This is a genomic window from Alphaproteobacteria bacterium, assembly GCA_019695395.1.
GTDB lineage: Bacteria > Pseudomonadota > Alphaproteobacteria > JAEUKQ01 > JAIBAD01 > JAIBAD01.
Genome location: JAIBAD010000011.1, coordinates 1 through 43,971, shown reverse-complemented (window position 1 = coordinate 43,971; position 43,971 = coordinate 1). Strand labels below are relative to the sequence as shown.

The window sequence follows — 43,971 nt, the reverse complement described above, 5'->3', positions numbered from 1 at the left end:
TTCTCGAGCTCATTGTGACATGCTTATGAGGCAAAAAATTATATCTAAAAAAGTTGGACAGGCGATTCTTCAAGGATTGGGCCAAATTGAAAAAGAGATGGATCAAGGTCTTTTTGTATTTAAAGAAGAATACGAAGATATCCATATGAATGTGGAGGCACGGTTATATGAATTAATTGGTGATAATGCGGGATATTTACATACAGCGCGCTCACGTAATGACCAAGTGGTTACTGATTTCAAATTGTGGATTCGGGATCACATCAATCTTTTAAATAACCAAATAAAAAAGCTTGGAATTACTTTATTGAACCATTGTGAAAATAATCTTTATACTTGGATACCTGGTTATACACATTTTCAACCTGCCCAACCTATTTCTTTTGCTCATCATTTAATGGCATATGTTGAAATGTTAATAAGAGATCAATCCCGTTTTATTGATTGTCAGCAAAGATTAAATGAATGTCCTTTGGGTGCCGCAGCTCTGGCAGGGACATCTTTTCCAATTGATCGCTATTATACAGCGCGTGTTTTGGGTTTTCAAAAACCAACGGCAAATTCAATAGATACAGTATCTGATCGTGATTTTGTGTTGGATTTTTTGGCGTCCGCATCGATTCTTGCTATGCATCTTTCAAGATTGGCTGAAGAAATTGTCCTTTGGTCAACGCCTCAATTTGGGTTTATCACGCTTAGTGATTCTTTTTCAACAGGCTCTTCCATTATGCCTCAAAAGCGTAACCCGGATGCAGCAGAGCTTATTAGAGGAAAAACAAGCAGAAGTGCTACGTCATTTTCGTCGTTAATTATGCTGATGAAAGCTTTACCTTTAGCTTATGCCAAAGATTTACAAGAAGATAAACATTATGTTTTTGAAACTTATGATACGCTTAATTTATGTTTAATGGCTATGATAGGCATGCTTGAAAGTATGACTGTGAATAAATCTGCTATGGGTAAAGCAACTGACATTGGTTTTATTACCGCAACGGATTTAGCTGATAAGATAACCCAGAATCTTAAATTACCTTTCAGGCAATCGTATCATTTAGTTGGCCAATTAGTAAAATTAGCAAAAAGTAAAAAAAAGAAATTACAAAATTTATCTTTAAAGGAATTAAAATCGGTTCATGCTGCTTTAACAAAAAAAGATCTTGATGCTTTGACAATTGACTATTCGATTAATAGCCGTCAAAGTTATGGGGGAACGGCTCCCATTTGTATTAAAAAATCAATTAATGAGGCATACAAGAAGTTTAATGGTAAAAAATAATTTTAAAACTAATCGAATAGTGCGATCCATTTTTTTTAATTTTCTTTTAATAAGTATATTAAGCCTGACAAGCTGTGGAAAAAAAGGGGATCTTGAAAAACCCGAAGGTAGTGATCCAAAATATCCTAGGCAGTATCCTGCAGATTTATGATTGGATTTTATTATTCTGGGGGCGAATTTTATGCTGATGATCTTAAAATTAAAGATTTAGCTAAAACAATAGGGACACCTTTTTATTGTTATTCTGCAAGTTTAATTGAACATCGCTTTAAACATTTTCAAGCTCATTTACCCAAAAATCGGACATTAATATGTTATGCGCTTAAAGCCAATTCGAACCAAGCTATTATAAAAACTTTGGGACGTTTAGGTGCTGGTGCGGATGTTGTATCTGAAGGGGAATTAAGACGTGCTCTTACTGCCAATATTCCTCCTGATCGCATTGTTTTTGCAGGTGTTGGTAAACAAAAAAATGAAATTACATTTGCTTTACAAAATAACATCTATCAATTTAATGTTGAATCTGTTGAAGAATTAAAAGTACTTAATCAAATTGCAGAAGAATTAAAAATAAAAGCTAAAATCGCTTTGCGTATTAATCCTAATGTTGATGCTTTAACTCATGGAAAAATCACGACAGGCAAGTCAGAAAATAAATTTGGTATTAATATTGATCAAGCGTTTGAAGTTTATAATTATGCAAAACAATTATCCTGGATTGATATTAAAGGTGTCGCGGTCCATATTGGATCCCAACTTATAGATTGGCAACCTTTTTACCAATCATTCCAAAAAATAGCCCAGTTAGTAAAAGAGTTAAAAAAGAATAATTTTCCGATTAGCCGTATTGATTTGGGTGGAGGTATTGGTATTGATTATCATTTGGATCAGCTTCCTAATATTTCAGAATATTGTTCTATTGTTGAAAAAACAGTTGGATATCTAGATTGTGATCTTATTTTTGAGCCAGGTCGTTCTTTATGTGCTGATTCAGGAATTTTAGTAAGCAAAACTATTTATGTTAAAAAGGGCTCTGATCGATCTTTTGTTATTATTGATGCAGCTATGAATGATTTTATCCGACCTACTCTTTATGATGCGTGGCATAATATACAACCTGTCAAAGAACCACTTAAAGATGAAAAATTTTATACCTATGATATTGTTGGACCTGTGTGTGAAACCGGTGATACCTTTGCTTTACAACGTCATTTACCCTATATTAGTAATGAAGATCTTTTGGTTATACGTTCAACGGGTGCTTATGGGGCTGTTATGTCTTCTAATTATAATACACGCCTTAATGCACCAGAAATTATGGTTTATAAAAACCAGTATAAAATAATTCGAGAAAGAACCAATTATCATGATTTAATAATGTTGGATCAATTGCCAGATTGGTTAGAATAATAAATTATATGGTATAGTTAGGAATAAAAATATACCTTTGAATCAATATTCTAAATTAAATTAATTTAATGTTTTTATTTTTAAAAAAAGAAAATATTCCGTTTCGGATACAAATTTATCTTTGGGTTTCTTTTCTCGTAATGACATGGGAAAGAATATGGCTGGTTATATGGCCTGTTGTTATTACAATTTTCATAATTTTAAATTTAATTTTTTCTGGGCTATTTTTAATTATACCTTTATGGATACAAGCCTGTGTTTTTATTAGTTTATTTTTTATTATAGTATTCTTTTTTATCAAAGGATGGAGATCTTTTTCTTTACCTTATTGGGATGAGGTTGAGCGCAGGGTAGAGAAAGATAGCCATGTGATGCACCAACCTTTAATTGGAGTACAAGATAAAATAGCAAATTCTGCTATAGAAGGAACTGAAACAAATATACTATGGAATTTACATAAAAAAACTGCTCAAAGAAAAATAATAAATTTAAAAATTACAAGTTTACGCAACACTTTAATTTATAAAGATCCATGGGCTTTATTAAGTTTAACCCTCTTAATATTGATTATTGAAATTTTTGTTATGCCCTATAATTTTGCAGATTATTGGCGGCAGGTGGTCTCTTTACAAAATATAAGAACACATAATAATTTAACAACTACTGCTCTTTTTGATCTATGGATTACGCCTCCAACTTATACAGGAAAACCACCAATTTACTTATCTACAGCTCAGTCAATTCAATTACAAACTCAACAAGAAAAAAAAATCATTGAAATACCAGAAGGAAGTAAACTTATCGCGCGTCTTACTGGTATTATAACAGATAAAAATACAAATCTTGAGGTTGGTGATTATATTATTCCATTTAAACAAATTGATGAAACTATTGCGCAAACAGAAACACAAATTATTTCAGGAAATTATCTTAAAGCTAATTTAGGCCATAATTCTATGGGACCGTGGCCAATTAAAATTATTGAAGATAAACCACCTGTGATAAAATTTCTTAACTTGCCGTCCTCTATTCAAAATAACAGATTGAAAATAGATTATATGGCAGGAGATGATTATTCCTTGAAAGATATAACTCTCCAAATAAAACCAATAGATGAAAAATTCTATTTTTATGGATTTAAAGATTTAGATGTCAAATTAATATTACCGTCAAATGGTAAAAAGGTTTTTAAATCTACCTCGACGCAAAATTTAAGCTCTCATCCATGGGCAGGATTACCTGTTGTGATGACGCTTATTGCACAGGATGAACAAGGGCAATATACCAGAAGTCAATCCGTAAAAACTTTTTTACCTGAACGTGAATTTCGTAATCCAATTGCGCGTGCAATAATTTATCAACGTAAAAAAATGCTTTTTGCTTTTAATTCAGAATTACGTTTTGCAGTGGCACTTACTTTGTCAGATATTGCTTCTATGCATCAGGAATATAAAAATGATGCGGCTGTCATGCTTTCATTACGCTCTGTTAGTCGCCGTATATTAAGTAATGAATGGGAAAATATGCAAGCCCAAATTCAAGAAGATTTGTGGCTGGCTGCATTACGTGTAGAAAATGGAAATTTATCTATAGCAGAAAAAAAACTTCAGGATACTCAACAAGCATTGCAAGAAGCGTTGGCTAATAATGCTTCAAATGAGCAAATTGAACAGTTGATAAATAAGTTAAGAGAAGCAATGGATGAATATTTTACAGCTCTTAATCAGAAACTGGAGCAACAATTTAAAGATGGTAGTAATCAAGAATTTGAAGCTAATCAAACTGTTTTGTCTTTAAATAATAATGATTTGAAACGTATGTTAGACCAAGCTCAGAAATTAGCACAAAATGGTTCTAGAGATGCGGCACGAACAGTTTTATCCCAACTTCAAGATATGTTAGATAATTTACAAACGTCACCTCAAGCTTCGGTAAACCAAAAAACACGAGAAGCGATGAAGGCTATGCGGGATTTGGACAATTTAACCGAACGTCAAAAACGTCTACGTGATGATAGTATGAAATATTCTGAACAACAAAAACAACAGAATAAGAATTCTAAACCACAATCTAAAAAAGATAGCCAAAATCAAGCGAATCAACAAAATCTTTTACGTCAAGATCTAGATAAGTTGCAGCAGAAATTTAAAGATCTAACTGGACAAGACCCTCAAGACTTAAATGAAGCGAATAATGCCATGCGAGAAGCTTTTAATGCATTGAAAAAAGATAATTGGCAGAAAAGTATAGAGGGACAAAATAAAGCTTTGGATGAATTACAAAAAAGCAAAAAAAATTTAATGGGTCAAATGCGTCAAGGAAATGGGGGGCAAAATCTTTTTCCAGGTATGATGGGCACTAAGAAAGAGCGTCATACAGATCCTTTGGGTAGAGTTGATCCTGGACAAGGTATTATGGATTCAGGAGACGTAAAAATACCAGAAGAATCAGAAATCCAACGTTCTCGGAATATTGTTGATGAATTAAGACGTAGATCAATGGAACATTCAAGATCTCAATCAGAACTTGATTATATTAATCGATTGCTTCAACAATTTGAATAATTGTTTATCTTACTTTGTTAGATATATGGGCGCTATCGAATGTTGCCATATTTTGATGACAGGATAAAGCTGCTTTAAATATAGGTATCACAAGAGCTGCACCTGAAGCTTCACCAAGGCGCATATTAAAATTTAATAATGCTTTTTTCTTAATAATATCAAGTAGTTTTTTATGCCCAGGCTCTGCTGAAACATGTGAAACATAACAATGATCAAGAGCATTTTGTTTGCAGTGAAATAAAATACTTGCAGCTGCTGTTGTTGCAAACCCATCTAGGATAACAGGTACACGTGCTAATCTTGCAGCGATAATAGCGCCAGCTATTGCTGCAAGTTCTAATCCACCAACGCGACGCATAATTTCAAAACCATCGTGTTGCTTATTTTGGTGTAATTGAGCAGATTTTTTAACTATATTTATTTTATGGTGTAAGGTTTCATGGCTAATACCTGTTCCATATCCTACCCAATCTTCGGGTTCACCACCAAAAAGAAGATAACATAGCGCGGCAGCGGATGTTGTATTTCCTATACCCATTTCACCCAATCCCAAAATATCAATACCAGGTTCGACAGCTGTCATACCAAAAGCAAATGCTTTTGTGCATTCTTCTTCACTCATGGCTGATGCTATTGTAAAATCTTCGGTTGGTTGATCTAAATTCATTTCATAAACTTTTAAATCTGCATCCGCTAGTTTACATAATTGGTTGATTGCAGCCCCCCCTTGGATAAAGTTTTTTACCATCTGTTTGGTAACGTCGCTTGGAAAAGCAGATACGTTTTGCGCAGCAACTCCATGATTACCTGCAAAAACAGCGATTCTTGGGTGTTCAAGTTTGGCAGGGTATTTAGCTTGCCAGCCAGCCAGCCATGCTGTAATTTCTTCTAGGATACCAAGCGATCCTGCGGGTTTAGTTAAAGAAATCTCACGGGATTTGGTAAGGTCAATTGATTTTTGATCAACATCAGGAAAATGATTTAAGATAGCTCTGATTTCGTTTAAATTGGCAATCTGGTTATGCATATTTTTTCTTTTCAATTAAAAACAATTGTAGCTAATAAATTATAACAAAGAAATAGTATATATTTTTATTTTAAAGGCTATGGAAAATTTCAAAATCAAAATTAACACTTTTATTGATTTCGGCAAATGTTGGATCCAAGATTTTATAGCTGCTTGTTCCTTATTAACTGTTCTTAATATTTCTTATATGTGGGATAACAAAACTGAACGGCCGCTTGCTTTTTCTGTGCGTGCATTTCCTATTGTTGGATGGTGTATTGGTTTTGTGATGGGATGTGTATTGAAACTTACATATTCAATCAATTTAGAAATATCTCTATCTACAATTTTTGCTATTTTAAGTGGAATTTTATTGACCAGAGGTTTTCATGAAGATGGTCTTGCGGATACAGTAGATGGATTGATAGGAGGAAATAATAAAGAGCATAAATTAATGATTATGAAAGATAGTAGAATAGGTACTTATGGAACTTTAGCATTAATTTTCTCGGTTATAATTAAAATTTTTACCTTAATTTCTCTTTCTGTGGATCAAGGATTTTGGTTATTAATTTTAACCCAAGGAATGTCGCGTAGCTGTTTACCCTGGTTTATGTATAAAATGACTTTGGCAAAAGAATCTGGGTTAGCTTTTCATTTTGGAAAACCTTGTTTTTATTCTACTGTATGGTCCTTGTCTTTAGGTTTGGGTGCTATTTTATTTATTATGGGAATAAAGGTTTTTATTGTTGTTAGTATTCTAACATTTGCTTGGTATCATATTTTTTCTTTGTACGTCAAAAAGCAAATAGGAGGATATACAGGTGATATCTTGGGTGCTTTTCAGCAAACCAATGAAATATTGATTTTAATTTTTTTAGCCTATGGGGCATAGAATCTATAATGGTTTTAATAACAAAATGGTGGTGGATTAGGCATGCCCCTGTTTTAGCATCCTCTCACTATCTTTATGGGCAACAAGACATACCAGCAGATTGTTCAAATGAAAAATCATTTTTAACTCTGGCTCATATGTTGCCGCATGATGCTGTTTGGATTATAACACCTTTGCAACGTACATATCAAACGGCTACAATGTTACAAAAAATAAGCAAGCAAGAAATATTATTTCGTACAGAAGATAATTTTATTGAACAAAATTTTGGGGGGTGGCAGGGATTAAGTTATGATGAAATAAATAATTTAAATAAAAATTTATTTAATAATCGATCGCTTAGATTTTTAGCTCATGCTATTCCCCCAGATGGAGAAAGTTTTAATCAGCTTGTTCAACGTGTTAGTTTTTCAATTAAACAGATAAATGAATTGTATAAAGGACGTGATATAATTGTTATAACGCATGCAGGGACAATTCGGTCCGCTTTAGCTTTCGCTCTTGGGTTAGAAGGGGGGCAAGCTTTGCAATTTAATATATCATGTCTTTCTTTGACGCGATTAGATCATATCAATTTAATTGAAGGAGAATCACTACATCAAAACGAAAATTGGAAAATTCACAAAGTGAACCATCTTTATAAATCTTAATTTAACAGAGATTAAGATTTATAAAAAAATATACTAATGGATTCTTTATTCATAATCTTTATCCTTGACTAGCTTTTGTTATTTTTTTGGTATAGGCTATTTAATACCTAAATAAATTATTAATAAAAGGGAAATTATACATATGATTAAGTTTAGATCGGGATTATTAGCTATTTTATTTTTAGCTATATCAGGTGCAAGTATTCAGGTGCAGGCAGCCTCTTATTCGGAACAGCAAGAATTAATTGAACGTGCAAAAGTAACTTTTCAAAAATTAATGGCTAGTCCAGATTTTTCAAATCTCCCAGGTTATGTTCGACAAGCCAAGGCTATTATGATTTTTCCATCTCTTGTTAAAGGTGGTTTTGGATTAGGAGCAGAAGGTGGTACTGGCGTGATGCTTGCTAAAGATGCACAAAAAGGTTGGAGCGATCCTGCTTTTTATACGATAGCTTCAGGTAGTCTAGGTATCCAAGTCGGTGGTCAAGTATCTGAGGTTGTTTTAACAATTATGACAGAAAAAGCATTTAATACTATATTAGATGATAATTTTAAATTTGGTGGGGATGTAAGTGTTGCGGCAGGACCAATGGGTGTTGGCATGGGGACAGGATTAACAAGTAATTTTGATGCCGACATATATTCTTTTGCTAAAGTAGTTGGTCTTTTTGGTGGGGCCTCTTTACAAGGATCAAGTTTAATGAAACGTGATACACTTAATTCAGATTTTTATGGTCCTAATGCCACGCCAGAAGCGATTTTAATTCAAAGAAAATTTTCTAATCCTTTGAGTCAACCTTTAAAAAATGTCTTAGCTTCTTATTAATTATAAATATATATATTTTACTTATAAATAGGAGAGCATAATTATGCTCTCCTATTTATTTTATAGAGAGGTTCTTTTAGATTTGTGAGAGGTTATTTGTTCCTTATATGTTCTCTATAAATTGATAATGTAAAATAATATTTTTAAAAACAAAACAAAAAACAAATTATTAAATAAAATTAAATAAAAAAATAATATTAAATAATTAAGTTAAAGTCTTGATATATCTATATTAATAGGTATCATTTGATTTCTAATCACATTTTTAAAATTAAATCACTATGTTTTCAGTCGCTTCAAATAAAGATTTAGATACCTCTTTGGAACATAAATCACCATCTAAGGGTGATACAGTGTTAGCTTTTGAGCATCGTAAAATCCCGGTTGTATTTTTACAAAATAAAAGAGCACGCCGTATGATTTTAAGATTTGATCACAATACATCACGTATTGTGGTTGTATTACCTTCCAGAGTTAGTCATGACGAGGGTCGTCGTTTTGCTTTACAAAACAAAGGTTGGATTAAAAATCAACTGGCTCTTTTGCCTGATCCTATTCCTTTTGCTGATGGACATTGGATTCCTTATTTGGGTATTGAACATAGGATTCATCATCATCCAGAAAAACCAAGAAAAGTTTGGAAAGATGGTCATGAAATTCATGTAGGCGGACCTAAAGAGTTTATTGCACGCCGAATAGAAGAATGGTTGAAACAAGAAGCACGTCGTGAAATAGAACAACGTGTTTATGAAAAAGCAGCTGTTATTGGCCGTCGTATTTATGGTCTTACTTTGCGTGATCCTAAAAGCCGTTGGGGTAGTTGCTCCGCCTATGGTAGATTATCATTTTCTTGGCGGTTAGTATTAGCGCCTTTGCCGGTTTTAGATTATGTTGTTGCTCATGAAGTTGCTCATTTACGTCAAATGAATCACGGTCCTAAATTTTGGAAATTAGCAGCTGAATTAACACATGATTTAGAATGGGCTAAAGCATGGTTACAAAAATATGGGCCTGTTTTACATCGATTTGGTTTAATAGCTAATTAAAAATTAGTATACACGTCATCCTGATTTATGTATCTAAAATGTCGATAAACTTTAAAATTATGCAGGTGGTTTAAAGGCTTTCATATTAAAATTATGCCATAAAAGAGCCGGCAGAGTACCCCCAGTAGTTTTGTCCATAGGGGAATAATCATCATTTCCAAACCATACACCTGTGATAAGATCTGATGTAAAACCAATAAACCAAGCATCACGAAAATTTTGACTGGTTCCTGTTTTACCAGCCGCCGGTTGTCCAAAACCTGCAGCTTTACCTGTACCAGAAGTTACAACATTTGCTAAAATATCAAGCATATTATCTACATATTCGCGATCAATAACTGTTTTAGAAGGAGTTGGATCTTTAAATTGATAGAGAATATGCCCATCGCTATCTTTTATTTCTTGTATGCCTCTGGGTTCAACTAATTTACCTTGATTGGCAAAGCTTCCATATGCACCTGTCAGTTCAAGTAATGTAACTTCTTCCGTACCTAAGGCGATACTTGCTGTTGGATTAAGATCAGTTTTAATACCTAGTCTTTTAGCCGTTCTGACAATTCTTTTAGGCCCAACACCTTCACTTATTTGAACAGCAATACTGTTTAAAGATAAAGCAAATGCTTGTCTTAAACTTACTGATCCGTAATAGCGGTTATTATAATTATCGGGGTGCCAATTCCCAATAGATATGGGTGTATCATTCATTATAGTATCTGGTGTTAATCCTTGTTCAAAACCTGTTAAAAAAACAAATGCCTTAAATGAAGATCCAGGTTGTCTTTTAGCTTGTGTTGCACGATTAAATTGACTTTTCTTATAATCTTGTCCACCAATCATTGTTTGGATTGCACCATTTTTTTTCATGGATATTAAAGCTGCCTGGGTTGCGTTATAATGACTACCTTGCTCACTTAAAATCTTAACAGTTTCTTCTTCAGCGATTTGTTGGAGAACAGGGTTAAGGGTGGTTGTTACAATAATATTTTTATTATTAGTTAGATTAATATAGTTTGGAATTTGGTCTAAAATCCAATCAGAAAAATAAGCACCAAGTCTATTATTTTTTGTTGGAATGGGTACATAATTATCGGCCAAAGATCTTTCTGCTGCATCTTGAGTTATAAACTGAGCGTCGACCATGTTTTGTAAAACAAGTCTTGCTCTTTCTTGGGCTAATTTTGGGTCATTAATAGGATTATACCGTGCCGGTGCTTTAAGAAGACCTGCGAGCATGGCAGATTCAAAAAGAGAAATTTGATCAACAGGTTTGTTAAAAAATTTCCGTGTCGCTGCATCAATACCATAAACACCAGAACCAAAATAAACACGATTTAAATAAAGTTCCAAAATTTCTTTTTTTGTAAATTTCTGTTCAAGCCATAAAGATAAAAGAATTTCTTGCCCTTTGCGACGCCAAGTACGTTTAGGTGTTAAAAAAATATTTTTTGCAAGTTGTTGGGTAATTGTACTGCCACCTTGGCTAATCTTGTTTTGATGAAAATTAATATAAAAAGCCCTTATAATTCCCATAATATCGATGCCTATATGACTATAAAAACGTCTATCTTCTGTTGCAAGAACGCTATTAATTATACTTTCAGGTATTTTTTCTAAGGGAATTTTTTCACCATACAAATCACCATATGTCGCTAAAATAAGATTATTATTTGTCATTAAAGTTACAGAAGGTGCAGATTGTTTATAATTTAATTCGTTAGGATCAGGTAAATCATAAGCCAGCCATCCAATCAAACTGGCTATAAATAAAGTACCCCATGAAAAAGTGACTAAAAGCAATTTAAATACAAGATACCATGGTACCCAGCGCAAGGATAAAAAATTCCAAGGTACCCAACGAAAAGATAAAAATTTTCCAATACCTATAATAATAAAAAATAAAAGATATGAAGAGGATGTTTCATCAATTTTGGGGCGATTCAAATCTTGAACGCGCGTTCCTTTAGAAACACGATTAGGAGAAGTAAAACGATTTTTTTTTTCAGGTATTTTAGGCATTTTTTTAAAATGTTGGTTTAAAGACAAGCCATTAATTTGTTAATTTTTTAATAAAATGGCAATAATAAATAGCAAGTTTCAAACCATAAAATCCTGCAATTCAGAAGTAATTTAAGCTAATAAAATTGAATATAAAAGTTAATAAGATAGGACACAAGTTTTATCTTATATTGGATATTAAAAAATCAGTTAATAAAAAAGCCTGAAATAACTTTCAGGCTTTTTTATTAACTAACTGTATAAATTCTTTTAATTTCTATTCCCCATAATTTGCAAAAGGGAAATAAACAGATTGATGAAATCTAAATAAAGTCGAAGTGCCCCTAAAATAGATTTCTTTTTAATCATTTCATTATTATCTTGCCCGTCATATTCTTCTTTAATCATTTGTGTATCATAAGCCGTAAGTCCCGCAAAAATTAATACACCTACAATAGAGACGGCAAATTGTAGGGCAGTTGAAGCAAGAAATATATTTACAATACTTGCAATAATAATACCAATTAGCCCTATAAAAAGAAAAGAGCCAAACCCTGAAAGATCTTTTTTAGTGGTGTAGCCATAAAGACTTAAAGCTGCAAAAGTAGCTGCTGTTATAAAGAAAACCTTAGCAACAGAAACAGCTGTATAAACAGCAAAAATATAAGAAAGAGAAAGTCCCATTACCCCAGCAAAAGCCCAAAATAAAATTTGTGCGGTACTAGCTTGCATTTTATGGATACGGAAACCAAAGAAAAGAGCAAAACCAAGAGGAGCAAGCATTACAATCCAGGCAAGAGGGGTTCCATATATAATTCTAAGAAGCTCAGGGCTTGTTCCTACTAGGTAGGCAATTAAACCGGTTAATCCCAATCCAGCTGCCATATAATTGTAAACACCCAACATATATGTTCTAAGCCCAACATCAAGCTGAATAGCAGTAGCCTGAGCAGAATGGTAGTATTTATTGTTACTGTCACTCGTCATGGATAAGACCTCAGTTTTTAAAGTTTAAGTTGATTAAATAAAATTACTATACAATATATGGTCTATAATGTGTGAAGAATCAATATTGAAGTTAAAAATATTGTAAGAAATTTTTTTTATACCATAAATTATTTTAATTTATTGAATTATGAAACCACCAACCATTCAAGATATAGAAGTTTGGGTTCAAGAAATTGTTCAATCGATACCGGAACCAATACAGCACTATATAAATAATCTGCGTATTCAAATTGATGATTTTCCAGATTCTAAGACAGAGCAAGAAATGGAATTAGAAACAGCCTTTGATCTTTTGGGTTTATATAAGCAAGTAAACTTAGGTTCTTTTAATACGTTACCCAAAGAAATGTTAACTTCAGATTATGCTGATATAATATATTTATACAGAAGATCAATTTTAGATTTTTGGTGTGAAACTTCAGGAGATTTGATAGAAATTATTGGACAAGTATTATTAAATGAAATCGCACGTTATCTTGAATTTAATGTTGAAGAAACCCAACAACTTATTGAACAAACTTTATTCACAGTAAAAAATAACAATCGCAATTTTTTTGATTCTTAAAAATTGTTGTTCAATTAATAATGATAGAGGGTATCAATTATATTCTAATTATTAAAAATTTTTGATTGTCTGCAATATAAAGAAAAATAAAGAATTTATCTGTTAATTTTTGTAAATTTATAAAATAATTTGTAAATTATAAAAACAAAAACTTGACGATTAAAAAACGGCGGCTTATAAAAAATAGATAACAAAAAATTCTATTCTAATTTTTGTTGTGATAGAAGTTGAGGGAGCTTCTATTTTTGTTAAAAAAAGCAATAAATAAATATCTAATTTAAGGTTAAGAGATTATGGCTAATCATCAATCAGCAGAGAAACGTATACGTCAAACTGCAAAACGTACAATTGTTAACAAATCACGCTTAAATCGTGTACGCTCTTTTGTTAAAAAGGTAGAAATGGCTATAGTCCATAAAGATAAAAAACTAGCTGAAGAATCTTTTTTACTTGCTCAACCAGAAATACATCGTGGTGTTAAAGCTGGTGTATTACACCGCAATACAGCTGGTAGAAAATTATCTCGATTAATTTCTCGAATCAAATCATTATAAAAGACAACTAAAAATAATTTTATATAAGGTTTTAGCTTTACCTTTTAGGGGTAGAGGTGGGATTTTTTTGTTTACTTTTTGAATTGAAAAGCAATAGGTATGATTAATTTTAAAAAAGATCGGAAAATAATTGAAATTAATCTTTTTGAACAAAGAAAAAATATCTTATTCATAAATTTGCTGGATTTTTTCTTTCGATTTAATTCTAAGTTTATAGGTGTAATAAAAAAAAATATTACGGCTTATAAAATCTTACTGTTGTTTTTCTGTCGCAGTTGGAGACGATCCTATAAATCAGTTTCTATTGTTACTATATTAGAAGATAAAAGTTGCTATAACATAAATAACTATTCTAAAGATTATTATCAATTACCAAGGCAACAAACCGCACAACATCAGGTTTGTAATCTGTCGTGGTATTAATTTGGGGGTTTATAGTCGATGTCTTTTTCATCAAATGAAATACAACAACAATGGACAAAAGTAAGGGCCCGTTTACAAGCCGATCTTGGTGACGTTGTTTATCATAGTTGGATTAAACCCTTAAATGTTATTGGGTATGAAAATGGTGAAATAAAAATATCTGCACCAACTCGTTTTATAAAAGATTGGATAGAAATTCATTATTTAGATCGATTAAAGAATTTTTGGCATCGAGAAAATTCTGCAGTTCGCTCGTTGACATTTGTTATAAATAAAGAATCAATTAATAAAACATTTTCAACTTCTGAAAATTATCAACAATCTGTTGAGGAAAAAGAATTACTAAATAAAAATAACCAATTAGGAAGTGAAACTTCTTTTTTGACAGAACTTGGTACATCTTTTGATCCAAAATTCACTTTTGAAAATTTTATTACAGATAAATCTAATGAATTAGCCCATGTAGCCGCGCGGCGTATAGCAGATTCAACCCAAGTGACTTATAACCCTTTATTTTTATATAGTGGTGTAGGTTTGGGTAAAACACATCTTATGCATGCAATTGGGCTTCGTATTAAACAACAATTTCCTGGTAAGAAAGTTGTTTATCTTTCAGCTGAAAGATTTATGTATCAATTTGTTCGTGCCCTTCGTCGTAAAGATATGGTGGGATTTAAAGATCAATTTCGTTCAGTTGACGTATTAATGATTGATGACATTCAATTTATTAGTGGCAAAGATTCAACCCAAGAAGAATTTTTTCATACTTTTAATGCTTTAATTGATAAGAACCATCAAATTGTAGTTTCTGCAGATAAACCGCCTATGAGTTTAGAAGGTCTTAATGAACGGGTACGTTCAAGACTAGCAGGGGGGTTAGTTGTTGATATATCTCCCACAACTTATGAATTGCGTTTGGGAATATTAAAATCAAAAGCAAATTTGTTGAAAGTCAATATACCTTTAGAAGTTTTGGAATTCCTTGCTCATAAAATTACCTCTAATGTAAGAGAATTAGAAGGTGTTCTAAACAGAATTGTTGCTCATGCCGCGTTAATTAATAAAAATACTATTACATTGCAAACAGCTCAGGAAGTTTTACATGATCTACTCGCTGTCTATGACCGCCCATTAAGTATTGAGCAAATTCAGAAACGTGTTGCAGAACATTTTAATATTAAAATGTCGGATATGTATTCAGAAAGAAGAGCAAGAGTTGTGGCACGGCCAAGACAAATTGCTATGTATCTTGCTAAACAATTAACTAATCGCTCTTTACCAGAAATTGGTCGTTGTTTTGGTGATAGGGATCATACAACGGTTATGCATGCTGTTAAGAAGATTGAAGAGCTTCAAACAACGGATAAATTTTTTGGCCAAGATGTCCAATATTTGCGCCAAATATTACAGGGATAACAATTTATCAATTCTTCATATTTAATGATCAAATTATTCTTCTTTTTCCTAATTTTTATGTTAAAATAAATTTTGATTAAAGATAGAATTTAGGGAATTTTTTTATTTAATATGCTGTTTTATTGTTTAAATGCTGATCCGGTTTTATGATGAAAATTATTGTTGATCGTGCAATTTTATTAAAATCTCTTCTCCATATACAAAGTGTTGTCGAACGACGTAATACAATCCCAATTTTATCAAATGTTTTGATTGAAGCTGAACAAGATCGATTAGATTTAACAGCAACGGATCTTGATATTACTATCGTTGAAAAAATACCGTCACAAACCCTTGCCCCAGGATCGGTTACACTACCCGCACATACTTTATATGATATTGTCCGTAAATTACCCGAAGGGTGTGAATTACATTTAGAAGAATCGAAAGCAGGTCAATTGTTTTTAAAAGCTGGACGTTCAAAATTTACACTTTCAACATTACCCCGTGATGATTTCCCTTCATTAGCTGTAGATGATTTAACACATAATTTTTTTATCCCAGCAGATTTTTTAAAAAAATTAATTGATCGAACAAAATTTGCGATTTCAACGGAAGAGGCACGATATTATCTCAATGGTATTTTCCTCCATACACTTAAAACATCAGAAGGAATAATGTTGCGGTCTGTGGCCACGGATGGTCATCGTTTAGCACGAGTAGAGGTTAAATTATCTGATAATATAGGTTTAGATTCTGGAATTATTATACCAAGAAAAACCGTGACGGAGCTTAAAAAACTGGTAGATGAATTTAATGATCCTATTAAAATATCTTTTTCTGACACAAAGATAAGTTTTTCTGTTGGGGATGCTTTTCTTGTATCTAAACTTATTGATAGGGCTTTTCCGGATTATCAAAAAGTTATCCCAGAAAATAATGATAAAATGTTTACCGTTGAAAGAAATATGTTTGCCCAGGCTGTTGATCGTGTTGCAACTATTTGTAGTGATAAATCAAGAGCAGTTAAATTGCATTTAAAACCTTCTGTTTTATCTATTCATGCAAGCAGTCCTGAAAACGGCACAGCATTCGAAGAAGTAGAAATAAATTATAAAGCGGATGATTTAGAAATAGGTTTTAATGCCCGTTATCTTATGGATATAGTTCAGCAAATTGAAGGAGAAAAAATAAAATTTTCTTTATCAGATGCGGCTTCGCCTGTTTTGATTAATGATACCGAAGATCAAGCGGCTCTTTATATTCTTATGCCTATGCGTGTGTGAATAATAGGAGAATACAATTTCATCTTATGTTTTGCATTCTAATATAGAGCCTTTTTTAAAAAAGGCTACGGATAGTTTGCCAGCTATTACTAGTCTAACTCTTAGTAATTTTCGTAGTTATTATCATACTACTTTTGATTTATTGCCAAACCCAGTTGCTTTAGTAGGGGCAAATGGCTCTGGTAAAACTAATATTTTAGAAGCTCTTTCTTTTTTAGCACCAGGCCGAGGTTTGAGACGCGCAAAATTACATGTTATTAGAAATAATAAAAATACATCTTATCATGATTGGGGGGTTCGTGCCGTTGTACAAAAATTAGATTATAAAACTTGTATTAGCACAGGGTATCAAGGGTCGGTTGATAATAGCGAAACATTAAAAATTAAAAGAATTATTAAAATAGATGATGTTCTTCAATCTAATCAATCGTCACTCTTGGATCTCCTTAATGTTGTTTGGTTAACCCCCCAAATGGAAAGAATTTTTTCTGAAGGTGCTTTAGAAAGGCGTCGGTTTATTGATAAGCTTGTCCATTTTTTTGATCCTGATCATTCTGATAGAATCGCCCGTTTTGATCATTTTATGAAACAAAGATTACAGATTTTAAAAACTTATTCAATAAATCACAAAATTTCTTTGTGGTTGGATGCCTTGGAAAAACAATTAGCAGAATTAGCGATAGCTATTTCGGATTCAAGATCAAATTTAATCAATATACTCAATACTGTTGATAAAGATTATATGGAAATTTTTCCTTGGCTCCACTTACAAATGAAAGGTATAATAGAGGATTGGTTAAATATTTTACCAGCTTTAGAAGTTGAAGAAAAGTATATGGCTTTATTAGCGGAAACTCGCATCCAAGATAAAGAAACGCAAACGATGTCTATCGGACCTCATCGCAGTGATCTTTTGGTTGTAAATAAAACAAATTCTATGGCAGCTGCTGAATGTTCAACAGGTGAACAAAAAGTATTATTAATAGGATTAATTTTAGCCTATGCTTATGCACAAAAAACAATAAAAGGAACTGGGCCTCTACTTTTATTAGATGAAATTGCAGCCCATTTGGATGAAACAAAAAAATCTTATTTATTTAAGATTTTGCTTAATATAAAAAGCCAATTTTGGTTAACTGGTTTAACAAGAGAGGCTTTCTCGTCTATTGCTCAAGACATACAATTTTTAACAATTAGCAAAAGTGTAGTTTATCAATTATGAAAGAAAAACAAGTGCAAGATTCGCAAGATTTGGAATCTTTTTCCCCTGCGTTAGAAAATAATTATGATGCTGATTCAATTAAAGTTTTACGTGGCTTAGATGCTGTTCGTAAACGACCTGGTATGTATATTGGAGATACAGATGATGGATCGGGGTTGCATCATATGGTTTATGAAGTTGTTGATAACGCTATTGACGAAGCTCTTGCAGGATATTGTACATTAGTTGAAGTAATTTTAAATGTAGATGGATCTGTAACGGTACGTGACAATGGCCGGGGTATACCTGTCAGTATTCATAAAGAAGAGGGTGTATCTGCAGCAGAGGTTATTATGACACAACTTCATGCAGGCGGAAAATTTGATCAAAATTCATATAAAGTATCGGGTGGACTGCACGGTGTTGGTGTGTCTGTCGTTAATGCATTATCGGAAAAATTAGATTTAGTAATCTGGCGTGATGGGTCAGAACATGTGATGCATTTCTCAAATGGTGTGGCTATAGCTCCTTTGTCTATCAGGGCAAAGATTGATGCCAAAAAAACGGGTACAGAAGTTAGATTTTTACCTTCAAAAGAAACTTTTAGTAAGACAGAATTTGATTTTGCAACACTAGAACACAGACTGCGTGAACTTGCGTTTTTAAATTCAGGTGTTCGCCTTATTTTAACGGATGAGCGTAAAGCAGAAGCTACAAAAGTTGAATTGTATTATCAAGGTGGTTTAGAAGCTTTTATTCGATATTTGGATAAAACAAAAAACCCACTTCATGGCAATTTAATTGCATTCAATGCTCAAAAAGATAATATCGTTGTTGAAATTGCAATGGAATGGACGGATAGCTACCATGAAACAATGTTGTGCTTTACGAATAATATTCCCCAGCGTGACGGTGGTACCCATTTAGCTGGTTTTAGAGGTGCGCTAACAAGACAGATTAATTTATTTGCATCCCAAAGTCCTTTGATGAAAAAAGATAAAATTAACTTATCAGGAGATGATGCAAGAGAAGGGTTAAGTTGTGTTTTATCTGTAAAAGTACCAGATCCAAAATTTTCATCTCAAACAAAAGATAAACTTGTATCTTCTGAAGTAAGACCGGTTGTTGAATCTCTTGTGAATGAAAAATTAAATCAATGGTTTGAAGAGCATCCTGCGGAATGCAAAAAGATTATTGGTAAAGTTATAGAGGCAGCAACAGCCCGGGAAGCAGCGCGTAAGGCACGGGAATTAACAAGACGTAAGGGGGCCCTAGATATGGCATCTTTACCTGGAAAATTAGCAGATTGCCAAGAAAAAGATCCAACTTTAGCTGAACTTTTTATTGTCGAGGGCGATTCAGCCGGTGGGTCTGCAAAACAGGGTCGTAACCGTAAATTTCAAGCTATATTACCTTTACGGGGGAAAATTTTAAATGTTGAACGTGCTCGTTTTGATAAAATGTTAGCTAGCCAAGAAATTGGAACTTTAATTACAGCATTGGGGACAAGTATTGGACGTGAAGAATTTGATATAAATAAAGCACGATATCATAAAGTGATTATTATGACAGATGCGGATGTTGATGGTGCACATATTCGAACCTTGCTTTTAACGTTTTTCTATCGACAAATGCCCGAATTAATAGAGAAAGGTTATCTTTATATTGCACAACCACCCCTATATCGTGTTAAGAAAGGGAATGCAGAACGTTATTTAAAAAATGATGAACAATTAGAAGATTATTTATTAGAGCTTGGTTTAGAATCCATAATTTTACAATCTCCTGAAGGACAAGTGTTGCGTAAAGGACAAGATCTTAAATTTATGCTTGATCTCGCGCGTACAACACGTAATTTATTGATACCTATAATTCGTAAAGTAGGAAATTATTTTATTGTTGAACAAGCAGCTATTTATGGATTGCTGAATGCTGACAAATTAAATTCTAATATGTCAGATACATTTATTAAATCTTTTATTGATAAACTTAATATCCAATCCATGACAGAAAACGAATCTTGGTCTGCAACTATTCATACAGAGGGGGGTATGATGGTACAGAAAATATCCCAAACGGGTAAAGAGCGATATACATTAGATCCATCTTTGCTTCGGTATCGTGAGATTCATCAATTGGAATCTATATTACCACAATTATCCGAATATTTTATGCAACCCATTACATTAAAAATTAAAGATGAAATAATTCCTGTAACTGGTCCTGTGCAATTATTTGAAACAGTTCTTGAATTATCAAAAAAAGGCGTATCTATCCAACGTTATAAAGGTTTAGGAGAAATGAACCCGGATCAATTGTGGCATACAACTTTGGATCCATCGATTAGAAGCTTGCTTCAAGTTAAAATTTCACATGTTGATGAAGCAGAAGAAGTTTTTTCAACTTTGATGGGGGATGTTGTTGAACCAAGAAGGGAGTTTATCCAAGTGAATGCATTGAATGTTGCTAATTTAGATATTTGATTTTATTGGTTTTTGTCTAAATGTTTATATAAATGTTTTTCTAATAATTTATAAATTCCTAAAATACTATAAGTTATAGCCAAATATATAGCGGCAATTGTAATAAAAAAAGTATCTTGCAATAAGGTTTGGCTAGCTAGTTTGCGAGCAATACCCGTTAAATCCATTAAAGTAATAATGCTTGTTAATGAACTAGCATGAAGCATAAGAATTATTTCATTAGAATAAGCGGGTAAAATATATCGAATGCTAATGGGTAGGATAATCCGTCTAAATAAAAGTAATTTTGACATCCCACATGCTTTTCCAGCTTCAATTTCTCCTAAAGGAACAGATTTAAAAGCACCTTGTAATATCTCTGCTGTATAGGCCGCAGTATTAAGGGTTAAAGCAATAAGGGCGCAACTATAAGCATCTTTGACAATAAGCCATAAAAAGGTATTTTGAATATTAATCTGTCCAAATCCATAATAGATAAGATAAATTTGAATTAATATAGGGGTACCGCGAAAAAAAAAGATATAGGCCTTTGCTAATTGAGAAATAATTTTATAAGAAGAAAGTTTTAGAATTGCGAGTAAAAATGCTAAAATTAACCCAAGAGCTAATGAATAAAAAGTCAGTTCAAGTGTTAGAAGAAACCCTTGGAATAAATCTGGAATGTAATTAAAAATAATTGAAAAATTCATTTTAATTTTTTATGAAACCTTGATTTGCTTTAATTTCAAGTTTTCTGATAATAATCATAGAAAGGTTTGTAAATATTAAATAAATTAAAGCAGCTGTAAGAAAAAATAAAAAAGGGTTTCTTGTGGCACCTGCAGCAATATGTGCTTTCCGAGTTAATTCATCAAGACCAATAACAGAGATGATTGCGGTGGCTTTTAGTAAAACTAACCATACATTACCAATGCCAGGTAAAGCAAATCTTAGAAGTAAAGGTAATAAAATACGTTTTATAATTAGAAAACGCGACATTCCGCATGCGGCGGCTGCTTCAATTTGCCCTTTTGGAATTGCTAGAATGGCGCCACGAAAAACTTCGGTTGCATAAGCCCCGTATATGAATCCAAGCGTAATAACACCTGTTACAAAAGCGTTAATATTAATATAGTCTTTATGGCCAACCCATAAAGCTATATGTTGCAAAAGAATGGAACCTTGATAATAGATTAAAAGTAAAAGTACTAATTCAGGGATGCCGCGAATAATGCCTGTATATAAATTGGCTAAATTTTTAAAAAATGGTGATGTATAAATTTTAATTAAAGCCATTATTAACCCTAAAGCTAGGGCCATAATTAAAGATGAAATCCCAACAGCAAGAGTTAATAAAGCCCCATCGCAAAGCATCCATCCATAATTAATTAAGTCATTCATATAATTACTAATGAAATCTCATTAAAAATGGCCTCAAATCATAATCAATTATTGATTAGGATCGAGGCCATTTAATTATAAAAATAAAGTATTATTAATCTCCATAAACATCAAAGTCAAAATAAGTGTCATTGATTTTTTTATAAGTATCGTCTTCTCGGATAGCATCAATAGCTTGATTAAAAGAATTAAGTAAATCTGTTTCTCCTTTACGCAAAGCAATACCCACACCTTCACCTAAAATACTTTTAGGTTCTACATAACTTGGTCCAACAAATTCATAATCTTTGCCACTTTCTGTTTTTAAAAAACCAAGATTTAAAACAACACTATCTGCAAATAATAAATCGACACGCCCTGCTACCATATCAAGGTTAGCATTATCTTGTGTATCATAAAGAACAGGAATAGCTTTAGGAAATTGATCTTTTATAAAATTCTCATGAATGGTTGCACGTTGAACAGCAACCCTTTTATTAGCTAATCCATCATTGCTTATAGTAATATCTGTATCTTTCTTTTTAACAAAACGCGCTGGTGTTTGATAATATTTTTTACTAAAATCAACTTGTTCTTTACGTTGGGGTGTAATAGACATTGATGCTATAATAGCATCATATTTTTTTGCTTGTAATCCTGGAATAATACCATCCCAATCTTGGGCAACGATTTCACAATCTGCCTTCATTTTTTCACATAAAGCTTTAGCTATATCAACATCAAATCCTTTAAGTTCCCCTGTTTGATCGACATAATTAAAAGGGGGATATGCTCCTTCTGTCGCAATACGGATTTTTTTAGATAATCCTGGTACACCAACAGGTGTATTGCTTCCGGTATCTGTCGTGGCTTGATCATTTTGTAAGGAAGATGTTGCTATGTTTGTTTCAAGCCCTAGGTAATTTTTAAATTTTTGATAAACGTCTGGATTGTTATAAAAATAAATCGCAAGAATGATTACGATGGCAAGAATAAAAAATATAAATTTTTTCAAGGTAAGCTCCATTCAAATAATTGACTTAACATCCCGACCTTTGTACAAGATTTTGTAATTATTTTCAATGTAGAACATTATGAAGGCTTTTGGCTAAAAATTGCCTGCATCGCTCTGATTTTGGGTTGTTAAATACTTCTTTTGGTGGGCCTTGTTCTTCAATCCGGCCATTATGGAGATAAATAACTTCGGACGCTACTTCTCTTGCGAAATTCATTTCGTGGGTGACGATAAGCATGGTTCGTCCTTCTTCAGCTAATTGTTTCATAACTTTGAGGACTTCGTTAACAAGTTCAGGATCCAAAGCAGAAGTTGGTTCATCGAACAACATTACTTTGGGATCCATAGCTAAGGCTCGTGCTATAGCTGCTCTTTGTTGTTGCCCACCAGATAATTGATTAGGATAAAAATCTTTTTTATTTTCAATCCCAACTTTATTTAATAAAAATCTAGCTTGTTCAAGTGCTTTAGTTTTGGGTACTTTTAAAACGTGAATAGGTGCTTCAATGATATTTTCTAAAATGGTCATATGAGACCATAAATTAAAATTTTGAAAAACCATACCAAGTTTTGAACGAATTTTATCAACTTGTTTATAATCAGATGGTATATATTTCTTATCTTTTGTATAATGCATACGAATTAATTCACCATCAATGATAACGCGACCTGCATCCGGTATTTCAAGTAAATTTAAACAACGTAAAAATGTACTTTTGCCTGACCCGCTGCTTCCAATCATGGCAATGACACTTCCTTGAAGTGCTGTCAAAGAAATACCTTTTAATACTTCAGTGTTTCCAAATTTTTTATGGATATCTTCAGCAATTAAGGTGGCAGGGTTCGTCAACATATTTATGAATTATGGTCAAATGGTAAAATCTACAAATAGAATAAAATAAACATAGTAAAAATTGTAACTCAGTCCGTTTTTTTTAAAAAGAAAATAATTTTGTATAACCCTAAAATAAATATGATCAATGGACCTAACCATAACAAATAGGTATAAGGATCAAGAGGTGGGTCTAAAAGAATAAAATTTCCGTAACGTAAAACAAGATAATCAATAATTTGTTGGTCAGTTTCGCCTTGTTCTAGTTTATTTAGGATAATTTTTTTTATATCAGTTGTTAAATGTGCATCAGAATCTTCTAAAGATTGGTTTTGACAGACAGGACATCTTAACTGTCTATAAAGATTATGGGCACGTTCATTAATTTCCAACGTAGGGGGTAGGGTCAATGGATTTGCATAGCTTTGAATATTATAAAAATAAAAAATTATAATAAGAGCTATGAAAGTTTGTTTAATTAGCCAAATTATGGAGAGTAGGTATAATTTCACGAGATACAATCGTTTGTTCTAAAGGGCCAGCATGGTGATAACGAATAATTCCTTGTTGGTCAAGAATAAAGGTTTCAGGTATTCCATAAATACCAAAATCTATAGCTGTTTTTCCTTCATCTAAGATGACCACATGATAGGGGTTGCCTAATTTAATTAACCAATCTTTTAATTTAATAGGATCATCTTTATAACCAATACCAATGAGTTTTATGTATTTTTCTTTTTCTACAAGGTCTCGTAAGATTGGTATTTCTGCTTCGCATGGTATGCACCAGGATGCAAAAAAATTAATTATGGTTATTTTTTTTTCAAGATTATTTTGGGTAAAAAAATTATGTTGGTCAAGAACAGGTAAATTAAAGACAGGTACAGATTGGTTAACTAATGCAGATGGTATAAAAGAGGGATCTTGACCTTTTTTTAATGTCCAACCAAAATAAAAAACAACAGCGATAAGTATAATAATAGGTAATAAATAAGGAAGACGTTTAAACATAAATCATGTTTCCTTTTTTCTTATTAGATAATATTGATACCAAACATAAAAAGCCACCAATAATTATGGCAATAAAACCTGACCATATAATAATCATAAAAGGTTTGATATAAATTTTTATATTCCATATACCTTGGGTATTGGGTTCCCCCAGTACAGTATAAATATCGGTTAAATAATATCGGCCAATCGCTGTTTCGCTTGTTAATGTTTGATCTGGGAGATAAAGCCGTTTTTCTGGAAATAATTCCAAAATTTTTTCATGGGTCGACTGTAAATAAACAAATATTGTCGCTTGATAAGCCGTATAGTTTGGCCCATCAATTTTTTTTAAAGCATCAAAGTGAAAATTATAATCTGCAAAATGTACCGTTTGTTTAGGAATAAGATTAAAATCAATTTGTTGTGTCCAGGTGGCATTACCAACAATGCCTAAAAGTAAAATGCCAATTCCTGCATGGGCTATAATCATACCATAGAATCTCCAGGGTAAGTTCTGTGCAATAATCAAACTTTTGTGAAAAGGAAGAATAAAAATTTTCAACCGTTGGGTTAAATGATGGATGCTTCCCATAATTATCCATAAAGATAATCCAAATCCAAAAATGGTTTCTAAATTTTCTGTACTTATTAACAGTAGTAAACCTAAAGATAAACTTATACTGATAACAAGTAATTTTATATTACGCCATAATCTTTTCCATATATCTTTACGCCATGCTACTTCCATACCTATGATAACAATAAGGCCTAAAGGAATAATAATAATGCCAAAAGTTTTATTAAAATAAGGGGGACCAACAGATACTTTAAGTGTTGAGAAAAATTCTAAAAAGACAGGGTAGAATGTACCTAAAAAAACTGTGGCGGTAGCTGTACATAATAAAAGATTATTCAATATAATACTATTTTCACGGCTTAGAAAAGTAAATTGAATAGTCTCTTTTAAAAGAGGTGCTTTGAAAGCAAAAAGTAAAAAAGCACTTCCCGAAATGAGAACAATAATATCTAATATAAATATACCGCGGCTTGGATCACTTGCAAAACTGTGGACGGAAATAAGTATACCGGACCGTACTAAGAATGTACCTATAAGACTTAAGGTAAAAGTTATAATAGCTAAAAAAGCGGACCATTTTTTAAGAATATTGCGTTTTTCTAAAACACGTAATGAATGAATAAGGGCGGTTGCCGCAAGCCAGGGCATTAACGATGCATTTTCAACCGGATCCCAGTACCACCATCCACCCCATCCTAATTCATAATAGGCCCAATAACTTCCTAAACAAATACCGATACCTAAAAACAACCATGAAAATAATACCCAAGGATAAAGGGCTGATGCCCAAATGTGATTAATTTTACCTGTAATTAACCCAGCAATTGCAAAACAAAAAGAAAGAGAAAACCCAACATACCCAATATAAAGCATAGGGGGGTGCAAGGCCAATCCGGGGTCTTGTAAAAGTGGATTTAATCCAGCCCCTTTATTTTCAACTAAAGGGGAGAGTTGAAAAGGACTAGATGTTGTTAAAATAAAAAGTAAAAAAATACCATTCATAAATCCTTGGATGATCATAATCCAAGAGCGTGATTTTTGATCTAAGGATTGGTTACGGTGATAAAATATAAATGTAAAACAAGAAATAACAAGAATCCATAAAAGGATAGAACCTTCGTGATTACCCCAAGCTGCAGCTATTTTGTAAATAAGAGGCTGTAAAATATATGAATTTTCTGCAACTACTTTTAAAGAAAAGTCAGATTTAATATAGGCAACTATTAATAAAAAAAACGCTAATAAAATGCAAATAAACTGCCCGTTAATATTATAATATCCATAATGGATAAATTTGTGGTGATTAAGTTTTAGGCCCAATCCAAGTATTATGACTTGGAGACTACAAAAAATTAATCCTAATAAAAGACTATATTGACCAGCTAATGCAATCATAGATTTAATTACTTAAATTTTTATTTTCATGCCAATGGCCCGATTTTTTTATGGCGTCAACAACAGAAGCAGGCATATAATTTTCATCGTGTTTGGCTAGAACTTGGTGTGCAATAAAAGTACCCTCTTTATTAAAAACTCCCTCGACAACTACACCTTGGCCTTCTCTAAAAAGATCAGGAAGTATTCCTTCATAATAAACTTTAACATTTTTTGTATAATCGGTAATTTGAAAAATTTTTAAGTTATTTGTAGTGTCACGTGTAAAACTTCCCTCTGCTACAACCCCCCCAATTCTTAAATTCCTTTTTTCTTGAATGGTTTCTGATTTTATTTCACTTGGTGTATAAAAAAACACAAGCTGGTCATTAAGGACAAAAAGTATAATTCCGATACCAAAGGCAAAAAATAACATGCTGATAATGATAAAAATAAGACGCTTATTTTTAGGAAGCATGAATTAAAAATCTTTTCTTTTAAATTGTCGATCAAATTTTTTTCGGGTGGTACGCCAAACCCAAAAATTATATAAAAATGTAGAGCCTAAGATGCAAATAGCTACTCCATAAACGGGCCATATATATAATCCATAGCCACCCATTGTTAAAAATGAATAGAAAGTGTTTAAATCATTATGCATTTTATAATTTAGTGATAAAAATTATATCTTTAAATTGTGTTCTTGTGTAAATTATCTTAAAATACTTATCTTTGAAAAGATAGCCCAATCTCTCTTTTTTGGGGAAGTATAAAATGACGCATCTAATTAAACCTTTAGGATTATAAAAAATGACTTTGCGTTTATTACCACCTATTCTTGTCAATCAGATTGCTGCAGGGGAGGTTGTTGAACGACCTTCGTCTGTAATTAAAGAGCTTGTTGAAAATGCTTTAGATGCTGGAGCAACAAAGATTGATGTGGCTATTAAACAAGGTGGAAAAGAATTAATTATTGTGTCTGACAATGGCAAGGGTATGGATGCTCAAGAATTAGAACTTGCTGTTGAACGACATGCAACATCAAAATTACCTAATAATAATTTGATTAATATTCAAACACTTGGATTTCGTGGAGAAGCTCTGCCTTCAATTGGTGCTGTGGGTAAGTTAACTTTATCAAGCCGGAAAGTTGGTCATGAAGATGCATGGTCTATTGAGGTGATTGGGGGTGTTAAAGAAAAAATAAAACCAACATCTCTTGATCAAGGTACACGTGTTGAGTTACGTGACCTTTTTTTTGCAACGCCTGCGCGGTTAAAATTTTTAAAAACATCCACAACAGAATATAATCATAGTCTTGATATTTTAGAAAAATTGGCTTTGGCTTATCCCAAGGTTTCTTTTTCTTTTAAAGATTATACAAGACAAATATTTAATTTAACGCCCTCCCCTTTTATTATTAATGATGACAGAGAAATTATAAAAGAACGCATAAAGTCCTTAGTTGGGGAGGATTTTATTAAAAATTCGGTTGAACTTTCAATTCAAAGAGAAGGGGTAAGTATTTCCGGATTTGCCTCACTGCCAACTTTACATAAAGCAAATGCCCAAGCTCAACATGTTTTTGTAAACCAAAGACCCGTTAAAGACAGGGTTTTGCAAATGGCTATACGTACAGCATACCAAGATTTTTTAGCCCGAGATCGCTATCCCATTATTGTACTTTATATAACGATTTTACCTGAACTTGTTGATGTTAATGTTCATCCTGCTAAAGCAGAAGTTCGTTTTCGTGATGCTGGATTAATGAGAAATTTAATTATTAGTGTCATTCGCCAATCCTTAGCTTCCGTGGGTCATCAAGTTTCTGCAACGATTGGACAAAAAACAATAGGAAATTTTAAATCTTATTCAAATCCTGCTGTGCTCTATAATGTTCCACATAATACAAATATATTAGAATCGAATAAAAACGACCCAACATTGCCGTCTATGCAATATAATATAAAAAATCCAGAAGCTCGTTTTTTTGCCTTGCGTGAACCTGAGCGGACATTCTATGCGGATCCTGCAAGCAATTTGGCCATTAATACAAAAATAGATACAGAAAATGATTATCCTTTGGGTTTTGCCAGGGCCCAACTTCATGATACATATATTATTGCTCAAACGAAAAAAAGTGTTGTTATTGTTGATCAACATGCAGCACACGAAAGATTGGTTTATGAAAAATTAAAAAAATTTTTAAATGAAGGTAATGTACCAAGGCAAGTTTTATTGTTACCAGAAATTGTTACATTAAAAGAATCTATTGTTGCCCAGTTTTTGCATCATCAAAAAGAATTAGCCCAATTTGGTTTGATTGTTGAACCATTTGGAACTAAAGAAATTTTAGTTCGTGAGATTCCAGCTTTATTAGATAAAGCAAATATTGAAGCTTTAATTAAAGATCTAGCAGACGAGCTAGAGGAAGATGACCAAACATTAACGCTTAAAAACCGGTTGCATGAAATATGTAGCAGTATGGCATGTCATGGCAGTGTACGATCGGGAAGACATTTAACCATCGATGAAATGAACGCTCTTTTAAGACAAATGGAAACAACACCTTTTAGTGGTCAATGTAACCATGGACGACCTACATATATAGAATTGGATCTTAACGATATTGAGCGGCTTTTTGGGCGACGCTAAATATAAAAATTATTCGCTAAATTATCAAATCTATTTGATTGATGGGCTACATAAAAAGCAATCTGGATTACGCTGAAAGCTTATTTTTTGAAAATTACTATGAAGCCCATCATATATAAGTAAAAAACCTGAAAGACTAGTACCAATATTCGTAATTTCTTTAATAATTTCAATAGCTTGTAATGTTCCAAATAAACCTGCAATCGGACCAATAATCCCTGCTGTTTCACAACGTGGGATCATATCAGAAGGGGGTGCTTCTGGAAAAAGACATCGATAACAGGGGTGGGGTTGCCCGAGATAAGCTTTAAATGTACTTATTTGACCATCAAATTTTAATAAAGCAGCACTTACCAATGTTTTTTTATATTTAAAACAAATATCGTGAACAAGATAGCGGGTAGCAAAATTATCACTTCCATCTGCAACAATGTCATAATTTTCTATAATTGAGCCGCAATTTTTTTCCTCAAGACGTGTAGGATAAACTTCAATAAAAATATCTGGATTAAGCTTTTCTAACTTTTTCTTTGCAGTTATACTTTTGTTTTGCCCGATGTGTTTTGGATCAAATAATATTTGACGTTGAAGATTTGAAAGGTCAATTAAATCATCATCAATAATTCCTAATTTACCAATACCTGCTGCAGCTAGATATAGTAAAAGTGGATTACCAAGACCACCTGCGCCTACAACAAGAACACGCGCTTCTAATAATTTTTTTTGTCCTTCATCACCAATTTCCGGTAAAATAAGATGTCGTGCATAACGTTCAATTTGTTGATCAGAAAGTTCATTAATCATTTAAGTACCGGTTGATCCAAAACCACCATCTTGTCTCGTACTGGAAGATAAATTGTTTTGTTCTGACCATGTTACAAAACTAACAGGTGATATAATCAATTGGGCAATACGTTGACCTTGTGTGACGATATAATTTTCTTGTCCAAGATTAATCAGAATAACAGAAATTTCCCCCCTGTAATCACTATCTATAGTTCCAGGTGCATTAAGAACGGTGATGCCATTTTTTAATGCTAACCCAGATCTTGGTCTTACTTGTGCTTCATATCCAAGAGGAAGTGCAATAGAAATACCTGTAGGAACAAGGTGACGCGATAAAGGAGGTAAGGCTAAGGGATCTTGGATAGCTGCTAATAAATCCATGCCAGCACTTCCTTCTGTTGCATAAGAGGGAAGAGATAAATTCAGACCAAAACCAATTTTTTTTATAGGCACTGATATCATAAATTTTTAAGTAAGATTGAGATGTTGGAAAATACGTTGAACCAGCTGATCTGCAATATTTTTTTTACTTGTTCTAGGCCATGTTTCTACTTCATCATTAGAAATAAAATAAACTTGGTTATTATCATTTCCGAAAACTTCTTCTGGAATTGAAACATCATTGGCTAAAACCCAATCACATTTTTTTCTTTCTTTTTTAAGTTTGGCATTTGCAATGACATTTTCGGTTTCTGCTGCGAAACCTATAACTAGTTTAGGTCTTTTTTGATGAAAAGAAATTTGCTTTAAAATATCTGGATTAGGAATAAGATGTAATGTGGGGGGGGCAGCATGAGCTTCTTTTTTGATTTTTTGACCAGAAGGATGGGCTACTTTCCAGTCAGCTACAGCTGCTGTAAAAATGCTAATATCAACGGGTAAAGCCTTAAGACAAGCATCTAACATTTGGTCAGCCGTTTCAACAAAAATTGTCTTAATACCTGCTGGTTTTTCTAAAGTAGTAGGCCCCATAATTAAAGTGGTATCTATACCCGATTTTGCTAAACTTTTAGCTATTTCTAATCCTTGTTTACCAGAAGAATAGTTACTTATGAATCTAACGCTATCAATTAGTTCCCTTGTTGGACCTGCTGTGACAAATGCAGATATTTTATTTTTTAAAATAGGTTTATCAATAATTGATTTAATCCCTTCAATAATATTAGGAATTTCTGCCATACGCCCCATACCTTTTTCGCCACAAGCGAGATCACCAGTTTGAGGATTAATAATATATTTACCATGTTTTTGTAAAGAATGAATATTATCCTGGGTAACAGGATTATCCCACATAAAACTATTCATAGAAGGAACAAGGGCAACGGGCTTATTACTTGCCAATACAACTGTGGTTGCCAAATCATCTGCAATTCCATGGGCAATTTTTGCCATAATATTAGCAGTGGCAGGGGCAATAAGGATAAGATCAGCTTCCCGGCTTAAACGAATGTGCCCCATTTCGTTTTCGTCTGTTAGGGAAAAAAGATCACTATAAACTTTTTCATGACTTAAAGCTGTAATAGAAAGTGGCGTAATAAATTCAGCCCCATGTTTTGTTAATATGGTACGTATAATGCAGCCCTGATCCCGCAACCGACGAATAAGCTCTAAACTTTTATAAGCAGCAATGCCACCACTTATAATAAGTAAAATATTTTTATTAGACAGAAAAGAAAAAGGGGAAGAATTCATAATAAATTTTTAATCTATCCTATAATTTAAATATAATTATAAAATATAAAAGAAAAATAATGAACCATATAAACATCAAATGAAATGTTGTTTTTTGCTTATATTTATATATTAATTTTCTTTTTTTATTTTTATCATTATTTTTTTCTAAATTATATTCAATCTTTTCCATCGTTTTTAATAATCGAGGAAAAGAATCAACAACATTATTAAAGTTTTTTATGCTTTCTATTACTCTGGCTTCAATACCACGATGTTCACGCATCCATTCAACAATTAAAGGATAGGCCAGTCCCCAAAGATTAAGATTAGGATTAAGATATCTACTAATTCCTTCTGCCATAAGCATATTCTTTTGTAATAAAAGAAGCTGAGGTTGAATTTTCATATCAAATCTTTCGGCAATGGAAAAAAGTTGTGCCAAAAGCCGTGCAAACGATATGTCTGTTAAAGTTTTTCCAGAAATTGGCTCCCCAATTGAACGGCAAGCTTGGGCAAAAAGATCAATAGGTTGATCTGATGAAATATATCCAGCTTCCCGGTGAATTTCTGCAACCTTTCTATAATCACGTTTTAAAAAAGCCATCAACATATCTGCCAAAAAATATCGTGTTTTTTGGTCCAAACGACCCATAATGCCAAAATCCACTGGGCTTATAATTCCCTGACTATTAACAAACATATTGCCTGGATGTTGGTCTCCATGAAAGTAACCATCGCGAAAAACTTGCCTGAAAAAAATGGCAGCTGCGCGCTTTAATATATCATCAACATTTAACCCTGCTGCTTGTAAAGCATTTTTATCATCAATAGCAATACCTTCAATTCGTTCTTGAACCATAACTTTATGACTAGTATATTCCCAAAATATTTTGGGAATATGGTAAGTTGGATCACCTTCAAAATTTTGGGCAAGCTCAGATGCAGCTGCAGCTTCAAGACGCAGATCCATTTCAAGATCAACAATTTGGGCAAATGTTTCAATAATAGCAACAGGTCTTAACCTGCGTAATCTGGGTCTTGTTTTTTCGATAATTCTGGCCATCCAGAAAAAAAGCTCAAGATCACGGGCGAAGGCTTTTTGAATATCAGGTCTTAATACTTTTACTGCAACTTTTTGTTCAGGTTGGTTTTGTGATGCTGGCAAAATAGCATAGTGAACTTGCGCAATTGATGCGGCAGAAATAGGCCGTGGATCAAAATGAACAAAAATATTTTCAAGAGGTTGGTCTAGTTCGGTTTCAACAATTTGCCGCACTTTATCAAAAGAAAAAGGTTCAAGGCGATCGCGAAGCATGGCCAAATCGGCTGCCATGGATGCCCCAATTAAATCAGAGCGTGTAGAGAGAATTTGACCAAGCTTGATAGAGGCAGGACCTAATTCAGCTAAAGCTGCAGCCAAACGTTGGCCAGGTCTTAATTCCCCTGGTTTTAGGTGTAAGGAGCCATTTCTTTTTCTTGTTATTTTTGCTAAGATGCGACCAATAAATACAGTGGCTGGGGTGAATCCACTTGCTTCCATTAACAAACCCAAAGGTTCCAAAGCCCTATGTTTTGCAAGAATTTTAGCAATACCAATTAATCTTAAAAAATTTTGAAATGGTTTTAACATAATTTTTAATGGTTATAAATTATACTTTCCAAGCTGTGTGTAAGGCAGCAATACCTGCGCTAAAATTACGTATACGAATTTGGCTGAACTTATTTTCTTGAATAAGATGGGCCAACGTTTGTTGATCAGGAAAATGTTTAATACTATCAGTTAAATATTGGTATGCGGGTTTATCTTGGGCAATAAGGCTTCCTAATTTGGGAATAATGTAATCCGAATAAAATTGATATAAAGGGGCGAATTCAGGATAAATGATCTTACTAAATTCAAGACAAAAAAAACGTCCACCAGGTTTTAGAATTCGATGCGCTTCTTTTAAAGCTTGGGTAATATTTCCAACATTGCGAAGCCCAAAAACAATCATATATATATCAAGACTGTTATTTTTAAAAGGTAAATGCTCTGCATTGCTTTCAATCCATTCTATGCCCTGAACAATTCCTTTATTAAAACTGCGATGGCGACCTTGTTGAAGCATTTCAAGGGTTAAATCACAGACAAGAATTTGTCCCCCAAATTCTTGAAGATTTTTCTCGCCACCGCAATAAGATAAAAGACGAAAAGATATATCACCTGTCCCACCTGCAACATCAGCCATAATTTCATTAGGTTTAGGATTAATAAGTTTGACCAGCTGTCTTTTCCATACATGATGAATCCCCAAAGACATAAGGTTATTCATAAGATCATAATGCCCTGCCACCCGCTTAAATAGATCATGGACAAGAGAAGTTTTTTCTTGATAATCTACAGCTAGGTTTCCAAACCATGTGTCTTTATTGTCTTTTTCCATAGAATTACAATAATCTTAAAGTTTTTTATATGCTACTATTAAAATTATGCCAGAATTACCAGAAGTTGAAACGACGTGCCAGGCTTTAGCTTTATATCTTAAAGGGCAATCGATTAAAAAGGTTGATGTTTATCATAACCAACTGCGGTCTTTTTTACCTGAAAAATTTCAATTATCTTTAAAAGATAAAGAAATAATAGATGTTACAAGAAAAGCAAAATATATAGTGATTCGGTTAAGCCATGGGTTAATTTGGATTTGTCATTTAGGAATGTCTGGAAGTTTTGCTTTAAGAACCCAATTACAAAAACCTCTTAAACATGATCACATTGTTGTGACGACAACACAAGGTACTAAAATAGCTTATAATGATCCTAGACGTTTTGGGATGATGGATTTGATTTATGAAAATCAATTAATGGATTATCCTTTATTTAAAAAATTGGGCCCTGAACCCCTAGATAAAAAATTTAATGGTAAAATATTGGAACAGATTATTTCTAAAAAAACGGGATCCATAAAATCTGTTTTATTAGATCAAACTGTTGTTAGTGGTTTGGGCAATATATATGTATGTGAAAGTTTATTTGATGCAGGGATCTTGCCTCAACGTATTGCTTCAACAATTAAAAATAATGAGGCACAAAAACTTGCTTTATCAATTCAAAAGGTTTTAAAAAAAGCTATTAAAGCGGGTGGATCTTCGCTTAAAGATTATAAAAAGATAAATGGCGAATTAGGTTATTTTCAACATCAATGGGCTGTTTATGGTAAAGAAGGGAAAGCTTGTGTTAAATGTAAATCTAAAATTGGGATTATGAAAATAATTCAAGCTGGCCGTTCAACCTATTATTGCCAAAAGTGCCAAAAATGATAGGGTTGAAAAAATATTATTGATTCTAAATTTGATATTAAAGGAGTTTAATATGTCATATGAAACAATTAAGGTTGAAAAAAAGAAACCAATAGGGTGGATCACTTTAAACAGACCACAAGCTATGAATGCCCTTTGCCGTACCTTAATTAGTGAAGTTAATGATATATTAAATGATTATGAAACTGATCCAACAATTAAAGTTATAGTTTTAACAGGAAGTGATAAAGTTTTTGCAGCCGGCGCTGATATTAAAGAAATGCAAAATTTGGATTTTGCTGATGTCTATTTAAGTGATTTCATTACGGATGGCTGGGAGCGAATAAGTAAATGCCGTAAACCAACGATAGCAGCTGTGGCTGGATATGCACTTGGGGGTGGATGCGAACTTGCGATGATGTGTGACATTATTTTGGCAGCAGATAATGCAAAATTTGGTCAACCAGAAATCACTATTGGAACAATTCCTGGCGCTGGTGGGACACAACGTTTAACACGTATGGTCGGTAAATCAAAAGCTATGGAAATGTGTTTAACAGGGCGTATGATGGATGCAACTGAAGCCGAGCGTTTAGGATTGGTTGCTAAAATTGTACCTGTTGCAAATTTAATTGAAGAAACAACCAAGTTGGCTGATAAAATAGCATCTATGTCTTTACCTGTTACCATGATGGTTAAAGAAGCCGTGAACGAAGCGTATGAGGGAACTTTACAAGAAGGCATTCATTTTGAACGTCGTCTTTTCCATGCAAGTTTTGCTTTAAAAGATAGAAAAGAAGGGATGAATGCTTTTGTTGAAAAACGTCCAGCCAAATTTACCCATGAATAGTTTTCCACCTATTTAATTTAATATTATGAAGCAAAATATATTTGCTCATAATTTAACCTATCATGCTAAGGTGCGCCAACGTACTTTAGTTCTTATTCGTTGGATTGCCCTTACAGGGCAGATTATTACGCTTGGTGTCGTTGGGTTTATCTTTAAATATTCTTTACCTTTAACTTGGTGTTTAGTTGTGATCGGTGCCTCAATTATTGTTAATATTGCAGCAACTTATCATCTTCCAGCTAGAGGATGGCTTAATAATCACCAGGTTGCGCTTTATCTTGTTTTTGATCTTTTACAACTTGCCATACTTCTATATTTAACAGGTGGGTTATACAATCCTTTTGCGTTATTGATTTTGGCACCTGTCATTATTTCGGCGACTGTTTTGTCCCGGCAAACTACATTAAGATTAGGAAGTTTGGCTTTAATTATAGTAATTTTATTGGCTTTTATTCATCATCCTTTGCCCTGGTCGCCATCCTTTTTTAGTGATCAATCTCTTTTTCATTTACCAAGACTTTTTGTTTTAGGGTTGGCAGTAGCTTTAATTGTTTCGATAATTTTTATTACACTTTATATTATAAGTGTTGTTGAAGAAGCGCGTAAAGTATCAGAAGCACTGCAAATGGCAGAATTATCTTTGGACCGAGAACGACATTTTTCAGCCTTGGGGGCGCAAGCTGCGGCGGCGGCCCATGCATTGGCAAGTCCTTTAAGTACAATTTCGGTAATCGCACGTGATATGATGCATGATGTACCACCGCAAAGCCCATTATATGAAGATGTTTCTCTTTTGCTTGGACAGACACAGCGTTGTAGCAAAATTCTTGCAGAATTGGTATCAAAAAAAGAATTAAATAAACAGAATATAGATTTTGAACAATCTTTTAATAATTTACCTTTAGTTGAAATTATTAAATTAGCAGCTGAACCTTATTATCAAAAAAATATAGAATATAATATAGAAGATAAAGCGCAACTATTAGCTTTGATTCCAGCAAGTCCTGAAATCATTCATGGGCTTGGCACTCTTATACAAAATGCGTTTCAATTTGCCTTAAAAAAAATTAATATTTTTATTGTGCTTGAGAAAAATATAATTTCTGTCATCATTCAAGACGATGGGCCAGGTTTTATCCCTTATATACTTGATCAATTAGGGTCGCCCTATCTAACCGATCGAACATATGCCCGTGAAGAAAATTATCAATCTATGGGACTTGGAATTTTTATTGCCCAAACATTGCTTGAACGAACAGGAGCACAGTTAGTTTTTAGTAATCAACATGACCCCAAAAAAGGGGCAGAAGTAAAAATTATTTGGGCCTTAGATGATTTGGTAAGAGAGTAGTTATGATGATGGAAAAAAATTTTAAACAAGAAAAGAAAAATTTGGATAAAGAAATTTTCCAAAAAAATCTTTTAATTATTGATGACGATGAAGTTTTTCGTGAACGTCTTTCAATGGCGATGGAAAGGCGTGGCTTTGTTGTTGCCAAGGCCGAGAGTGTTGCAAGTGGTATTGACGTTGCGTGTACATTTGCACCTAATTACGCCGTTATTGATCTCAGACTTCAAGATGGAAATGGGTTAGAAGTTGTCAGTGTATTAAAAGAGCTGTACCCGTTGGCCCGTATTGTTGTATTGACAGGATATGGTAATATTGCAAGTGCGGTTGCTGCTATTAAAAAAGGGGCGGTTGATTATTTACCAAAACCTGCTGATGCGGATGCCATTGAATCAGCTTTGCTTGATTATAAAAATGCGCTTCCACCTTTACCTGAAAAACTTATGTCAGCAGATCGAGTTAAATGGGAACATATTCAACGTGTTTTTGAACAATGTGATCGCAATGTGTCGGAAACGGCTAGACAGCTTAGAATGCACCGTAGGACATTACAAAGAATATTATCGAAATATGGGCCGCGTAACTGAATAGGACGTTATTTGATAGGGGTATGATTGATAAACGCAAAGTTGTTATCCAGAAAAATTTCTTGTGATGTTTTACATAGAATTTTAGAATTACATGAAAATATAGACCAAGCTTTAGCCCAGCATCATGAATGGCGTAATTTAGAAAAACGTGATCGTTCTTTTACCCATCATCTTCTTTTAACCTGTTTGCGTCATTTGGGGCACATTGATTATATTCTAGCCCACTATGTGAAACGTCCCTTTAAAAAGAAAGATTTAAAGTTAAAAAATATTCTAAGATTGGCTCTTACTCAATTACTATGGCTTGAGATACCTGCCTATGCTGTTATTTCAACGATGGTTGAATTGGCTGGGGTTGAATTGGCAGGTTCTGATGATTTGTCAAAAAAATCTTCATCAAAAAATCATTTATCTTTACTTGCATCTAAGAAATTTATAAATGCAATTTTGCGCAGGATTACACAGGAAGATTTTAAAGTTTTAAAAAATATTCCCTGTCATTTTAACGTACCAATTTGGTTATGGCAAAGTTTAAAACAACATTACGGTGAAAATACAGCTAAAGCCATTATCGAAATTCAGGAAATAATTCCCCCTTTGGATCTTAATATACACCCAACATTAAATCTTAAGGACATGGCAGAAAAATTGGATGGGATAATTCTACCCACAAATAATATTAGAAAAATAAATTATAAAGGTATGATCAAGGATTTGCCAGATTATCAAGAAGGGTCATGGTGGGTCCAAGATAGTGCAGCAACATTACCCGCTTTGCTTTTAGAACCCGTGAAAGATAAAGAGGTTCTTGATCTTTGTGCGGCCCCTGGGGGTAAAACGATGCAATTAATTTCATTGGGTGCTAAAGTTACAGCTGTTGATCATTCAGAACAAAGATTAGTAAAATTAAAAGAAAATCTTGCTCGTTTAAAATTTTCAGCCGATGTGATTTGTGCGGATATTTTAAATTGGACCCCACACAAACTTTATTCCCATATTTTATTAGATGCCCCTTGTTCAGCAACAGGTACATTGCGGCGTAATCCAGATATCATGTGGCTTCGACAATTACGTGATGTTGAATTTATGGCCACCCAACAAGTTAAATTTTTAAATGCAGCCTATGATATGTTGGATCATGGGGGTATTTTAGTTTTTTCGACCTGTTCCCTTAATAAAGAAGAAGGCGAATATCATCTCGATCGTTTATTAGCAGAATCAAATAAGCGTTGGAATTTTATACCTATTAAAGCAGAAGAAATTTATGGACTTGATTATTGTTTAACCTCAAGGGGGGAACTTCGTACGCTGCCATGTTATTGGAAGGAACAAGGTGGAATGGATGGGTTTTATGCCATGCGCTTACAAAAATTATAAAATATTATGTTTTAGGATGATAAGTCAAATTTGTGACTTTAGGGTCATCAATATTTTTGCCTTTGGGTAATCGTGGTTCTAGGGATAAAATATCTACTTCTTTAATTTTATTTATGGCGTGGCCGATATCTAATTCCTGTAATTTTCGTGCCTTGGGTAAAACGTTGGCATCATAACTTCCGATTAATCTATCGTGGCTTTCGACTGTGCGGCGTAAATTTTTACTTACATCAATTAAATGATCATTCATCGTTACAAAAGCTTGAAAAAGGTTTTTGCCAATATGGGCAATTTCTTGAACATTTTCGATCATATTTTGTTGGCGCCATACACGGGCCACAACTTTGGCCAAGGCAATTAGGGTACCGGGTGTTACAATTAAAACATTATTTTTAAACGCATCTTCAAAAAGATTGGGATCATATTCCAAGGCGGCATTATAAAAATGATCACCTGGAATAAACATGGCAACGAAATCTGGTGATACATCCAAATTTTCCCAATACGCTTTTTCTGATAATTTTTTATAATGATCTCTTAAATGCTGGGCATGTTTTTTTAAATGTTCTTGTTTTTTCTGGTCATCACTTGTATCAACCGCTTCAAGATAGGCATCAAGTGATGTTTTAGCATCAACTACAATCGCCCCATTTTCAGGGAGACGTATAATAACATCGGGGCGTAATCGTTCATCACCCCGTTGCATATGAACCTCTGTTTTAAAATCGCAATAAAGGGACATGCCGGAAAGCTCTAATAAATTACGCAATTGATATTCACCCCAACGTCCCCTAGTTTTGGGTGATGCCTTTAACGCATGGGTTAATTTGCCTGTTTCTTGTCGGACCAAATTTTGTAATTCATTCATTTGGCGTATTTCAGCATTTAGTCTGCCAAAATCATTGCTTCGTGCTTTTTCAATATCATGGAGTTTTTCTTGATATTCTTTTAAAGATTGTTCGATAGGTTTGGTTAAATTTGTTAAAATTTCTTGCCCCTTTTGTAAATCACTTTGGGCAGCATTTTTATGTTTTTCAAAAACTTGATCCGCTAATTTAATAAAATCTTCTTTGCTGTGCTTTAAAACATCTTGGGCAATCTTTTGAAACTCGTGGACCAAACTATGATGATCACGCATCGCAACCGCTAATTTTTCTTTTGTGGCGGCTAATTCTGCATAGGTATCTTGAAATTTTTGGTGAAGGGTTTCACTTTCTTTGGCCAGTGTTAACGCTTCAACTTTTTCCAGGGTTGCGACCTCTGCTTTGTGTCGCCATAGGTCGCTTTGACGATAAAATTTATAACAAACTATACCCAAAAAAAGAACCGTAAGAATTAAAAAACCAATAAGAATTAACCCTAAAAAATACATATTTATAACCTTTAACTTTGTAATTGGGCTAGATTGCGATAAAAATCTAGGGCATCCGGGTTGGCCAAGGCTTCCTTATTTTTAATGGGCAATCCTGCAATGACATCCCTGACCGCAAGTTCAACAATTTTGCCATTTTTTGTTTTAGGAATATCTTGAATTTGAATAATTTTGGCTGGTACGTGCCTTGGGGTCGTATTTGTTTTAATTTGCTGTTTGATTTTATTTTCTAATTTTTCATCAAGGGTTAATCCTTGCCGTAGCTTCAGAAACAAAATAACGCGTACGTCATTTTGCCAATCTTGTCCAATGACAAGACTTTCTTCAATTTCCTCTAATTGTTCAACTTCCCGGTAAATTTCTGCCGTCCCAATCCGAACGCCGCCAGGGTTCAAAACAGCATCCGATCTTCCATGAATAATAATACCGCCTTCTTTGGTAATTTCGGCATAGTCCCCATGATACCAAATATTGGGAAATTTTTTAAAATAAGCATCATGGTATCGTTGAGCCAAGGGATCATTCCAAAATCCAAGGGGCATAGATGGAAAAGGTTTTGTGCAAACCAATTCCCCTTTCTTTTCAACAACAGGTTGGCCTTGGTCGTTCCATATTTCAACGCTCATCCCTAAACCTTTGGCTTGGATTTGACCTGGCCAAACAGCATTTGTGGGGTTGCCTAAAACAAAACATGATATGATATCTGTCCCTCCCGAAATAGAAGAAAGAAGGACATCTTTTTTAATGTGGGTATAAACATATTCAAACCCATCAGGTGACAAGGGGGATCCCGTTGATGTAATGGTTTTTAAGTTAGATAAATTATGTGTTTCTATAGGATTTAAATGTGCTTTGTGACAGGCATCAATAAATTTGGCGGATGTTCCAAAAAAGGTGCATTGTTCTTGTTCTGCATAATCAAAAAGAATTTTGCCATCTAAATAAAATGGGGACCCATCATAAAGCATTAAGGATGCGTTTGAGGCAAGACCACTAATTAACCAGTTCCACATCATCCAACTGCATGTTGTAAAATAAAACATACGGTCATTTTTTTTGATATCACAATGAAGCTGGTGTTCCTTTAAATGTTGAAGCAAAGTTCCACCCGCACCATGAATAATACATTTAGGTACACCTGTTGTACCTGATGTAAACATAATGTAAAGGGGATGGTTAAAGGGCAATTTTGCAAATGAAATGGTCCCAGGTTTATAGGTGGTTGTAATTTCCTTTAAGGTACGGATAGGTTTGTTTAATTTGGGAAGAGGGGAGTTTTCAAGATAGGGTAAAACAATAACCTTTTCGACAGTTGGTAATTCTTTGATAAATTCTTGTACTTTGTCTAAACTATTAAAGGATTTGCCATTATAAAAATATCCATCCGTACAAAAAAGTAATTTGGGTTGAATTTGACCAAAGCGATCAATAACACCTTTAACCCCAAAATCAGGGGAACATGATGACCAGATACATCCTAAGGCGCTGGTTGCCAACATAGCAGCCACAGTTTCAGGCGTGTTAGCTGTAAAAGCCGCAATTCTGTCGCCTGCTTTTAATCCCATCTCTTGCATCATTTGAACAAGCTCAGAAGTTAAATCATAAAGTTCTTTGTAGGTTAAAGAACGTCTGACTTGATTTTCACCCCAAAAAAATAAAGCTGGTTCTGTGTCACGCCGTCTTAATAAATTTTCAGCGAAGTTTAATCGTGCTTTTGGAAAAAAAACAGCCCCTGGCATTTGATCTTTGTTGATAAGAACAGGATCTTTTTCATGATGTTCCCCAATCACATCGCAAAAATTCCATATTGAGTGCCAAAACTGTTCAGGATGCTCAATCGACCATTGATGAATATGATCGTAATTTGTGGTGGATAGGTTGTGTCCCTTAGCATTTAAAACATTTATGAAGGCCGCCATATTGCTTGTCGCAATGCGTTGTGAACTTGGTGCCCATAAGGGTTTCATGATATCTCCTGCTTGTGATATAGAATATTGGTCTATTTTTAACATAGTTTTGGATAAAATCCGAAGATTTTATTCCAAATGTTAAGGTTTTTTATTAGACCTTTACGATTGTATATTAAGTGATACATTAATTTACATATCTTGTTAATGATTTTGTATTGGTTGGGTCTTTTGTTTCCCCGTTCTTTATCCTTATCTACCAAAGCTACCTTATTAATGATTACAGCTGCCCTGTTTTTTTCATGGCTAGGGGCTAGTGTGCGTTTGTTATCAAGTTCAATTCATCCTTTTGAAATTGTTTTTTTTCGCTGTTTATTTGGTTTTGTTTTTATGGTGCCCTGGCTTATTAAATATTGGGCAGGTTTTTTAGGATCAAATCAATGGGGGCTTTATTTTTGGCGTTCTTGTCTTAGTTTACTTGGAACGTTATTTAGTTTTATGGGATTAGCATTAATTCCTTTTGCCCAAGCAACTGCATTAAGTTTTACCATACCAATTTTTGCAACTATCTTATCAATAATTCTTTTAAATGAAAAAGTTCGTTATCGCCGTTGGTCTGCAATTATTGTTGGGTTTGCGGGTATTTTGATCATTATCCGTCCTGATATGCACAATATAAATTATGGGATGATCTATACGCTTGCTGCGGCTTTTATTACGGCCTTAGTCACTGTTATTGTCAAAAAATTAACAGCAACAGAAAGTGTTTATGCTATTGTTTTACATACAACCTTTATTTTAACACCTTTATCTTTACCTTTGGCTCTTTTCCATTGGTCATGGCCTGAATGGCAAGATTGGCCATGGTTAATTGGTATTGGCTTTTCTGGGTCAATTGCCCATCTTTGTATGGTTTATTCTTTTAGTTTAGCAGATGCGTCGCATGTCATGGCTTATGATTATATTCGGATGATTTTTGCTGTTATTTTGGGATGGTTTTTATTTTCTGAATTGCCAGATTTGTGGACATGGATAGGATCTGCAATTATTATTCTATCAACACTTTATATTGCGTACCGGGAAAAAGTTCTGAAAAAAGAGAGGGCTAAACTTGCATAAAATATTTATTAAAATTTAACACTCTTAATAAGAATAATAGATAGTTTTTATTTTCACTAAATTTCTAAATTTATATTCATTTATTATAATATTAAAATAGATTGGTTTTTTTAATTTTGTCTGTTTCTCTTTCAACCAAGGCTGCCTTATGGATGATAGCTGCAGCTTTATTCTTTTCTTGCATGGGTGCAAGTGTACGTTTTTTATCATCTTCTCTTCATTCTTTTTATATTACATTTTTCCGTTGGTTTTTTGGTTTTGTTTTTATGCTTTCCTGTGTTTTT

General features: G+C 33.4%; 39 protein-coding genes. 20 read left to right on the top strand and 19 right to left on the bottom strand.

What is annotated here, in order from left to right:
- From argH to K1X44_03200, 3 genes are all read left to right on the top strand, one after another.
- On the top strand, positions 1–1,276 hold a 1,276-nt coding region (argH, locus tag K1X44_03210; protein MBX7146301.1), incomplete at its 5' end, for an argininosuccinate lyase.
- Positions 1,277–1,423: 147 nt separating this feature from the next.
- Positions 1,424–2,686, top strand: coding sequence for a diaminopimelate decarboxylase (lysA, locus tag K1X44_03205; GenBank protein ID MBX7146300.1), 1,263 nt, complete (start codon positions 1,424–1,426; stop codon positions 2,684–2,686).
- 140 nt (positions 2,687–2,826) lie between these two features.
- On the top strand, positions 2,827–5,250 hold the full coding sequence (locus K1X44_03200) for a DUF4175 domain-containing protein (GenBank protein ID MBX7146299.1): 2,424 nt from the start codon (positions 2,827–2,829) through the stop codon (positions 5,248–5,250).
- A gap of 4 nt (positions 5,251–5,254) precedes the next feature.
- On the opposite strand, the gene cobT is transcribed toward K1X44_03200, so the two are convergent.
- Positions 5,255–6,277, bottom strand: coding sequence for a nicotinate-nucleotide--dimethylbenzimidazole phosphoribosyltransferase (cobT, locus tag K1X44_03195; protein ID MBX7146298.1), 1,023 nt, complete (start codon positions 6,275–6,277; stop codon positions 5,255–5,257).
- Between the two features lie 79 nt (positions 6,278–6,356).
- On the opposite strand from cobT, the gene cobS reads away from it, so the two are divergent.
- The 4 genes from cobS (at position 6,357) to K1X44_03175 (ending at position 9,673) form a co-directional block, all read left to right on the top strand.
- Positions 6,357–7,151 (top strand): adenosylcobinamide-GDP ribazoletransferase, encoded by a 795-nt coding sequence (gene cobS, locus K1X44_03190; protein MBX7146297.1) that lies wholly within the window; start codon positions 6,357–6,359, stop codon positions 7,149–7,151.
- 8 nt (positions 7,152–7,159) lie between these two features.
- Positions 7,160–7,801, top strand: a complete 642-nt coding sequence (locus K1X44_03185) for a histidine phosphatase family protein (GenBank protein ID MBX7146296.1) — start codon at positions 7,160–7,162, stop codon at positions 7,799–7,801.
- A 142-nt stretch (positions 7,802–7,943) separates the two neighbouring features.
- Positions 7,944–8,627 (top strand): lipid-binding SYLF domain-containing protein, encoded by a 684-nt coding sequence (locus K1X44_03180; GenBank protein ID MBX7146295.1) that lies wholly within the window; start codon positions 7,944–7,946, stop codon positions 8,625–8,627.
- A gap of 281 nt (positions 8,628–8,908) precedes the next feature.
- On the top strand, positions 8,909–9,673 hold the full coding sequence (locus tag K1X44_03175; GenBank protein MBX7146294.1) for a M48 family metallopeptidase: 765 nt from the start codon (positions 8,909–8,911) through the stop codon (positions 9,671–9,673).
- A 57-nt stretch (positions 9,674–9,730) separates the two neighbouring features.
- Here the strand turns inward: K1X44_03175 and K1X44_03170 are convergent, their stop codons facing one another.
- Together K1X44_03170 and K1X44_03165 are read right to left on the bottom strand one after the other, a co-directional pair.
- On the bottom strand, positions 9,731–11,689 hold the full coding sequence (locus tag K1X44_03170) for a PBP1A family penicillin-binding protein (protein ID MBX7146293.1): 1,959 nt from the start codon (positions 11,687–11,689) through the stop codon (positions 9,731–9,733).
- Between the two features lie 249 nt (positions 11,690–11,938).
- Positions 11,939–12,655 (bottom strand): Bax inhibitor-1/YccA family protein, encoded by a 717-nt coding sequence (locus tag K1X44_03165; GenBank protein MBX7146292.1) that lies wholly within the window; start codon positions 12,653–12,655, stop codon positions 11,939–11,941.
- Positions 12,656–12,803: 148 nt separating this feature from the next.
- Between K1X44_03165 and K1X44_03160 the strand changes: the two genes are divergently transcribed.
- From K1X44_03160 to gyrB, 6 genes are all read left to right on the top strand, one after another.
- Positions 12,804–13,241: a metallopeptidase family protein gene (locus K1X44_03160; protein MBX7146291.1), complete on the top strand. Its 438-nt coding sequence runs from the start codon at positions 12,804–12,806 to the stop codon at positions 13,239–13,241.
- 293 nt (positions 13,242–13,534) lie between these two features.
- Positions 13,535–13,795, top strand: a complete 261-nt coding sequence (gene rpsT, locus K1X44_03155) for a 30S ribosomal protein S20 (GenBank protein ID MBX7146290.1) — start codon at positions 13,535–13,537, stop codon at positions 13,793–13,795.
- A 441-nt stretch (positions 13,796–14,236) separates the two neighbouring features.
- Positions 14,237–15,634 carry a chromosomal replication initiator protein DnaA gene (gene dnaA / locus K1X44_03150; protein ID MBX7146289.1) on the top strand — a complete coding sequence of 466 codons (1,398 nt, stop codon included), beginning with the start codon at positions 14,237–14,239 and terminating at the stop codon, positions 15,632–15,634.
- Positions 15,635–15,783: 149 nt separating this feature from the next.
- Positions 15,784–16,899 (top strand): DNA polymerase III subunit beta, encoded by a 1,116-nt coding sequence (dnaN, locus tag K1X44_03145; protein MBX7146288.1) that lies wholly within the window; start codon positions 15,784–15,786, stop codon positions 16,897–16,899.
- A gap of 76 nt (positions 16,900–16,975) precedes the next feature.
- The gene (gene recF, locus K1X44_03140; GenBank protein MBX7146287.1) at positions 16,976–18,121 is read left to right on the top strand and encodes a DNA replication/repair protein RecF; all 1,146 of its coding nucleotides are present in this window, start codon (positions 16,976–16,978) and stop codon (positions 18,119–18,121) included.
- Positions 18,118–20,583, top strand: coding sequence for a DNA topoisomerase (ATP-hydrolyzing) subunit B (gene gyrB / locus K1X44_03135; protein ID MBX7146286.1), 2,466 nt, complete (start codon positions 18,118–18,120; stop codon positions 20,581–20,583). The genes recF and gyrB overlap by 4 nt, the downstream gene beginning before the upstream one ends.
- A gap of 2 nt (positions 20,584–20,585) precedes the next feature.
- On the opposite strand, the gene K1X44_03130 is transcribed toward gyrB, so the two are convergent.
- From K1X44_03130 to ccmD, 9 genes are all read right to left on the bottom strand, one after another.
- The gene (locus K1X44_03130; protein MBX7146285.1) at positions 20,586–21,272 is read right to left on the bottom strand and encodes an ABC transporter permease subunit; all 687 of its coding nucleotides are present in this window, start codon (positions 21,270–21,272) and stop codon (positions 20,586–20,588) included.
- Position 21,273: 1 nt separating this feature from the next.
- Positions 21,274–21,963 carry an ABC transporter permease subunit gene (locus K1X44_03125; GenBank protein ID MBX7146284.1) on the bottom strand — a complete coding sequence of 230 codons (690 nt, stop codon included), beginning with the start codon at positions 21,961–21,963 and terminating at the stop codon, positions 21,274–21,276.
- 94 nt (positions 21,964–22,057) lie between these two features.
- Complete coding sequence (locus K1X44_03120) at positions 22,058–22,969, bottom strand: ABC transporter substrate-binding protein (GenBank protein MBX7146283.1); 912 nt, start codon at positions 22,967–22,969, stop codon at positions 22,058–22,060.
- Between the two features lie 52 nt (positions 22,970–23,021).
- Positions 23,022–23,810, bottom strand: coding sequence for an ATP-binding cassette domain-containing protein (locus K1X44_03115; protein MBX7146282.1), 789 nt, complete (start codon positions 23,808–23,810; stop codon positions 23,022–23,024).
- 68 nt (positions 23,811–23,878) lie between these two features.
- Positions 23,879–24,199: a cytochrome c-type biogenesis protein CcmH gene (locus tag K1X44_03110; GenBank protein ID MBX7146281.1), complete on the bottom strand. Its 321-nt coding sequence runs from the start codon at positions 24,197–24,199 to the stop codon at positions 23,879–23,881.
- A 64-nt stretch (positions 24,200–24,263) separates the two neighbouring features.
- Entirely contained in the window at positions 24,264–24,800 is a 537-nt protein-coding gene (locus tag K1X44_03105; protein MBX7146280.1) for a DsbE family thiol:disulfide interchange protein, read from the bottom strand.
- A complete protein-coding gene (locus K1X44_03100; GenBank protein MBX7146279.1) occupies positions 24,793–26,754 on the bottom strand; it encodes a heme lyase CcmF/NrfE family subunit in 1,962 nt (653 codons plus the stop codon). Before K1X44_03100 ends, K1X44_03105 begins: the two co-directional genes overlap by 8 nt.
- A gap of 4 nt (positions 26,755–26,758) precedes the next feature.
- Positions 26,759–27,211, bottom strand: coding sequence for a cytochrome c maturation protein CcmE (ccmE, locus tag K1X44_03095; GenBank protein ID MBX7146278.1), 453 nt, complete (start codon positions 27,209–27,211; stop codon positions 26,759–26,761).
- A gap of 3 nt (positions 27,212–27,214) precedes the next feature.
- A complete protein-coding gene (gene ccmD / locus K1X44_03090; protein MBX7146277.1) occupies positions 27,215–27,394 on the bottom strand; it encodes a heme exporter protein CcmD in 180 nt (59 codons plus the stop codon).
- Positions 27,395–27,543: 149 nt separating this feature from the next.
- Between ccmD and mutL the strand changes: the two genes are divergently transcribed.
- Complete coding sequence (mutL, locus tag K1X44_03085) at positions 27,544–29,388, top strand: DNA mismatch repair endonuclease MutL (GenBank protein ID MBX7146276.1); 1,845 nt, start codon at positions 27,544–27,546, stop codon at positions 29,386–29,388.
- A gap of 30 nt (positions 29,389–29,418) precedes the next feature.
- On the opposite strand, the gene moeB is transcribed toward mutL, so the two are convergent.
- The 5 genes from moeB to ubiE are packed head-to-tail and all read right to left on the bottom strand — an operon-like array spanning position 29,419 to position 34,271.
- A complete protein-coding gene (gene moeB / locus K1X44_03080; GenBank protein MBX7146275.1) occupies positions 29,419–30,192 on the bottom strand; it encodes a molybdopterin-synthase adenylyltransferase MoeB in 774 nt (257 codons plus the stop codon).
- A complete protein-coding gene (gene dut, locus K1X44_03075; GenBank protein MBX7146274.1) occupies positions 30,193–30,636 on the bottom strand; it encodes a dUTP diphosphatase in 444 nt (147 codons plus the stop codon).
- 6 nt (positions 30,637–30,642) lie between these two features.
- Positions 30,643–31,866, bottom strand: coding sequence for a bifunctional phosphopantothenoylcysteine decarboxylase/phosphopantothenate--cysteine ligase CoaBC (coaBC, locus tag K1X44_03070; protein ID MBX7146273.1), 1,224 nt, complete (start codon positions 31,864–31,866; stop codon positions 30,643–30,645).
- Between the two features lie 19 nt (positions 31,867–31,885).
- Complete coding sequence (gene ubiB, locus K1X44_03065; protein MBX7146272.1) at positions 31,886–33,478, bottom strand: 2-polyprenylphenol 6-hydroxylase; 1,593 nt, start codon at positions 33,476–33,478, stop codon at positions 31,886–31,888.
- 19 nt (positions 33,479–33,497) lie between these two features.
- Positions 33,498–34,271: a bifunctional demethylmenaquinone methyltransferase/2-methoxy-6-polyprenyl-1,4-benzoquinol methylase UbiE gene (ubiE, locus tag K1X44_03060; protein MBX7146271.1), complete on the bottom strand. Its 774-nt coding sequence runs from the start codon at positions 34,269–34,271 to the stop codon at positions 33,498–33,500.
- Between the two features lie 46 nt (positions 34,272–34,317).
- Between ubiE and mutM the strand changes: the two genes are divergently transcribed.
- Genes mutM through K1X44_03035 form a run of 5 tightly spaced genes read left to right on the top strand, consistent with a single transcriptional unit; the run spans position 34,318 to position 39,289 of the window.
- A complete protein-coding gene (gene mutM, locus K1X44_03055; protein MBX7146270.1) occupies positions 34,318–35,145 on the top strand; it encodes a bifunctional DNA-formamidopyrimidine glycosylase/DNA-(apurinic or apyrimidinic site) lyase in 828 nt (275 codons plus the stop codon).
- Positions 35,146–35,197: 52 nt separating this feature from the next.
- Positions 35,198–35,974, top strand: coding sequence for an enoyl-CoA hydratase (locus K1X44_03050; GenBank protein ID MBX7146269.1), 777 nt, complete (start codon positions 35,198–35,200; stop codon positions 35,972–35,974).
- Between the two features lie 25 nt (positions 35,975–35,999).
- Positions 36,000–37,325 (top strand): ActS/PrrB/RegB family redox-sensitive histidine kinase, encoded by a 1,326-nt coding sequence (locus K1X44_03045; protein ID MBX7146268.1) that lies wholly within the window; start codon positions 36,000–36,002, stop codon positions 37,323–37,325.
- A gap of 8 nt (positions 37,326–37,333) precedes the next feature.
- Positions 37,334–37,909: an ActR/PrrA/RegA family redox response regulator transcription factor gene (locus K1X44_03040; protein MBX7146267.1), complete on the top strand. Its 576-nt coding sequence runs from the start codon at positions 37,334–37,336 to the stop codon at positions 37,907–37,909.
- 27 nt (positions 37,910–37,936) lie between these two features.
- Entirely contained in the window at positions 37,937–39,289 is a 1,353-nt protein-coding gene (locus tag K1X44_03035) for an MFS transporter (protein MBX7146266.1), read from the top strand.
- Positions 39,290–39,293: 4 nt separating this feature from the next.
- Here the strand turns inward: K1X44_03035 and K1X44_03030 are convergent, their stop codons facing one another.
- Both K1X44_03030 and K1X44_03025 read right to left on the bottom strand, forming a co-directional pair.
- A complete protein-coding gene (locus tag K1X44_03030) occupies positions 39,294–40,661 on the bottom strand; it encodes a DNA recombination protein RmuC (GenBank protein MBX7146265.1) in 1,368 nt (455 codons plus the stop codon).
- Positions 40,662–40,672: 11 nt separating this feature from the next.
- A complete protein-coding gene (locus K1X44_03025; protein MBX7146264.1) occupies positions 40,673–42,628 on the bottom strand; it encodes an acetoacetate--CoA ligase in 1,956 nt (651 codons plus the stop codon).
- A gap of 171 nt (positions 42,629–42,799) precedes the next feature.
- On the opposite strand from K1X44_03025, the gene K1X44_03020 reads away from it, so the two are divergent.
- Entirely contained in the window at positions 42,800–43,687 is an 888-nt protein-coding gene (locus K1X44_03020; GenBank protein ID MBX7146263.1) for a DMT family transporter, read from the top strand.
- Positions 43,688–43,971 lie beyond the last annotated feature (284 nt).

What these genes read in the sequence shown, in the direction of transcription:
- moeB (MBX7146275.1), bottom strand. Translation starts at nt 30,192, where the DNA reads ATGATTAATGAACTTTCTGATCAACAAATTGAACGTTATGCACGACAT.
- coaBC (MBX7146273.1), bottom strand. Translation starts at nt 31,866, where the DNA reads ATGAATTCTTCCCCTTTTTCTTTTCTGTCTAATAAAAATATTTTACTT.
- ubiE (MBX7146271.1), bottom strand. Translation starts at nt 34,271, where the DNA reads ATGGAAAAAGACAATAAAGACACATGGTTTGGAAACCTAGCTGTAGAT.
- dnaN (MBX7146288.1), top strand. Translation starts at nt 15,784, where the DNA reads ATGAAAATTATTGTTGATCGTGCAATTTTATTAAAATCTCTTCTCCAT.
- K1X44_03165 (MBX7146292.1), bottom strand. Translation starts at nt 12,655, where the DNA reads ATGACGAGTGACAGTAACAATAAATACTACCATTCTGCTCAGGCTACT.
- K1X44_03030 (MBX7146265.1), bottom strand. Translation starts at nt 40,661, where the DNA reads ATGTATTTTTTAGGGTTAATTCTTATTGGTTTTTTAATTCTTACGGTT.
- K1X44_03130 (MBX7146285.1), bottom strand. Translation starts at nt 21,272, where the DNA reads ATGAATTTTTCAATTATTTTTAATTACATTCCAGATTTATTCCAAGGG.
- ubiB (MBX7146272.1), bottom strand. Translation starts at nt 33,478, where the DNA reads ATGTTAAAACCATTTCAAAATTTTTTAAGATTAATTGGTATTGCTAAA.
- cobT (MBX7146298.1), bottom strand. Translation starts at nt 6,277, where the DNA reads ATGCATAACCAGATTGCCAATTTAAACGAAATCAGAGCTATCTTAAAT.
- K1X44_03185 (MBX7146296.1), top strand. Translation starts at nt 7,160, where the DNA reads ATGGTTTTAATAACAAAATGGTGGTGGATTAGGCATGCCCCTGTTTTA.
- mutM (MBX7146270.1), top strand. Translation starts at nt 34,318, where the DNA reads ATGCCAGAATTACCAGAAGTTGAAACGACGTGCCAGGCTTTAGCTTTA.
- gyrB (MBX7146286.1), top strand. Translation starts at nt 18,118, where the DNA reads ATGAAAGAAAAACAAGTGCAAGATTCGCAAGATTTGGAATCTTTTTCC.
- K1X44_03045 (MBX7146268.1), top strand. Translation starts at nt 36,000, where the DNA reads ATGAAGCAAAATATATTTGCTCATAATTTAACCTATCATGCTAAGGTG.
- K1X44_03175 (MBX7146294.1), top strand. Translation starts at nt 8,909, where the DNA reads ATGTTTTCAGTCGCTTCAAATAAAGATTTAGATACCTCTTTGGAACAT.
- K1X44_03050 (MBX7146269.1), top strand. Translation starts at nt 35,198, where the DNA reads ATGTCATATGAAACAATTAAGGTTGAAAAAAAGAAACCAATAGGGTGG.
- lysA (MBX7146300.1), top strand. Translation starts at nt 1,424, where the DNA reads ATGATTGGATTTTATTATTCTGGGGGCGAATTTTATGCTGATGATCTT.
- K1X44_03200 (MBX7146299.1), top strand. Translation starts at nt 2,827, where the DNA reads ATGACATGGGAAAGAATATGGCTGGTTATATGGCCTGTTGTTATTACA.
- cobS (MBX7146297.1), top strand. Translation starts at nt 6,357, where the DNA reads ATGGAAAATTTCAAAATCAAAATTAACACTTTTATTGATTTCGGCAAA.
- K1X44_03025 (MBX7146264.1), bottom strand. Translation starts at nt 42,628, where the DNA reads ATGAAACCCTTATGGGCACCAAGTTCACAACGCATTGCGACAAGCAAT.
- rpsT (MBX7146290.1), top strand. Translation starts at nt 13,535, where the DNA reads ATGGCTAATCATCAATCAGCAGAGAAACGTATACGTCAAACTGCAAAA.
- K1X44_03170 (MBX7146293.1), bottom strand. Translation starts at nt 11,689, where the DNA reads ATGCCTAAAATACCTGAAAAAAAAAATCGTTTTACTTCTCCTAATCGT.
- ccmD (MBX7146277.1), bottom strand. Translation starts at nt 27,394, where the DNA reads ATGCATAATGATTTAAACACTTTCTATTCATTTTTAACAATGGGTGGC.
- K1X44_03120 (MBX7146283.1), bottom strand. Translation starts at nt 22,969, where the DNA reads ATGGAGCTTACCTTGAAAAAATTTATATTTTTTATTCTTGCCATCGTA.
- K1X44_03105 (MBX7146280.1), bottom strand. Translation starts at nt 24,800, where the DNA reads ATGTTTAAACGTCTTCCTTATTTATTACCTATTATTATACTTATCGCT.
- K1X44_03100 (MBX7146279.1), bottom strand. Translation starts at nt 26,754, where the DNA reads ATGATTGCATTAGCTGGTCAATATAGTCTTTTATTAGGATTAATTTTT.
- K1X44_03160 (MBX7146291.1), top strand. Translation starts at nt 12,804, where the DNA reads ATGAAACCACCAACCATTCAAGATATAGAAGTTTGGGTTCAAGAAATT.
- K1X44_03180 (MBX7146295.1), top strand. Translation starts at nt 7,944, where the DNA reads ATGATTAAGTTTAGATCGGGATTATTAGCTATTTTATTTTTAGCTATA.
- mutL (MBX7146276.1), top strand. Translation starts at nt 27,544, where the DNA reads ATGACTTTGCGTTTATTACCACCTATTCTTGTCAATCAGATTGCTGCA.
- dnaA (MBX7146289.1), top strand. Translation starts at nt 14,237, where the DNA reads ATGTCTTTTTCATCAAATGAAATACAACAACAATGGACAAAAGTAAGG.
- K1X44_03040 (MBX7146267.1), top strand. Translation starts at nt 37,334, where the DNA reads ATGGAAAAAAATTTTAAACAAGAAAAGAAAAATTTGGATAAAGAAATT.
- dut (MBX7146274.1), bottom strand. Translation starts at nt 30,636, where the DNA reads ATGATATCAGTGCCTATAAAAAAAATTGGTTTTGGTCTGAATTTATCT.
- K1X44_03115 (MBX7146282.1), bottom strand. Translation starts at nt 23,810, where the DNA reads ATGTTGACGAACCCTGCCACCTTAATTGCTGAAGATATCCATAAAAAA.
- ccmE (MBX7146278.1), bottom strand. Translation starts at nt 27,211, where the DNA reads ATGCTTCCTAAAAATAAGCGTCTTATTTTTATCATTATCAGCATGTTA.
- K1X44_03125 (MBX7146284.1), bottom strand. Translation starts at nt 21,963, where the DNA reads ATGAATGACTTAATTAATTATGGATGGATGCTTTGCGATGGGGCTTTA.